Below are 53281 nucleotides of genomic sequence, written 5' to 3'. Positions count from 1 at the left end.
AACATAGACAGCGTGATTCCATGATTATCACAAAACACTTGCATTTTTACATTCGACTGGCTCCATTGCATTGCGATACTCTTCTTCTCTGATATCGTAAACGAACGTATCGTGGAATTATTGGATGATTGCATATAGGGCATATTTAAACAATACAAACGTAAAGCCTTAGATTCACATGCCGAAGATGCTGTCTACCGGATACTTACCGTTATTGCGCCTTAGAATGGTCGGGAGTTGCTCCATTGGAAGCAGCGCCACCAGCCTTAAAACGACCTTATATTGATTGGGAAGATATATCAGGGTAACAATGTTCACACTATACAGATCTATCTAACGCAATCCATGTTCGTCCAAAATAGCGTCGGCTAATACCTGGGCCGGTATGTCTAAGCCGGCAAGGAGTGTATGCTTATCTGTGATGTAAAATTCGCCTTCGGCATTGCGCTGCATATGAAAACGGCGTTTCTGTCGTTCATTGTTCCGGGAGAAGTATACCTGAAATAGTTCTACTGCTTGTACATTCATGGTATTGAACTCAAACTCTATGGGCGTGCCGTCAATGTTAATCGTCTTACAAAAATTGTGTGGGTGCATACTATAACAAGGTAAGTTGATTAAAACAATTATGAACTATCTGCGGTCGGCGGATTCACTCTCCAGGCAATTAATATACGGTCAAGCATTCTAAATTTGATCCAATTGTGCACCATCGAAGGCGTTTGGCAAGTGGCCAGCTGAGTAAGACACGTCAAATTCCAGGCTATATCTCGTTTTGATTACCATAGTAAACACCGGACTTAACGCCCGACGCACATCGTTTACCCGGTGCAACAACATTAAAAAGGCGGTAGCACATACTGTATAAAGAATACTTTCATACTAGGGCTTTAGATCGTTAAAAACAGCTTTAATAACACAATGTAGGTTGTCAATTAGGCACAATAACTGGAACAGCTTCAAGACCATAACATTTATGGAAATGAATCGAAGTATTCTACAGCGGTAACAAGGAAATTATTGGGCTACACAATAAATTGCTAGACATCCGAAAGCACCGGACATATACTTTTCTTGCCGAAGGCGGCTTGTTTCAAATGACTTCAGTGTCATAAATAACTAACATCGTCAGCAATTACAGCTCATAGAACTCATAATTGCTTATGATCAATTCTCCTACTCGATCACCGCGCCACAACTTTGGCAAACCTTTCGAAACCACCGTCATATAACCAATAAAAATCACAACAAGGCATCTGGGGCCAATAAATGATGGGCGCCCAGAAGCCTTGGTGAATTTTAGATTAACGCGAAACCACTAATGGTTTGCTGATACTGTGTATGTAAACTATCAAACTATCTCGCATACTATTGCTGATATAACAGTACTTTACATCCTTTGGATCAACATAAAAGACGGTATCATGATCATTAAAGCCGGCACGTACTTTTATGGAGTCAGCTGAAGAACAATAGTTTCTAACCTGCGGCTTGATGAATTCTAATGTCTTAAAATAAGACGCTTTATAAACCTCTTTAAAAACTAGCCTGTCATCCAGATAAATAAAAGCGGTATCTCCTTTATTAGCCGCTAGACAGGCAAAGTTAATACTATGCTCACATCGCTTACAAGCAACCGTAGCTAGTAAAAAATAACAAATTGATAGAATTGATATCGCTTTCATTAGCTATTCTTTTGGATACAGTAAGTTACCTCTAGTAGAGTAAATATATGGCAAGGGCATGCCATTTTTCGCCTTCATGACGCCTATATGCTTAACTCTTTCAAAATTAATTTCCTGGTTTAAGTTACCATCTTTATAATTCTCAGCAAACATCATCAATTGTTTGTACGTCAAGCTCGCTGTATGTTGTTTGTCAATGTCAGCGACCTTCAAATATTGAAAGGTATGCATCAGGTTAAACCGGTTGTCCTTATCCATATCGTCCAATTCCTGGGCACGGGGATCGTACCACCTCCACCATTTATCCGCCTTGTGGTCTTCCGGGTGAATCCAACCCGCTGTATGCCCTGCTTCATGAGGGGCAGAATTTGGGTCCTCACCCGAAATAATATCGGCGATATTATCTCGGCTTAAGTATATCCTTAGCCCTCCCATGGGAGCCCGGCCTGTTGTATAATAACCATCCTTTTCTAGGACCTCGTTATCACTGTCTACTACCTCAAATATATGATCTCTATCTTTAATCTGATTTAAGGAAAAAACAGCCCGCAGGTTGACGGTGATCGAAGACGTAAATGTTGTCTTTGAGTTGGGAGAATATACCGTATTAGTGTATACCTTTACCATCTGTGCTTGTATCGCATTCATCAGGGCTGCTACTGAATATCCTTTATTTTTGCTCTTCGCATCATATACTACCCCGGTGAAAGAAATATTGAGCGTATAGTTCCCTGACGCATCCTGGCTCAAAGAAAGTAACCACTCTTTGCCGTTTGGATCTGACAGGGCCATCGGGTTGTTACCGACATAGTTATAAGGGTTCCACTCACTATATTTATCACTATAAGGATCTATGGCATGCCAGTTTCCAATCTGTGAGTCATACATTCTGGCACCATAGTCATACCAGTCAAGTCCACTGCCATCTCTAAATTCCTTCCGCTGCATTTCTTTGCCGTTAAAACCATACCTGTTTTCCTGTTTTAGCAAGGCTTTTGAACTAATACCTGCCATCGTTAAACCGAATGGATAATAATGTGTTTCTTCCAGCAGTGGTCCACTTTTATGTTCTACGACCAGGTTATCGAAGTAAACATCCATGGGGCTTTCATTGCTTAAGTAGATATACAGGTATCCATTTTTTTTCATCTTAGTGATGGCCTCATCTGTAACAAATAACGTTCCCAGAGCATCTGCAGTAGTCACCTGTTTGACGACACTGTTACTACTAATATAATTAAACTGTTCGTCAAAAAGTACATAATTGAGATATGCCTTCGGTTTATCAGTAATATTCTGGTTATCTCTGGTTTTAAGCGGGTTAATTACACTAGACAAAAATGTTCCGGAAAAAATAGCCGCATTCTGTGCCCCGACAGTAGTTTTACCATCTATACTTGGATTATTGTTAATAGTCCCACCAAATGCGGATAAAATTTGTGTCAGCAGATCCGTTTGATTGGAGCTATTATTCTGCCCAGTTGATTTGAAAAAATATTTAACTGCAGCAGTAATTGTGTCGCCAGCCATCACCTTTAATACCAGAGAGGGGCCTATCCCTTTCAATTGTCCTGGGGTACCGTTAACAACGGCCACCGAGTCGTTAGGCGATGTAGTATTGTCAGTGGGGTACCCCGCAATAGAGGAGCGTGCTTTACTGGTGGTCGTAATATTACTAAACAGTTGCAATTCTTTAGCCCTATAAGCAGCCTCCATGGTAGCTGCATACTTCGCTGTATCTGTTTCTTCGGTCAACACCGCCCTCACATTACCCAGATGATCTGTCAGGAAATAGTCATACAAAAATGCATAGTATGGCTGGCCGCTACTCTGATTTATTTTTTTTGTAAACCGGATCCTTCCTTCTTCGTGATTGATTAGCTGTAGAGAATCATTTTCGTAAATGGCGCCTCCGATATAGTGGGTCGTTATTGTTCTTGTAGCGCCTCCGGTATTATCTGTTACTACTTTGCCTAATTTGGCACCTTCAGCGTCATAAATAAATCGGATAGTGCCTTTGTTTGTTACAGTAATTAACTCCGGAAGATTCAGATAATTGTAGGTGATGCTACTTATCGCCTTATTAGCGTCGGTCAACATGTTACCATTACCATCGTAGGTATAGTCCTGGCTCGTATTATTGACGATCTCCTTAAAGTCTCCAAGTTTGCTCTGTTGGTCATTTTTCAAATCTGTAACGTAAGATAGTCGGTTGCCTTGATTAAGATAGCCGTATTGCAGACTATCTACTTTCGCTTTTACCGGCCCTTTTAGGCCGCTTTGGTCCATTCTGATCAGCCCACCATTGGCGTCATATTGAATATTATTGACGGTATAGTCCACCCGGTCATTTGTCCAGGCAGTCGTTCCACTGTTTTGCTGGTTAAAGGCAGCCAGTGTCATTCGCCCGCCCTTATCGTATAATAGCCCATAAGCACGCGCAATTCCATCTCCCCCACTTTTCCATTTAATGCCTGCAATATTGCCAGTAATCTGGCTGGAATCAAAGCCATAATCATAGCTAATTTCCTGCCCAAACCAATTAGAGGTACTTCCTGCCGTGGTGACAAATGGCTTGTTGATGCTTTTAAGCCAACCGCGGATATTCTGCTCATACACCAGCTCTTCTAAAGGAGTACTACCTACAAATCCTATTTTTTTACTTTTCAGCGCTCCCGTCTCATCATAGGTGCAACTGTCAAGCAATCTCTCCGATCTGGGATCATCATTGAGGCGCTTACGCTTGGAAAGCATTCGTCCGGCAGCATCGTACCTGTACATGCTAAGCGTTTTTACGTCAGGACTTAGCGTGCTGCGTGGATTTTTATTGTGCAGGTAAGTACTCAGTACTTTTCCACTGAAATCATAAAGTTGCGTGACAATATCTTCACCGCCGGCTATGTTATCGCTCCTGGTCTGAATCGTACGGCCCCGGGCATCGTAATATATGGTAGCAGATAACCATTGACTAGTGCCTAAAACGAGCACTTTTTTGCCAGTAAGCAATCCTTTAGTCATACTACTTTGTACAATAGGTATCGCGTCAGGATTTCCACCCGCTTGCGGTTTTGTCGCATACGTTCCATCATAGGCTTTGGCACCAGAGAATGAATAATTGTCGTAATAGTTTAAACAAATTTCCTGGTATCCAGTAATCGCAGGTACCGGGTTAATGGTATCCGGCAGTCCGTTCAAGGCAGATTGTAGTTGCGCCCGTGTTAAGCTTGATGGGTATAGCGCCATGCGGATCGGACGATCGAGATCGTCGTAGAAGGTAACGAACCATTCTTTTGTCGTCTTCGCACGCTGCGCGGAGTCCTGCATATAGACGACGCGATCCCTTAAGTCATATACCAGTTGTATTGGTCCTGCGCCGGGCACTTTTTTGGATATCTGCCTGTCACGGCTGTCATATTGGTATTGGTAACAGAGTTCATAAGCTATCGTTGTGCTTAAGGTCCACCCTCCTATTACCTGCTCCACCGCCTTCGGCGGCATTAAAAAACACAAATTATTCTGATTATCGTAGACATAATAAGTACAAAGCCACCCCACATGACCGCTACCGGGAACGGCAGCCATTTGGACCTTTTTTAGGATAAGACGTCCCTCTTTATCTTTATAATCCACCGTCTGCGCGCCTGCTTCATCTTTGGCTACACTCTTGTACAATGTACCTGCAGCATAAAAACCAGGTGAAACGGGTAGTCCTGCAGCCGTTGGCAAATTCCAGGTCCTCACCGAGTCTGCTGTCTTGTTGACTTGGTACTGTAATTCAATCGGCTTGTTGCCGCCTCCTTTTGCCCAGCTGTTTCCGGGACCAAACTGCTTCAAGACCCGTTCCAAGGGGGATGCCTCAAAAATCTTTTCCCCGTAGTATACTGCCTCTCCTGGGTATTGGGCTTGCATAAATGTCTTTTGCTCAGCGAATGGATTGGTCTTTAGCATCCCATTGCTGACAAAAGAAGTGTAGGACAGATAGGTGACCTGCTCTCGTCCTAACGGATCATATATGCTAGGGGTAACAGCGTCTTTTCCCATTGGGCTGACACCTTTAGCAACGACCTGTAAGGGTCGTCCAAGCCCGTCCAAGTATTGCGTTGTCATCCTCACCTCTCGACTCGTTAAACTCGTGTCGATCACTTCTTCCGGTGATGTGATTTTCTTCAGGGGAACAAACGATCTGACGTAATTTACGGGCAAAGTAACACTGTAAGCAGGTGGAACAGGATTAATATTGCCAGCTGGCACCGTGATAGGTGCCACTACACTGGTCGGCTTCACCTGTGCATACACGGTGCCAGGCAGCAGCGGCAAAACCGCTAAAAGCCTCAATAGATATCTTGATATGAAGTGATTCATCACTAAAGATTTCATAAAATTCTAATTAGGTAACTCAGTTACAGGATACAATAAAAATGATTGTTGCATTCAGCACCCGGACTGCACTTGCCCCTACTCTATAATAGCCATCTGCTGCAGGTGAAGTCAGCGCCGCATTAGTATACACAATTGTCCCCACATCAAATGCGGCTGCGTTGTAATACAAGGTACGTGTGGCTATCGACCCACATGCAATTCCTTGTGAGGGACCAAACCCCGCTGATTTTGATTGAACCACTGGATTACAATTATAAATTGTACCGATCACACCGTTTGTCAACCGGAAATACTGATTGTTGTAAACATAATATCCGTCCGGCAGCCCGGTATCGAGTATACCTTGTGGCGCCTTGGTTAACGTCCCGGCGTATGCGATATTATTTCCAAACCCATAGGCCGTATCCACACCGTTCCAGGTGCATAAGCTGTCCCCACCGAGCAGGCGTGGATAGTATCTGAACACTTTAGGGTCCACATTACCACAGTAATTATAATACTTGGTTGTTCCCTTTTTAATATATTCAAAAATATATGGTCCGGTGGTTCCATTCAGCCTTGCCCGAGCGGTATAAAATCCATCCCGGGCAAAGGCAGAAAATTCCGGGGTTGCAAATAACTTTTTCTCTTGAACATTCGTATTGGCCTGGCGGTATACCGTTTCGATCCGGCATAACGCCTCGTTGCACACATCGGTCTTGTTCACGCCATAACAAAGTTCATTAACAGTGTACCTATTGATCGGGCAATCTTCCGGCTGTCCGGAATAGCTATAGCAAACACGCCTCAGGATATTATGCTCATGATCTTCAACGATGCTAAGCCTACCCAGTGCATCATATTTATAGTAAGTAGTCAATCCTTTTGCATCCGTCTCGCTGGTCAACCCATTTGACCCATCGTAGGTATAGGTCGTAATCTGTGCGGCGCTCAATCTACTGTCTGTCCTTAACACGGCTAGTCTGCCAAGCAAGGCAAAGTCCTCAATGAATGCACGCGCAATACTATCCACCTTAACCCTGCCTCCCATAACAGCTTCCACCGTAGCATAATCCGCGTTTACAATTTTCGCAACTGGAAATGATCTTGCATAACTCCATAGGTAACATGTTTTTACTCCTCCCTGCAAAGTGGCGGTCTGAGGATTACCTACACTATCATATTTAGTAAAATTCGCCCTGGTTTCTACGACTTCATTACTGAACTGCGTTCTCATGTTTTTAGGAAGGATCAATGCAGTGTCGGCCGATAATGCCTTTGCATATTCGGTAATTACCTTACTTACCTTGGCTCCGTCAACGATCTTTTCCTTTTCTACCAGCTGATTAACCATTGACCGGTTCACCATTCGCTGATAAGGTTCGGCTACTCCCTGGTCGGCCATTTCCTGCGGGTACCTACTTTGATTTACAATACTTCTGCCATCACTGGTAATCGTGCTATCCTTTAAAATTTTTCTATATATTGGATGATAAGCGAGATAAATAGTATTGACAACTGAATCACTGCCCTCATAATTTACCTCCTGCAGTCTTTTTAGATAGGGGAAATAAGTATAAATAAGTCTGGCAATTACCCGATAAGATGCAATATCTGCCTTGTTGAGATTATTAGGCGTTTGAGCAAGTACCCTAATATTGTCGTTCAATCTGGCGGGATCGTCATTATACTGATACAGGCGTTTTTTCTTTAAAACCTTTCCTGCATCGAAATATTCTTCTGATAAAGGTTGCCCCCTTTCGAGATCCATACTGGAACCTTCATCTTCTTTAAAGAATTCTTTAAGATCCGTATTATCACATATATAATTTACCGGAGCAATGTCACTGTATCCGTTATCATAATTTTTATATTTATAAACGGTAAAGCTGTTGTCGGCATTCACCTCTGTCACTTCTGAATAGGTTACGTGATTGCCTCTGGTAGCGCTCATGGGATAAATGGGATTACTACTCCACTGCCAATAGTCGAAGGTGCCGTTATAGCTGCTGGTTTGTCCTTCTTTTCTTAACGGCGGTGTTATAGTTCCGTTGTAAGCTTCATAATATACGGGCTGATAAGCCCGTACGCCACTAGAGGTATCGCCACCCGCTTTATAGTTTTTTATATAATAGTAGCGCTTTTCAGAGGCCTTCTCATTTGGCGCTGTATAACTGCTGACCCGTTTTATTCTCACACCTCCGGTTATCTTGTTTTTAACGGTCTGATTTTTCACCACTGTGAATGGCCAGGTGGAAACGTAAGACCCATACCAATTAGGTTCCCAGATAAATTCTGTGTAACCGCCTGTGGGGTATTGAATCGTCTGTAACAACTCAGCCTGCACGTAGTTACTATCTGGTTCCTTCGATGCGAAAAAGGCATTCTGGTCTAGTGCAATATAATCACTTGGGTTAGAAGAAAGAATATGGGGGTTTCTTCCATTGTAAAAACCGTAATGATCGGTTTTGTAAGACAGATAAGTTGGAAGCACTGTTGTATTGTAGGTCAATACATAGTCGTAACTGCTAAGTGAAGCATGGCCTCCCTTAATAGTGACGCCTGATAACTTCAAGCGCCTGGTGTTGAACGCATCATTGAAATAGCGGAAATTGATCACTTTCGTCAAGCGGTTGGTTTTGTCATTAACAACAATACTATCCATTCTGTGGGGATACATCCGTTCAGTGTTAGCTTTAGCGACATCCTCATACCAGTCAAAGATATTTTCATTAATGCCATTGACATCACGCAGCAGAGGGTCGGTGGGAAATCTTAATTGAACAGAATCGATCGACTTATAAAAGTCTAACACTTCCCTGGGCGTGGTGATTTTGCTCAAGACGCAAGTGTTGATCAGCACGCTTTTTTCTCCTTTGGCAATGGGGATACCAGCGGCTTCCGATATAGGAGACTGCCCTTGCTTTTGCCACGTATAATGACCAACATCGCAATATCCTGTTTTTGTAACCGTAATTCCGCGCTGATACTCCAGATCGATCCTATATCCAAACGGCGACTGAATGGAAGTCAGATACCACGTGATCGGTGCTATATAACTTCCCGGATCCTGAAAAAAAGCGCCATCGATCGTCCCTCCCACTCCTGTGGCGGGGCGACTAAACTCAATAGATTGATCGGTGCCGCCAAAAACATACTTAACACCATTGCCATCTGTTAGGGTAAGTTTATAGATCACCCGCTTTTTAGTCAATGTGTCTTTGTAGTTAACAATGTGCTGCGGACGAGACTCTTGTACCAAAGTGGGCATTTTAAATTTCTTGTTATTAACTACTTCTACATCAACCTGGTAGTATGCGTCTTGTGCAGTTTTTACTTTCATTTTACCGGAAAAGTCCATATAGAATTTGCCAGTGACACCATTGATGTTAAAATAAAATTCATCGGGATTAGCCACATCATCGACAATGACGTAACCGTCTTTGAGGTAGCGGCGCATTGCCGAATCAGAGCTCCATGTTGCCTTTGAAGTTGGATTGAAAAGTGCAGGTTGTGGGTAGCTGGCAATGGGATAAGTTTCAAAGTCCGTCATCCCTCTTATTACCCTGGTAATGGAACCACCGGCCTTCAAGGCCCAGCCGAGGCCAACTTCTCCAGGTGGAATATCCGGTTTAATCTCGCTGGCATGATAGCTCAAGCCTAAAGGAATGCTGATGTCTTTATAACTGACCTGATAGAGTGGGATATCAATTAATGGGATGCCCGTATAATTGCTTACGGGTATCTGACCGTATATACCCAGGCTCGACGCAGAAGGGGACGCAGGCACTAAATCCTTACTCGTACCATTGTTCAATGCCGGGCTAAAGTTTACGCTTTGCGCAATAATCGCATTGGACAAACAAATGGACAACAAAACCAATAGCGTAAAATGGCGGACAAGGGGGCGTTTTTTTGTTTTCATACGTACAGGAAAATAAGTTTAATGATATACTGTGATTAACAATGATTAACGATATAGGCAACATTGAGAAAGGATAAGACCAGCGTTATATTTCATCCGAAAAAGGCGGCAACCATGTTCAAGGAACAGGGCTTACGCTCAAGCATACATCTTATTCGACAATATAATGCTGAGTTGGTTCTATCTTAACTCATAACATAAAATCACATACTCACGATTGGGGACAAGCAACACAATAAGTTTTGATAAAAAGAAATCAACAGAAGCTAACACTACAACAAGACTACGGTATCGAGGCGGCTAGGTCGGGCCATTCCATCTTTCTGCTATCAATCTGATTTTGTTTAATTACGCCAAACCAATCAGTCATAAAAATCAATCGCAACGATATTTTAATTAAAGACATAGCCCAATCTCAGCTTAATCGGACTGGTTACAGGCATGTTTTTCTTTGCCAGAAAATCATACAACAACACAATGTTGCCTTTCATCTTCTCAGTGACTTTATACTTCTTACTGATACCCAGCAATGCACTCCCTTGCCAGCCATTCCAGTTCTTTAACTGGTCGAATTGAGTGATGGTTGATACATAATTTTGTTCAAAGCCACCATTGACAAAAATAGTACCCTTGACTTTCCAGTCTGCAAATGATCGTAGTCCGAGTCCCTGGTGGCTGATAGCAATATGATCCCAACCGCTTCCCAGCCCTAATTTATAAGAAGCCCCGATACCTACGGATCCATTCTTATGAAACATATAACCGATTTGGCCGGCAATATCGGAGGTGGTAGGAAAATAACGGCTGGACTTTTGGAATTGTATATTGCCCCCAAACTCCAATCGCTGTAAAAAGCTTTTGGTCTTCATTGGATTGGGGTTGAACTCCGGCATTTCCGCTGCACTGCCCAACTCTGGAAACCTATTCTTGAGTTCATTTAACTGCGAACGAGCCTGATCCATTTGCTGACTTACTGCCTGGCGTGCACCGGGATCACTTCCAATCCTTTGTTGTATTATCTGCTCCACCTGCTGGCGGGTCTGAAGTCCCTCCACGCTTTGAGCTACAGTACCCACAGCACTGCTTCCCAGATTGAACAGAGCAGCTAGTGGTGAATGTTTACGGATGAAGTCATTGTACGCTGGTATTTTCTGCAACAGCTCCATTGCTTTGGCCTCCGCCTTCTTTTTATCCTTCAAAAGGCTTTTGTACTCATTGATCTGCTGACTATAGTAATAAGCTTCCTTATTAATTTTTTGGATATCTTTTGCAAAGCCGGTGTAAGGTGCTAGCTGTTGTTTCAATTGCTCTTTATGTTGTTGTATATACGCCTTAATCTGGTCGGCCTGGGCTAACTTACCTTGAAGTGAAGCAACGTTGGCAGTAACATCAGTCAGTTTTGTATTAGATGCCACAAGTAGCTCATTTTGTCCCTTTAAAAAATGAAGCGAGTGGTCTAGGGTGTCCAGATAGCTGTCACCCGCATGCCACTTAACCACTGGCTTACTTTTAAGTCCCTTCTGCAGGCGGCTTAAACTATCTATGGACTTGGAAAAAAGATTATCGGCAGCAGTGGAGTCAACCTTCCATAAACGATCCTTCATTTTACGCTCTTGTTTAATCAATCGACGCAACGTCTTGCCAGTACGTTTATTTACCTGGCGCTGCATACGAGTAGATTTTTGGTTTACTACAGATAAGTACCTGGAAAGCAACGCAGGCACTTTTTTAAAACTGCTATCCCGGGCTAACATCTCGGTATCAATTCCATAAGTCATAACGGGGCTAAGCAGATGTATCATAAGAAAACTTATAATCATCCAACTATTCATATGTATAAAGGCTTATTTCAAAACTGTGAATATTGAGTATGCTCGGACAAACGAGGACACATTTAACGGACAAAGGGCAACATCAATTTCTTTCTGTAACTAAAGTTTATCAAATCAATCGACAAAACATATAGCACATTAGTGGTATTTCGCCACAAACTATTTATTACAAACAACAATACAAAGAAAACAGATTACGACGCAGCCTATCTACGTAATACTATATGTGCGATAAAGGGAAGAGTATCCAAATAGCAGTTATCGGTAACAACACGCACAGCATTGCAGTTTATAAGTCATACTTTGCCACTAGCTCTTGTAAGCGAATCAGTCATTGCTACATTGACCTAGCCAGGTTCTAATGCCAGTGGAAAAATTCCCTGCTGGTAGTATCTCCCATTTTAGTTGCCAGGTGACATTAGCTTTGTATCAATTTACCTTATGGTAGGTATAATGACAAAAAAAACAAACCTACATGCAGACCAAAATCTTTGAACAACAGATACAGATATGCTATCATCATCTGGCCCAAAAGGGATACGTGGACAGGGAGGGGTGCACTTCCCTACAGGAGCTGCACAGTGGCCTTTGGGCTGAAATACACCGCATTGCCGCGTCTCCACGATTTGATCAAAATAATGTCCCGATCAAAGATCAATGGAACATTGTGTCCGTTACTACCAAGTATGGCCAAGCAGGTACGCAGCTCGTCTTCGAATTTGTATTTGAACTACACTATTATCATCATACCCTCCAATTAATATCAGTGGGCATATTGCTTAATGGCAGGCGGCCATATTATGTGTCAGTCGCCAAAGCAGGTAGTCTTCCCAACGCAGCCCATTTACTTGCAACCTGCCCGTTTTTTACTATTGAGACTTCAAGGTCCTTGCCCGATCGCAGATGGCGCGCATAGGAAATAAACGCATCTACCATATTTGAGATGACTGATAAACACCAACAAGTAAATGGTCAAATTTCCCTGTCATGGCAAGATTAGCGCATGAAATAAACCGTTGGTTAACAATGATGGAAAACAAAGGCTATTTCCATTTATTTAATCAAGAGCAAGCAACACAGATCAAGGATGGTTTTCGCCAGGCAATCGAAACTGTTGAAACAGATAGACCGTTGCCAATTGAAAACACTCAGGAATATGGACTCGGATTTGAGATACACGGTAGGATCGGTCCCATGAAATGGACCGCAGAAATGCGGCTCAACATAGATGCTGGCCGTAAGATTTCACTTGAATCCAGTACACTTGTTGTTAAAAACAATGAAACAAGCGTAGATTTGTGTATTACCAGTAAAAAATCCTTGCTTGACCTGGAAACATTCCTCGTACTTGGGCGTTGTCTGCCCGACAAAATGGACATTCATGTTGTAAAGCAGACACGCTTATTTGGCCCAGATAGAAAGAAAGGTCGAGGACCAAGTATGAATTAACTTATACCGTTCAAAAAGACTTATTATGGTGTTACTGGAAAATGAAATTACAAGGTGGATAGAAATACTCGGCCAAAAAGGGTATTTCGCCTACCTGGACAAGCAACAATACTATGCGGTTATTGACCGTTTTTTAGAATCCATTCGCCATGCAATTTTAGATAAACCACAAGCTACTGCCGATGCCGTGCATCACAACATTGCTTTTAAGACGGAAGGACGATCTCAAGCTGTCAATTTCAAAACTGATGTAACACTGGCTATAGATCACAACTTCCAGATAACATTGGTAAATAGCGATCTATTTGTCAAAAACAAAGAAACGGGGATCACATTTAATCTGAACAGCACCAAGTCATTGCTCGACCTTACCAGTATTGTTACAATAGGAAAGATACTTCCGATAAGTAAAGAACCGATTGAAGCTTTACGGACCAGGCGCAAACAGGGCCCCAGACAAAAAAGGGGTAAATCTCCTGGTATCGGTTAATAAGCTTTCACTGGTTTGTTTTTTGATAGTCTTTCGGGGGGCTGAGCCGGTAAGGAATAAGGATTTCCACCCGGGTGCCTGAAGAGCGGCCCTCTTCTGCCCTGTCAGTAATGCTCAATACGGCCTTTTGACCAGACTGCCGTGATAAAATCTGCAAGCGCTCTACGGTGATAGCTGTAGCGAAGGAGGATTTATCTCCATGCTTACGAATACTGGCAGCATTAATTCCTTTACCATTATCTTCTATGATACAGTGGAGCAATTTCGCTCGTTTACTGACACTGATCTTTAGATATCCTGCCGCAGATAGACTTGAAAAGCCATGAAGCACCGCGTTTTCAACAAATGGTTGTAGCAACATAGGCGGAATATATACATCCATTTCTTCCAAAACAGGGTCTAGCTCCATTTGATACGAAAATGAATCTTCAGAACGCATCACTTGTAAGAAAAGGTACTCTTCTAATGCTGCAATTTCACTATCCAGACTTACAAAGGGACACCGGGCATTTTTTAGTGATAGTTGCAGCAGTTTGGAAAAGCGCCCTAGATATGCTGCCGCCTTCTGCGTCTGCTGGTTATGGATAAAGCCCTGCAATACTGCCAGCGCATTATAAATAAAATGAGGTTCCATCTGGGTACGTAGTAATTGCTGACGCAGCGCATGCTCCTTCAGTTCCGTTTTCAGGCGCCTGCGCCTGTACCACATGATGCTGATTACTGTTAGTAGTGTAAAAGTTACAACGAGGCTTGCAAGAATCGTTCGCTGCTGCTCAGCGATTTGTTGGTTGGCCTCATTAAGCTCGGCCAGCGTCAATATTTTATCATCTTTAGCCTTTACCTGGTATTCTGTTTGAATTTCCTGGGCCGTTTGAGCGATGGACGAATCCATCAGCACTTGTTTGGCAGCCAGCGCCGAGTCAAATGCGCGGTATGCTTCCCGGTAATTGCCTAACTTTTCCTGGATCTGCCCCTTCATTTTCCAAACATTGGTAACACTTTCCCACTTCCGCTGCTCGTGGGCTATTTTGATTGCACTGTCAGCATAAGCCAAAGCAGTCTGGTAGTGTTGAAGCTTGTCGTTAATGGAAGCCATGGTACTATATAAGATCGCCTGCGGGCCATCATATCTGGTAATATTGACAAACCCACTGGTTAATTTTACCAGGGCCCCTTTGTAATCTTTTTTCTTTAACAATACATCCCCCATATTCCAGTCTAATACACCCCTATAGTAAGGTTGCGAAAAGCTTACCGTATCCTTTAGTGCCAGCTCATAAAACATCGCAGCTGAATCAAATTGTTCTATCCGGGTATAAAAAGCCAAATAGGCCGAAGTAAAGGCAGCCGAATATGCTTGTGAATAATAGCGAGGCATTCGGCTGACTAGCAGCCCTTCTTCCAAATACTTACGTGAGGCCGAATGATCCCAAAGTCTCATATAGATGTGTATCATTGAATAGCAAATCTTTGGAATTTGAGACGAATCTACCTTTTTGGCGAGATAATTCGCATCCTCCAGGTATCGTAGCGCCGACTGCAAGGAATCTCTTTCCATCAACCATTCCCCGTACTGTGACTGTGCGTCCAAGGATAGTTTTCCGGTTGTATCATATTGTTTGGCATACCGGATATGTTCCAAAATGACTAGCCGCGCGCTGTCTGATTTTTTTTGTGTCTGTAACACATCAGCTTTCCTGGCTAGCCATACTGCATGTAGGACCACATTATCCAGTTTACCAATGACCGGCTGGAGGCTGTCTATTAATAGTGCTGCGTGTTGGTCCTCCCGCTTATAAAGTAGGGTTTTAACCTGTTCCAATTTGGCAGCCACAAGGCTATCCATAAGCGGCTTTTTAGCGGTAACGTTGGGCATATTACGTCTACAGCCCCCCATAATTATGAGGGCAAGGGGTAAAACGAGCAAGAATTTCATACATCGGGCATTAATGGGTATTGCGAATAAAGGCGATTACAGCCTCCCTCCTTCGTGTTGCAACGGGCACCTGATGACGTCCTTTCAGAATAAGGTATCCGTTCGAATGAAAATGTTCAATGAATTTGATATTGACCATATAGGATTGATGCGTCCTTACAAATATATCAGCAGACAATGCCTCTTCATAGACCTTTATATTTTTTGAAGACACGATCTTTTGTCCGTCCTGTAAATAAAAGTGGGTGTACACACCACTTGCCTCCAGATAGCAGATATCTGTAACCTGCAGCACATGTAGTTGCTGAGAAGTACGAACGATCAAGCGTCCCACTTGTTCAGGATGTGCATACTGCGTCAGTGCAACGTCCAATTGTTGAGCGCCTGGAGCGTATAGATCGGCATACCGATGTACGGCTTGGTGCAATTCGCCTGGGTCCAGTGGTTTGAGCAAATAGTCAAATGCGCCATACTTGATTGCCCGAATAGCATGTTCCTGATAAGCGGTCAGAAAAATCACTTTGAATTTCGGCGGCCAGAAATGTTGAAGAATGTCAAATCCTGTCCCATCGGGCAGCTGAATATCGAGCAGTAGCAAATCCGGGGTCTGTTCTTCGATCAACGCAATGGCTTCGCCGGCAGTGCCAGCACTTCCTAACACGGAAACACCTGGGTTAGTACTAATTAAATACGCTGTGTTTTTTCTGATGATGGGCTGATCCTCCACTATTACGACGGTAAGCGCAGGGGTTAGCATTACTTGTAAGCGTTAAGTCCAATACTAATTTATTAAATATTCGACAAAATCGACTACCCATTTATGTAAGCTTTTTGTTCATTTTTCGTTCATTTTGGATTTATTGAACAAAATGTACATGCCTCACTGAATGGTTAGCTGCATAATGGCTTCCACTATACCAATAAAAAGCTGGCATTCTGCCGGCTTCATTTATAACGAAGGCTGTCGTTAACATCATCCCCCGTTCTGAAAGAATAGATCCACCGCTAGTTTAAAACGGCCATTCTTTTGCTTGTCACTGCCACAGTATAGCAGCAGGCAATGTCTGGATAAAAATGCGCGATCACTTTCAAAAAGCAGTTCACTAAATTGGGTGCTGCTTTTTTGCAGCTTCGCATCGGCTGAGCGAATGCGGCGACTGATATCTTCAGCAAGTTCCAGCCAGAATGGTCCTGGAAATAAAGTAGTATCTGCTCCCTGCCCTTTCAATTGCTCTTTTTCTTTTTTTATTTTTTCTACCACTTCGAGTGCAAACGGAATAAACGCCGCTGTATCGTCTGGAAACAGGTCAAACAGCAGCTTTGCTTTCTGAATGTAGGTCATTCCCATTAATCCTTTCATAATACCCTTTTATTATTCATTTTATGAAAATTGATATCAGACAGCAGCACTTGAGTATCGTTAGCAGCTACATCCGCAGGCTGGGACAGCCAATACTTTTTGAGTTGATATAAACTAATATGACGCCAGTTGCGCCACTGTCCGAAAGTATCCTTGATCTTTTCACGCCAGGTTTCAGCTTGCGAGCGTTCACCGGGCAAGCTGGAATTGGTCTTATTTTGCATTGATTGCAGGAGCAACCAATAAAACAGATATCCTTCGTAATTACGCGTGTATTCTTCGATGAGTAGACACATCTCTAATGTTGGCTGTTTTGTCCGAAGAAAGGGCAGCCCTTTAAGGTCCTGGATCAACTCACGCCGATAGCCTTCTATAATGATGCTCCCCAAATCTACGCCCTTGTGAGTGTGTCCCGGGCAGGCTAGTCGTGCCAAAGTAAGTAAATGATCAAAAAAATCGTGTTTCATGTTGACTGAGTTAAGCTTTCAGGAAGACAAAAAACTGGGGTTAGCTATCCCCGGTTCTTTTTTTGGCGCCCACTTTCGGGCCGGTATTTTACCAGTCGCGCCTTGCCATATCCCATTTTGAGCAATCGCCTTGCCGCTTCTTTAAAATCCCCTTGGCACTCTAAAATGGCAAATACAGCACTGGGTGTATAAGGCTGTTCTGCTTCAAAGAGTGTGCTTGTTGAAAAAACTTTGAATCGTCTTAACCGGTAATGATAATTACTTGAGCTAATACTTTGCGTATCACCGGGACGCTTCAAAAAAGTGCGTTCACTATCCTCCCCGGCTATTATCCAGCCATGCGCCATTAATAAGGAAATGACGTCTCCCCGGTCGTCATAGTCGGTTAGTGGATCGTCGCTGCTTTTGGGGCGATGACCAGACAGCCGGGGTGCTATTTCTTTTTCAGGTACCTGATCGAAGCTGCGGCCGAAATTTAACAGCGCATCGCGCTCATCTGGACTAATCAATGGTATAGTATCCAACGACTGCTGCAAAAAGAAATAGCCGGCGGTCGGCGGCGCGATCACGTAACCTTTATTGCCCCTTGTCTCCACCAGTACTTTTACCAGTTGGTCCGGGTTTAGCAGCTGTTCTGCCACATTGGTGGGTCGGCTAGCGAGTTTACGGTTATTTCCAACCTCCCGACAACGGTAGTAAATATGGTGTCCCTGGCTACGGGTTAATGATGCCAGGAGTTTAGCTGCGAGCGCTGGAGAATACTGCTCAATTCTGTCCCATAACCGGCTAAATAACCGGCCATCAAGGTCATTTTTATCATCGATGTCGATCACTTCCAGACCACCACTAACCATGCCGCAAACCAGCGCAATCCCTGCCACCGCCTGCAGGGAAAACATCCTATCAAGCTCCCCGGTACTGGCTATCCTTTGCTGATACGGGGCCCATTTCACGCAAGGTTGTTTATTCTTGTCTACCGGAATGGTTGAAAATCCCAATCCTGCATAATGGTGGGCTGCTGCTAGAATGTCATCCTGCACTTGCATTGTTTACGTTTTTTTTTGATTAATCATCGGTGGCGAATTACTTTTGACGTTCCATTTTCTTTACGGATGGTATCAGCTGCGGGCCGGACAGTTTTTCGACTACGCTTTTTTTGCTGTAAGGCCGGCAGTAACGGAAGTATTTGCCCCTGTTTGGTTTGCAGGTTTGTAAGCACACCGCCAATCGCCTTTAACATTCCTTTGTTCAGTAATGATGCAGGAATTACAAGGCAGGCATCCAGCTTTTGATCAACGGCTGAATTTTGCTGCTGCGTCAAACGAGACATGATCAGTTGATCGTTTTCAAACAAAGCCACTGATTTAACGAAGGCCGGTAGTCCTGTGGCTTCCACTTTAACGGGGTTAAACAGATCCTTGTGAACATGGCCCATAATATTAAAAGCAATTTGCAAAGATTCATATGGCTCTCTGAGCACCTGGGTAGCAGGATTTGGATCGTTTGCCAAAGCCTGCTTCACACTACACCATTCAATTTCCAACGCATATACCTTAACATCACTGGTCATAGTAACTGATATTTAGAATCTAAAAACAGCTGGTAGCATTACTGTTTGTGAGCCACATTACGCAGCCATACGGTCTCGTTTACAACTGACGGACGTTTCACTGTCTTTTGAAGTTGCTCAAGACTCGCCACAAGGATGTTGTTACCAAAACGGGCACAATCTATCAATGCATTTTCTGTGTATACATCGAACAGATCTGTGCCCAAATTTGGATGGGGAAGTATCACATACAACCCTGGTGGCACCTGCAGGGAATTACCTGCTGGTTGCATCTTTTTTTCCAACAAATAGTGGGCGTCGCCAGCGGTCCGAATACCGGCGAAGGTGATCTGCAGTGGCAGTTTAAATTTTCGGGCGGTGTTATAGTCAAAGTAACGATCATTAAAGTGCTGTAAGCGTAAAAAGGCCTGCCGGAATGAGTTATAAGCCTGGAAGATGATAAACCGGTGATGATATTGATTAGTCGGGTTTATCCCTTCCATGTAGAGTACATATATCTCTTGCTTTTCCATGCTATCCGTTACTACTGCATTCCGTTTTGTCCTGTAATTTCCGGCAGGCTTTGGCCTTGTTACCGTCCTGCTTTTTTACCATACTTGGACTTGGCTTCCTGCACTGTTCTTACCCGGGTTCTGCTAGCGGAGGCTGATGCCTGCGTACTATTTTTTTTTTCGTTAGTAGCATTCCCCGTACGTTGCTGGCTTTCTTCCTGTTTAGCATGCTCTTTACCGGATGGTTTAGAAAAATCCACCGAAGTAGTCTGTTTGAACTGATGTTTTTTCTCCAGTACTTCTTGTGTGCGAAATTGGTCATGGGTCAGAAAGTTCCCGTCCATATCCCGGATACCAAAACCGCGACGGGACGGATTGGCTGTCATGCGTATTACCTCGTGCTCTTTGTTATTGACAGGGGTAAGCAATAGTTCTGTCCCCTGTTCCATGGCCTTGCAGGCTTCCCGTTTTTGCTGCGGGCCATCCAGGCCAACAAAAGCATATTCGTCGAACTTTGCATATAGTTTGAAGCCATAATTGTCATGGTAGGTATTGACAACGTGGTTACCATTTTCCGTTTTCTTGGAAAAGTCGATTTGTTGCCACTGTCCATAGCGCTGGCTGTTTTCATCGAAATAGTATTTGTAGACAGCGCGGGGAACTTCGGTATCGATGAGCAGGTTAGCCGCTTCGGTGACCGTAATTCTGTCGTAGTGGGGGAAAAATTGCGTAACACCGGTTGTTTCTCCTTCTTTGTACAAGGTTGCTTTCGTGCCGTTGTAGTACAGTTTACCATCGTCGCTCACACTAAAATCCAGTTCACCGGCCAGCTTATGCTGCTTGCCACGGTCTTCGATCAATTCCTCGCCAGGTAACTTGAAACGCTTTTCTCCTGCAGCCAGGTGACGGTCAATATCGGCATCAAATCGGTTTCCCCAACCGGCATCTGCAATCTGTTCTTTGACCTTGTCAACTCGTTCGATTTTCTGTTCCATTTTGTTTTGTTTTTATGTTGATGAATAGTTAGTGGCGAACGGATTTGCCTTTGTTTGTCGCGGGTATATTTTTCATACGCCTGGGTTGTTGTTTGCGGATAGTGGATGCATAGTTATTGTTGTTTTTAACGGTAGGGTGAGCTTGACCAAGCACGCTTTTAAGTTCCGGTTGCCGGGTACCAACACGCCGGCCATAGGTGGGTTCCCCGCTTTCGGACAGCAGACCGCCGTTTATCGATCTGACGGGCGCCAAGTGTTGCACTGGGCGTGATAGCTCAGTAAGCATTCTACTTCCCATACGAGCCGCGCTTTTTAGAAGGCCCCAACCCAGTTTTAGGGTTGCAAAGGCGAGGTTAGCAGACAACACCACGGTGTTACGACCGAACCTGGCAAAGCCATTGGGATAACGCTGCCGGATCATGGCCCGCTTTTGGGCCTGTAGCACTCGCAGTTCAGCTTTTTCTGCAAAATTGTTATCCTTGTTTTTGTATTGGTCGATGATCTGCTGAAAGATCTGCTCTTTGGCCTTTATATAGCTGGGATCTGTCAACATCTCCTTTCCATAGCGATTGGTAAATCGCTGTTCAATGCTGTCCCATATTGCAACGGTTTTAGCGACCTGGTTTCGGGTCAGGTCATCTGTGATTTTTGCCATAACAATTGATTTAATAATGATCATTGATACTATCGGCGACGAACGCTTACAGCGTTGAGAACTGCTGATGGTAGTGTACGACTGCGTAACAAGTGCTTCCCTTTCAGTCGCAGCTCCAGATGTCGGTCTCCCCCATGCTCAAAGGCGCTGATGGCAAGGACTTTACCATCTGCTATGGTAAATTGGGTAAAGGCCAGCACGATAGTCGCATTGGTGTTAGCAGGTATGATCTGCCCATGTATGTTGCTTTGTCTGAGGATCTGTTTTTCTACCTCCATTTGCGAGGTACGCTTACTTTTACGCCGGTCTCGTACAAGTGCCTGATTAAAATGTAAGGGATAAGGAATCTGTGAATGGTTGTGCAACTGTAGTTGGATAAAAAGGACTCCTTCACACAGATAGCTTCCCCCGTATACCAAATGAACGTCTCCTATCTTTTTCGAACGAGGTGCCTTCATGAAGCTTTGCGTGTGCGTGAGTTGCTGACAAAGTTCCCCAATGGCAGTTTCCGTCAGTGGTCCACTCGAAAATTGCAGTGGCGCCTGCAGTATCTGGGCCTCAGGCGCCGAAAAATCAAAGGTGGCGCCGGTGGCAGCTGAGTGGTAATGCACTTCAAAAGGGAACACCCTACCATCAACGGTAAACACATGTAAACTGGTTGTAGGCATCGTATCACTTGCTGCTTTTATTTTTAGGATATTCTCCACTCCGGCAACACTTTTTGCCAGCAGTGTGCTTTTGCCACGATCTACGGCAGAAATGGGCGCCGGAAAAATCAGCACAGTCGTGTTGTTGGTAGACACCTCCAGTTTATAGGTGGGCATGGAAGCCGGCGTTGGTTGACCGATGACCATAGCCGTATTTAGGATGATCAGGATCAGTGTCAGGCAATACCTATAGTGGGCTGTGATTAGATACATATTATCAGTTTTTAAAGTGAATGAAGGGGATCGGCTAGTTGCCATCATTTGCTGACCAGCAGTACCGGGTGATCTGCTTTGACGGTGACTTTGATCAACCGGATTTTTTTGCTCAACAGGCTCTTTGCTGTCTCTATACCGGCAGATGCTGCCTGGGCGCCCAGCGATGGATCAAGGCTACCCATGGCAAGCGCCTGCATGGCCTGCTGAGAACCTTCTTTTGCCGCATCGCGGTTTACGCTTCCGGGTATACGTATTCCCGGAAGGCCATCACTGTCATATACCTGCAGCGAGACAGGAAAGATCGAATTACCGTAGCGTATGGAAGGGATAGCTATCTGCAACCTATCGGACTGGAGCTGGCAGTGCCCGTATACAAATGATCCCGCGGGTATTAATACGCCCTGTACATAAGCATTTTGCTCGAGCCGCATTTTAACAGTAGCACCGCTTACCAGGGTTTGGCTCTCATGGACAACTGCGCTGACGGCATTGTTGTTCACAATGCTCACAGGTGCAGCAAGTTCAAAAAAGCCTTCCTGTTCGCTAGCCAAGCGCACCGTCCGAGTAGTCATTGTTTTTTCGCTTTCAAATACCTCCGCGATAGGTTGCCCGTGAGCCGTGGTGGTGACAGCAAAAGCAGCGGCCTGGTTTTCAAGGGACGCCTGCTTTAACTTCTCCTGTAGTCTTTCCGGATGCTGGATATCAATAATTTTTTCCAGCATTCCTTCCAGTTGGACAAGTTCCGGGTCACCGGAAGACACGTCCTTTTCCTTTGGCGTGGTAGCTGAAAATGCGGGGGGATCCGGAGTGTCCGTTGTAGGCAGGTAGACAGCAGGAGCTGATGGCATACTGGTATCCCCATGCTGGACCAGTTGTTCCAGTAACTGCAGCCGTTGTTGGATCTTTGCCTCGCTGTTTTGCGACATGCCGGCTCCGGGAGTAGAGAATATAGTTGGCGCAGCGCCAGGCGAAGCCGGCGACTGGGAATATGGCGCCACTACGGGACTATCTTTCCAGGCATAGGTGTCTGCATCGCTAGCCTCGCGCAGTAGCTGCGAGTCTTTTTCGGCCTGCCTGTATAGGGAAAGCTTATCCATAAAGCCTTCTTCACCCAGTTGGGCGCCGGGAACAGATGCATTCAGCCCGGTAACCGTTTCGATTCTTTCAGATTTCTTTCCCCCTCCCAGCCCATAAAAAAACAGGCAGGCTAAGGGGATGACAAAAATGGGTACCATCAAAAAAAACTTCCTTTTTCTTTCTGCTACTTGGTTCATACGCCACTGTTAGTTTATTAGTGATGAAATTGGCGAAGCAGGCTTTCCGCCTGCCAGACACTGTCCATAAAATGCGGCCGGGCATCGAAGAAACTATCCAGCCGCACGGAATCCCGGCTTTTTCTGACGCTATCGATATAGGCATGAAAGCGTTTGAATACGATGATGTCGTTGTGCCTACCAGACTTGTTATCTGCCCTCGGACGTTTGGGCACAGGCATAACCGGCGCCAGGGTTTGTTTGTCGATGGTGCGCCTGTTATCGCTATCCCCATTAATGGTATCCACGAGCAGATAGGTGCTGGCACCACCAAAGACCAGCAATATCAGGTAGAGAAAGTGCGCCTGTTGGCATGGGCCCCACTTGCGTGTACGACGGGTCATCCATGTGGCCCAGCGTCGCTGCATACCAATGACTGCTTTCGCGATCCATGTAGTGATCGTTTCACTTGTCCGTGTCAGGGATCTACCTCGTTTTCTCATAACCTATTTTTTGATGACACTGATATCCCTGTTTTCAATGGTCAGCCACCGCTGGATCAAAAAGCCATGGGTATTGTTATCGGAACGGTCCACGTCGCGCAAGTAACCTTCTGTGACCAGGCTGCGGGTTACCACCGCGCTTGTGCGGATGATGCGCAAGGTGCCGTAAAATCTAAAATGGTACGGATACTGGTTCAGGTCCAGGTGCACAGAATCACAGTTCAGCTCCTGGCTAACATTGGCACTGATAATGGAGGTGTAATAGTTTTTTTCTTTTAAGTCATCATAGGCGTCTTTGGCGCTTTGATCGGCCAGGTACAGCGCCTTTTTCATGCGCCCTTCAATGACATTTTCGTCTGGCGACAGTTCGAAAAATAGCTGATGAAACAGCCGTACGTGGCCCCTTGCTTCTACCGGCACATTATCTTTTCTATTGCTGGCAAAGGCCTCTACCGCCCTTTCGCCAGCGATGAGGTAAATTCGCTGTTGCGCTTTTTCTACCTTTTCCAGACAACTGTAAATCGTATATCCGCAAAGGCAGGTGTAGGAAACCAGCAGTACGGCATTGAATAAACGGGTGTATCTAAAAGCGGTATCGATGTTTTTCAATTGCTGCATCATCACGTTCACGTTTTCAAGTTTCACAAATGCGCTTGGACCCTTTAGGTGTTGGGCTTATCGTTTAATTTGCTGGCAAAGTAGCCGGAGTTAGTGCCATGACTGGCCATTCCCTGGCTCATGCGGCCATTCATGTCTCCCAACGCGTCGGCAGCCATGCCACCTACGCTGCTTGCGACGCCATAAGCCCCCACGACGCCACCAGAAGCCATCATCATACCCATGGAAGAGCCGCCTGAAGCCATGCTGGTAATTTTGGCGGTCAGTGCGCTACCGCCGCCGCTGTTAACGACCATATTGCTGAGATTTGGAATGGTAGTGTAAGAGATAATACCAATGATCATAAACAGCAAATAGCCTACGTCAGAACTGGTAAAAAAGGTATCTCCATATTGATTGAGTTGGGCAATATCGAGCTGTAACATCCCTTCCTGGATCTTGCCCAGTAAAGCACCCAGGATGTTGGCGATAGGTAGCCAAAGGTAAAAATTGGCATACCGGGCCAGGTATACGGTGAGCGTATGGGTAAAGCCGTCAAAGCAGGCAAGTCCGAATACAAACGGCCCCAGTAAAGCAAGCACCAACAGGTTGAACGTTCTGACAGTATTGATACAAAGGGCCGCTGCTTCGTACAGTAACTGCAGTACAAAGGAAATAAACTCTTTAAAGCCACTTTTAAAGTTATAGTAGGCCTTACTCATGGCAAACTCGATATCGTTACCAATGCTGCCCAGTAAACCTTCATCGCCTACCTCATCGTCGTGTGTATATAACATCCAAAGGTCCCGATCGCCGGCTCCATCGTTGACGCCGTACATCCTGTATGAATCTGTTTTTTGTAGTTCCTGTTCCCTTTTGGCAAGCAGTTGTTCCACGCTGGCATTGGCCTTTAGTCGAAGCGCTTCCGTACCCACAACGGTGGGCTTTAAAATGGCATTACAAAGGGCAATAATTTGGGGGAAGATCAATATGCAAAATCCCAAACAAAATGGTCTGAATAAAGGGAAGAAGTCTACAGGCTCCGCGTTGGCAATATGTTTCCACACCCGGTATCCAATGTAAAAGGTAGCTGCAAATCCTGCCAGTGCCCTTCCTACACCGATCAAATCGCCACACATCGGCAGCATCTCATTATAGAGTTTATCCAACACACCGTGCAGGCCATGCACCTGGTCGACGATCCCCTGCGCCCAGCATAGCTCAGGGACAAACAATATCCATACAATTATCCTACACCACTTTTCCATTTTCTCAACTATTTAGAACGATATTTAAATCACTTGTCTATTCCATGCAGCTGACGCAGGGTTGATAGCTCCGTTTTTTCTTTTAAGCCCGCGATGGCTACCTGCTTTTGTTGCTGGTTAAAACTTCTCAAAAACAGCAGCTTTTGCTCCATATTGGTATAGATCCGGTCAATGGTTGCCAGGCGTTCATCATCACTCATGCGTAATTTGTTGGCAGTAAGTACCAGCGTCAACTGGTCGAGTTGTTCGGCCGTATCATCCAGCAGGCGTTTATACACTTTGGACAGGTAGTCCAGGTAATCGGTTTCGAAGACGCCGCTGCCGGAAAATACACGTAAAGCCGCTTTGTATTCTTTGACGATAGCCACCTGGTAGCCGATGATATCTGCCACCCGGGTATATTTGCGAATGGAGGGGTTGACCAGGTAGAGCCCATCCAGGAACAATTGGTGCAATTGGTAATTACCGCTTGTGATGTCTTTAACCTTGTTATATCCCTGACTGATCAGGTTGTAACCGTCATACATGGTTTGCAGGATTTTTTTTAGCTCCGCAAGCTTTTCTATATTGAGTGCCAGTTGTGCCAGTTCTTCTGCTTGCGCAGCGCTGCGTGCAGGCAATAGCGCAGCCATCAGTAGCAGCCAGCTAGCAAAAACTATCTTTTTCATATATCCGATTGAGTTATTGAATGCCGTAGCGGGATTTGATGACCTGGGCTGATACAGCTTCCCGCGTTTTCTGTTGTACAGCCATTGAAGCCTCCGACTGATAGCCCTGAAAAAAGGCCCATTGTTTACGACTACGTGCACGCAACGTTTCCAGAATAGATAGGCGGTGATCGTCTGTCATAGAAAGGGTGCCGGAAGCAAAAGCCACTTCCAATTGGTTAATGACGTCAAGGGCGTCATGGGCGATCCGCCCGCAAGTAGTAGTGATGGTAGCTTTTTCTGAGGCACTAAGCATCGGATTTGCACTCGCTTTTTTTCTGAGTGCTGTTGCTTTGGCTACCAGCAATAACTGAGAGGCCGCAACGGTGCCCACGTCGGCATGCCGGCGCAGCGCGGGATTAACAGCTGACAGGGATTTGTAGAACAGATCATGCAGACCAAATTCTCCATTTTTAATGCTATGGACAAGATGAAGACCGTCACCGGCTATGCGATAGCCCTTTTCCAATAATCCCAGGTAGACTTTGAGCTCAGCGATCTGGGTAATCAGATATTTTTTTTGCGTCTTTTTCTGTTTGAACCATTCGTCCCAACTGGGAGATGGAATCTGTGCGACTGCGCCCAAAACCAACAGCAGGCAGGAAATCATACAACAACACCGTTTCATACACACTTATTTTTTTACATTTTTTATTTGACACCCAGGATTATAAGCTCCTGTATCCTTTCATCGACTTGGAAAGGCGATAGCTATTTTTTTTCTTCGGCACAGGTGCTTTCAGAAAAAGCAGATGCGGCAAAAATTGATCATCACCAATGTGATATTCGGCTGTCCCTCCATTTGCAGAATATAAGCACAGATGGCGCAGCCTAAATCCGGCCGAAGGATGATAAGCTAGATTAAATTCAACCCTGTATTGCTCGCCCTTTTTCCCTAATACAGCGTCAAAAGCCAATCGAAAATCCGATGCAGCCGAGTGCGTACTTTGGTATCGTTGCGTGCAGGCCTGCAAACACGCCTTCAGCGTACCAGCGCCCAACACGCTCAACCCAGGCAATGAAAGCACACGGAAAAACGGCGCACTATAGCCTTTAAGGATCAACTGCGATTCCAATTGGGAAATATGTCCGATTGATGGTAATTCGATCATGGTGATGCTTGTTTTAGTTAATACCATTCATCTATAGTCCACGTCGCCTACGCGGTGGCGGAGGCAACACCCGCTGCTTGTGGCTGTTGCCATGGGGCGGAAGCAGCTGGTGTACGCTAGGCAGGTTGTAGGTACCGTTCACCGGTTGTTTTTTTGAAATTCCATGCATCGAGTGTAGGGTAAGATGGTTGATGCGAAACCCTTCCTCTACACGGTGCGACAACTGCATTTCAAGACGGTAAAGCTGTTGTGGTTTGCCCAGGCGCACATCAGATAACAAACGAAAATCATCCATAGCGCGTTTACGTCGCTCACACATCGATATATATTCGTGCAGGCATTTTTCCAATGGTCCACTCGACAGCACCTGATGACTACTCAGCGGCATCAGTTGAAAAGGAGGTTGATAACCTTTCATCCGAAAGATGCCCGCCAATACACCCGCTTGCTGTTCAATATTCAACATCGACATAAGATCTGTTTTTCATTCTCTAAAATCCTGACGCTACCTCACTGGCTGATGACCTTGTCAAAGATGTTTTCCCTTTTTTGGTGGCGACACGATCCGCTTTCGCCTATCCAGTGCTGACAATAACTCGTTGATATGTGGCAGATCCCGCGTGTCACGGAGCTGCTGTTCGTGGAGTCTATCGGCCTTCGAGTACACATTGAGCGTGTGTAAATGGAAACCTTTTTCGTGATTATAGTTTATATCAAACTCCAGCCGGTAGATCGCAGGGGGTGACCCGCCAAGGCCACGGCTAATGAGCCGAAAATCAGCAATATTGTCACCATGCATCCGGCAAATCCATTGATAGTCCTGCAAGCAGTCATCTGCACTACCACAACAGAACAACGGCTTACCTATGGCGGCCTGCAGTTCGAAATGTGACCGGTATCCCTTTTCCCAAAGTGTGAGCGCAAGCAGCGCTGTTTGTTGACTGATCATTAATTCTGACATACCCTAAACTTGATGGTTGCATGTATAGTTTTAACACAAAAACATTACTGCTGTTCCAATGGTCCACTCGACAGCACCTGATGACTACTCAGCGATATCAGTGGAAAAGGAGGCTGATAGCCTGTCATCCGAAAAATACCCACCAGTACATCCGCTTGTTGTTGAATATTCAACATTGACATAAGATTTGTTTTTCTTTCCATGCAAAGAGACGCCATCCGGACATTTAAAATGCGACTTGATTTGTTCAGAAATGATTTCATAGTCAAAGACCTCTTCTTCGTCTACACACCAGGGGTACTTTTAGCTTACTTCGATTCACGGCCAATATCAACTGGTCCATGGAGGGCAGGTCTTGATTTCTGTCCAGCTGTTTCTCGTAAAACTTTCCTTCAGTTGAATAGGCGGAGACCTGGTATAATCGAAATCCTCTGTCACGATAGTAAATGATATTAAACTCTAGCCGATATCCGCGCGACGGTGACCCACGATTTTCCATCATACGAAGTGAAAAATCAGGGATAAAATTCCAACGTTCTACACATCGCCGTTGATACTGTTGAAGGCATTCATCTACGTTTCCACTAAAGCACATGTCTTCACCCCGATGGGAGTGCAAATCGAACTCGGAACGAAAGCCCCTGAACCACAATACCAGTGCCAGTAACCTTGCCTGCTGACTTGCTGATAATTCAGACATGACGAAGTATTTAGATGAGTAGCCTATATCTTGCGGTGAAGATATTACTGTAGACCATAAAAAGCCTTTACACTATTGAGTTCCAATTGGTCTTTGGTACGCTGCAGGCTAAGTACCATATTTTGATTGGAAAAACCACGCATATCGGCCAGGTTCTTATCAATGCGGGAGGCTGCCTTATCAATAATCTCCAGCCGGGCAGCATCAGACATTTGGGTGGCAAATGAATTGATGACCAGCAGTATTTCATCAAGGTTTTTGATGCTTTGTTCCATCATGCCGCTATATACGCGGTTCATGTGGGCTATTTCGGCGGCCGAGAAGTGACTGTCCCCCTGAAAGAGATGAAAGTATTTTTTATATTCGGCTACCATGCTGGATTGCTGAGCAATAATCGATTTGACCCGTTTATAGTAGCCGATGGATGCTTTCACTTTTTGTAGTTCAGTGTAGTAGGTATTAAAGATAGAACGCTGTTTTTCTCCCCAGTCGCCAATTTCCTGCAGTTTGAGTTTAGACATAGCATTTTCTAGCGCACGTTGCGCCGCCTGCAGACGGATGGTCTCATTCTGTACCCGCTGTACCGCCAGGTCCATCGCCTTGATCACTTTTTTCAATGCTGCTTTGACCACCACCCACACAACAGCATGACTTTGTTGGGTAGGGCAAATGGCGAACACAGCTACCCAGACCATAAAGATCCATACACACTTTTTCATCTTCACACTTTTGGGTCTATTTACCAATGGAGATCCACCTGCCTTCCCTATCTTATTCAAAACGTCTTTACTAGCGTTTGATGAAGACATTACTACCCGATCGCAGCGTATCACCGTTGGCATTAAAATAATATTTCAGTCCGTCACTACCCAGGTCAAGCATGTGCTGAGCGGGATCATATTGACCATGGTAACGTTTCTCAGTAGGTCGCTTGCGCATACCCGGTTTTGCGGCGGTATCCAGGTGTTGGGAAAGTTCCCTTACCTCAAATTGTAATACACCTGAGCTGCTGGGCGTAATGATCACCGTCTCACGCAAGGTGCCAAACTGGTGGACAAATTCCCGGGCGTAGGTACCGGAGACGGCTTTTGCCGACCTGGCGGCATCTTGCGAACAAGCTGCCACTGCCGCTATGGCTGGGATCAAAAAGAGCTTTTTCATATACAGGTATTTTAGGTACTAAAACAGAGTAAAATTTCAATACAAAACACTTCGCAAAGCAACTTTTTTTTCCCGAACATAAGTCGTTGATTTATTACGCCCTATACTGTCCGGTCTCCTGCAAATGATTGATCAGCGCCCTTATACCCTTTTTTATATCGCCGCCACACGCCGCGGTAAATTGTTTGACCAGCACTTTCTCTTTTTCTTCTGTTGTATAAGCGTAGTACTCCTGTGGAGAGGGCTCATATCCGTATACCTTCATACTGACACCACCGTGATCAATATAGACTTCCCTGTATTTGCGCTTTGGGTCATTGGCCTTATTCAATGATAACACCATTGGTTTGCCCTTGTCAGGCATACCCATCACTGCCTGTAATTGGTCGAATTTATTCTGGAACTTGCGCATGTCCAGCAATATTTTGGTGTCTGCATTGTTAAGGATGGCCTCTTTAACAATTGGGCTGCTGATCACATCGTCCACTTCCTGGCTAACGGTAATGGCTTCGCCAAAGAATTTGCGGACGGTTTTATACAAGTAACGCATGAACTCTGCCATCCCCGTCTTGGCAATTGCTTTCCAGGCCTCTTCAATAACGATAACTTTGCGGATGCCTTTGAGTTTTCGCATCTTGCTGATGAACAGCTGCATGATGATGATGGTCACGATACTGAACAGGACCGGGGAGTCCTTGATCGAATCCAGTTCAAAGACCAGGAACCGCTTGTGAAACAAGTCCAGCCGGTTGCGGGCATTGAGTAAAAAGCCATATTCACCGTTTTTATAAAAGGGTCGAAGCACGTAGAGAAAATTGTCGATATCGAATTCCTTTTCCCTTACCCCATCCTGGGCCAGCATCCCTACGTACTGTTCCCGTAAAAAATCATAAAAGCTGTCAAAACAAGGGAAAACAGCCGGGCTTTTTTCCAGGTACTCGAAGTACTGATGTAAGGCATTGGAAAGGGCAACGTATTCTGAACGTTTAAAGCTTTCATCATCTTTTTTCCAGAGCGCCACCAGCAGGCTCTTGATACTTTCTTTCTTTTCGGTATCGAGGCTGTCACCCTCTTCGATATAAAAAGGATTGAAGCAAAGCGGATTATTTTGATCGTAGGTAAAATAGTACCCACCAACTAATTGGCATAGCCCTTCATAACTGTGGCCGACATCGACGATTACTGCATGTGCCCCCTGCTCATAATAGCTGCGCATCATATGGCACATGAACATGCTCTTTCCCGAGCCTGATGCGCCAAATACTACCTTGTTCCGATTGGTGGTCCATCCTCTCTGTATGGGTTCATCGGTAATATCTACAAAAATAGGTTTACCCATCTGCCGGTCTACCAACCGTATGCCGAATGAACTGAGCGAATCTTTATAGGTCGTTTCCTGCGTAAAAAAGCAGCTGGCCTGTTCAGCAAAGGTGTCAAAGGTCTCGTTGTCCGGTAGTGCGCCGGCGTTACCGGGTAGTCCCGCCCAATAGGCCTGGGCCGCACCTTTTAACGTCTGGCGGGGAACGACATCCATTTGGGCGAGTGCTGCGCTGGCCATATTTCGCAAATCCTTTTCCCTGGCCCGCTCGCTACTCCATACCATGAGGTTAAAGTGCGCTTTTACCGGTAACCTCCCATGGCTGACGGCCTCGTTGAGAAAACTATTGGTAGCATCCCTGGAAATGGTGTTTTCCCGGGAGTAGGCACTGAGCGACTGCAGGCGCCGACGTTTTGCTTCCAGTTTCTTCAGCGTCTTCTGCGTATCTTCCACCACCACAAACTGGTTATAGATGTGGTTGCAATTTAACAGTTGACCAACAGGGGCCGCGAAGCAGACCGAAAACTTGGCCTTGTCGCTGGAGTACTTGTCATAGGTGATCCTACTGCCGCACAGACCAGGTAGATCATCCGGTGTAGAGAGCGTGTATACCTGGCAATGATTTTCCCCTATACGAAACTCCGGTTTAAAACAAATGTCCCGCAGCATGGGCGGCTGACCGGCGCCCAGCAGGAAACAATACCGTTCAATGAGTCCGGGTGTTTGCGGGGTACCTGCCAGTTGGTCACCACCCAGGCGGGTTACCTTGATAAATCCGCCCTCGGATAGCAGCCGCGCAAACTGGGAGACTTTATCGCCAAATTCCTGAAAGGCCTGCTCACTAAGTAGTGAGGGAGCTACCAAAGTTGGGCGCAATAGGTTCGAAAAGGCAGCATTACTCAAGGGGCGTGTGTTATTACGCCGTGTGATCATCAGGTAACACTGGTGATCCAGGATGGGCCGCTCATTGAAAAAACGGTCACTACTACTATTAAAGAAACTGTCTGCCGACTTAACGAAATCCGGCCTGAAACTATCTTCTGTAAACCAGTCCTGCTTATGCAGGATCACACCTGGTGGAAGCAGCTTAATGGCCTTTACCCATATTTGGTGCAGCGTCTCATATTCATCTCCACTTAAACTAAAGACTTCCGGGAGCTCTACCTGCAGCACAAATGTCAGATCCCCATTTTTGGAAAGGATACAATCCCGTTCCACTTTATATACTGGCAACAAGGCATCCAGTGCCTTACCTTCCCTGCTGCTTTCTTTGAGCAGTAATAGCACGCCTGCTATCACCATCATCATTATTATCAACATCACAATCATCTTGCTCACGCTTAAGTAATTCAACAAATAGACGGCGATTGTTACAGATAATAGCAGGGGGCACCTGCCGAAAAGCAGTAGCCACCATCAGGCCATGCTCTCCATACTTGTGACTCAGTCGATATACCCATGAAAAAAGCACAAAGCCACTCACACCTACTACTGCCACACACAAGTAGACAGACACCCCCGCTATATACCCTACCGCGAACAACACCAGCAATCCCATACACACTGCGGCCAGATAAGTGATATACTGCCCTTTGAACCCTCTGAATTCAATGGGCTTATTAATGCCTTTATTGATCTCATAAATACTGCTCATCGCCCTTGTTATCTGGTGTTGGACCGAATTGTCACACGATTAAACCTACATCGATACATGATCGTTATACGCCGAAAAATCCCTTCAGGACGGTGGCCACCACTACCAGGAAAATACAACTGCCAAACCAGCTGGCGGCAACTTTGGAGGTGTCCTGCTCTCCGCTGTTCCATTTATTGTAGACCTTTACGGCGCCTACAAGTCCGACAACAGCTCCAATGGCGTACATTAAAGTGGTGCCTACGCTAAAATATCCTTTGACTTCAGTAGTGGCTGCGCTGATACCACCGCTACCGCTACCTGTTTGTGCGATCACTGCATGGCCTGCGAGGACCATCGTAATCAGCATGGTCGTCATCTTCGGAGATGCACTCAGTGTTACTGCTCCCCATTTTCTTACTCCACATTTCATACACAACTTGAGTTTTATATTTAAAAGAACTATCTCTCATACCTTGATTTTTGGACATACGATCCCTCTGCTGCTGGCAGCGCCGGTTGCAAGCAGAATAGCTGTTCTATAAATTGATGATGATGTAGTGTTTGACTGAAGTGGGCTATTGCCAGAGGGCTTCGGCTTCCGCGATAGTGAAAGTGATATTACAATCCACAGCCGCTGCCTTAACGATCAGATTGGAGATGGCCCCTTTGAAAGCAATCGTATTGAGAGTAGGATAAGCGGCGATCTGCTGACGCATTTGATCGGAGAGCACTTCCTTGGTGGTAGTGGGACCGGCGTCTGCACAAATTTCCTGCAGCTCTACGGCTAGGGACTCAAGGGCTGCGAAGTCCTTATCGATGTTACTTGTACTACGCTCACTATCCAGTTCATGGATATCCATTCCCTGCAGGGCTGGCAGCTGGCCAGTAACTACTGCTGGTTGCTCTTCTACTTTCCAGAATTTTTTGACAGGCACCGCGGTACCGTCGCCCTTTTCGACTTTATATCTAAACTTAAGCTGCCCGGTAACGATCAAAACAATAAAATATAAGACGAGGGCCGCTACCATAAAAACTGCAAAATTTCCCCAGGTAATTCCTTCTAACATACATTTTCATTTTTTGAGTTGAACAATTGTAGCTTGTATAATTAACTCTCGGGAACAAATAACAGATTCGCAACTACACGCTTTTACAAGCTCCTCGGAGTTGGGAAAAATATTTTTTAGCGGCTATTTTCATCATCCGTTTCAAGCCTGCGGATATAGCTATTACCAAGAGCATCCAAAAATGGTTTACGACCTTTTTTACGCAGGCGGTTGTCTTCATATATTTTAAAGATGTTGCCCAGCTTGACATTAAATACTTTGGAAAAATAATCGGAGAGTTTTTTCAAGGGCACACGCGAGTTATTGAAGACACCATGCTCTTGCAGGGCAACAAGTAGTTCCACCAGCGCGGCTTTAGAGCCTGTCCAGGTTATCAGTGGCACTTCTGCGTTCGTACCGGCGCCTAGTTGTTGTTGCTGCGATAATAACCACAGCCGGTGATTGATAAAGCTGGCCATCATTTCATGGAAGCGGATAGTGGCCAGCTCTACGCTCATGGGTGCATTAAAATGCTGGTCGTGTAACCAGTAGTAGTTTTGCGTATGTAGGACATTTGGTGCAGGCTGGCGAAGAAAGTAATATTTATCCAAATAGGTGTTACCCATGCGGTGATACAGATATAGTTCACTATGGGCTTCAAAATACCGGTCGATCTTTATACTTTCGTGCCCATAGTATGCACGGATGGCTTCCACGCCACTGGCAGGCTCGCGTACAAGCAGGTGCGATAGCCGCATGTAATGCATGATCCTTGCGTCAAATTCAGGCTTGATTTTTTTGAAAAATAAAATCTCGTCGTCGTCGGTTGAAAAGGGCGTTTCCAGCACGTATTGTTTGACTTCTTCCAAAGTGGAAGCCGTCAGATCAGTCGCTTTTTGTAATTGGCCGGTAGTGAGTTCTTCTTCAGATAGCAGCGCGTCCAGTTTGGCAAGTAGCTGCTCCAGGTGTTGAGCGGGTGCAACTTTCATAATAATAAGGTTGTTTAGGTTATTGATTATGTTTAGTAAGGCAAATCACCGACTTAAAAAAATACCAGAACAGCCCCCGGCACCCTTTCAGGAACCCCCAAAATCATTATTTATCAATTAGTTACAATATGTTAAAAGCACAAAAAAAGTCGCTCATAACATAGGTTACAGATTATAGTTATACTGATCACACGCCACCTTTTAAAAGTGGTATGGAGCACACTACACCTATTCAAGTGGGTGGTAAAAAAAGAGAAAGAGATCAAACTCAATTGCAGCTATTCATGCTTTAAGAGTTCCAGTAGTTTATGGAGCAGTTCGCGGGTGACGCGGATAGCATGGAGGGAAGTATCCTTATACTTTGCTTTGACGCTTTGTGGTGATAGGTCAGCAGATTTAGGGGTAGCAAATACCTGGCTGATAATCCGGAAGACTTCCGCTTTGGATTGATTGGTGATAATACCGGCATTCAGGCATAATTTTATAAAAAGTGTAAGAACGGGTACCGATACTGATAGGTGGATTCTGCGCTGATAGGCCGGAGGCCCCTGCGACAATGCAGCCAGGCTGGCACTTTTATCGATCAGCAGTTTATAAGCGTGTCGTAAGGAGGCTGTAATTTGCTCGGTGACGGAGGGCAGTGTAGGAATGTAGCAGAAATTAGGTAGTGGGCCAAGTTGCTCCATCGTCCGGAAATACCATTGAAGGGTGGCCAGCATTTCTTCGTCAGTTTTGCCTTGCATCTTTTCATCCAGGCGACTGGTACAAAGCAGTACATACCGCGGCAAATTATAGTTTAGTTGAAGCAGGACTGTATGGATTTCCCAGTTGATATCTTTGACGGCTTCCGGGTTAGAATTATCATATAAGAAAGATAGCTCCCGCGCCATCGCCTGGAGGTAATGCAATTGCCGATACGTAATGGATGCAACCTGCGCGCTCACAAAGTCACGAATTGGCTGTAAAGCCACTCTTAACAAGGGCTGCTCGATACCCGGGTGCTGGTAGGCTGTTTCCAGCTTTGCAAGCTGTGTCGATAACTGCCCGTGACATTTCAGCCAGGTGCTATAAGGTACCTGGAAGTTATGCTGGAAGTGCTGCGGAAAATAACGCCGGATATATTCCAATACGCTTTCCAGGCTACTGGCTACAGCCAGGTAGAATGCGGGCAGATCAAAAGCCACCGGTGCCGCATTCTCATGGATATAGATCCCCAATCTTTCCAGCATACGCAGCACACCAAGTTGGATAGAATAGATATATTGCTGACTGTCAGCAGTGTGCCCCGCTTCACTAATCGCGTGACAGAGTTGATTAACCTGGTGGTCGACAAGCAAAAGCCAATCCAGGCGCTGGCGGGCGTCAATGGAGTTTTGCAACGCAAACGGATGGATGGATTTATTCACCCATTCTTCAATCGTATGTAGCAGTTCATGTTCCATTAAATGACCTGGTGTTGCTTAAAAATGTCTCCATCAGGATATTGAAAGGATGTGAACTAATTATAAATTACGATACTTGGGCCATACCGCCAACAGCCAACCAATAACCGCTGGAAAACTTTTAATATTCGCTGGCAAAAATTTAATATCCACGATCTTGGTTAGCCGAAGTGTACCGGTTTACTTGCCTATTTTTTCCATTAATTTTACCCGACGGTTCTATCCTTATCCATTTACCCCTGACTTATGACATAATGTTTAATATCGCCTAACAGCGATAATTGTCGAGTAAAAAATGGACCCATTCTATTTACATCCGTTCATATTTACAAAACACTGCACTTAAATTCTTTGCATGAATTAACTAACATGTTTAAGACGATCGACACAAATCCGATGTTGCATATACCATTAAATTACAACTACGATCAAAACAGGTCTAATGACGTGTGTCCGTTATAGATATACAGAATGATATCATAAGAATATCCATTTTTACAAACTTATGCGAACGATAATAATATTGAATTTATCGTGCCAGTTATTCAGTTGATAGTCGTTGCCTAATGAACCCCGCAGGCCAATAACCCATTAACTAATTGATTAATAAGTACTAATAACATCAACATGTTATTTCCTATTAAACTCAGAATGTTACTTTTGCGGCCATTAAAAAGATTGTCATCTCAATAAATTCGCAAGCAACAATATCCGCTTTGAGAAAGTAATGTGAACAATTTCGCACCTAGAATTCAATAGACCTATATGTCATTATGTCGAGGAGTCGTATCTATGATACTATGCCAGATCATGCTTTGTTTTAATACCTCTGGTCAGGTAAAAAATCATATTGATAGTACATTGAACCAAATACCTATGCACAAATATTTGCAAGAGGTATATCACAAATCTGAAGCGCTCCAGCAAAAGCTTGAGAAGCGAAGCATTAGTTTGCTAGACCGGTTTTCCAGGCAGCAGCAGCAATTAAACCAAAAATTTTCCAAACTTCAAAAGGGTGAGAATGGTTTAAACTTTGACGCTTTAGGTGACACCATTGCCAAATTGAGGGCTGGCTTTGCCACTAAACAACAACAGCAACTGACTACCTTACAACAGAAGATTTACCTGCCTGAACTTGACACCATGCAGACTACTCTTCGATTCCTATCTGCGTCCGGCAAATTAACCAACCAATATGACGCAGAACTTAAACAGGCACTAAAGAGTGTAAACGAACTTCATAACCGGCTCAATCAAACAGAGACTTTACACAGGTTCCTAGAAGACCACAAACGTCTGTTAAAAAGTAGGCTCTCCAGTTACAACCTCTTCAAAAAGGACGTGGAGAAGATAAATAAAGAAAGCTACTATTACAATCAGCAGATTAAAAACTATACCGCTATGCTAAAAGACCGTCGCAAAGCGGAGGCAAAAGCGCTCAAGCTACTTAAGGAAAGTGTACAATACAAAGATTTTGTTTCTAAAAATTCCTGGCTGGCAGGCCTCTTTCCCGTCCCCCCCACGGGTACCAGTCCTTCCGCTGCCCTGCAGGAATTACAAACACAGGCTCAAGTCGAACAACAGATACAACAACGCCTCGGCGCAGATCTAGGTGCGCGGCAACTCGTCAGCGAACGAATGAATGCAGCACAGTCCCGTTTCAACGAGTTAAAATCAAAATATCAACATGTAGACAACACCGCGGATATGCCCGGGTTCAAGCCCAATGAAATGAAGTCAAAGTCTTTTTTTCAAAGGCTGGAATTTGGCATCAACCTCCAAATGCAGCGCCGGGCCAACTGGTACCCAACGGCTACAGATCTTGCCGGACAGCTATCCTATCAATTTGCCAAGAACGGACACGCAGGTTTCGGCGTTGCTTACCAGTTGTCATGGATGTCTTCAACGGAGCATTTCTCTCTTAGGACCGGAGGATATGGTATACGATCTTTTGTGGATTGGAAACTGAAGCGGTCATTTTACTTAAATGCAGGATTTGAGCATAACTATAACATCGTGAGTGTAAACACCATAAATGCACAGCAGTGGAAAGGATGGCGCTCCAGCGCACTGTTAGGAATAAGTAAGCAATATAATGTTAGCAATAAAGTGAAAGGCAATGTGATATTACTCTATGATTTTCTCAGTAGTTATTACATGCCAAGAACAAGGCCGCTGAAGCTACGGATCGGATACAATTTCCGGTAACCCGCAAATAGTGTCATCATATGTGTTAGCAAATTTTGTATTCATTAGGTACAATTACAATAGTAAAATCTTCAAAAATGTTTAGATGGTCAGCAATAAGCCTGACGTTGTTTTTAATAACAACGTACAGCTCTCTATATGCCCAAGAACTTCCAATTACACCTACTTCACCAGGCGCAGCTGGCGTATCACAACCTGCGAACATGTCAGTAAACCTCTATACTGGTGCAGGCGAGGTGTCTATCCCCTTGTATCTGGCCCAGCAACGAAAGTTGACGCTGCCAATAAGTCTAATATATGGAGGAAAAGCTTTTAAAGTGCAAGATGTAGCTGGTCCATTAGGACTAGGATGGAACTTACAAATCGGCGGCTGTATCACCAGAGTAATGCGTGGCAAACCTGATGAACAGGACAATGGCTTCGCGGCGGAAAATATTTCAACCGCCACTGCTGCCAAAATTGCCAACGACTATACATCGACTGGCTTTGGAGATTTAATAAAAAAAATCGCTACCAACGAAGTGGATGGTGAGCCAGACATTTTCACCTCTTCCGTAGGAGGCAAATTCGTCATGAATCGCCAGAATGACGCCATATTTGTTGCCAATAATGGTTTTAAAGTGCTAAAAAATGCATTATATGCAACCGGTGGCAACGACAGTACCTGGATCATCGTAGATCCCCAAGGAAATCAGTATTATTTTGGAGGCGCCTCGGCTACAGAGAGAGTGAGGTATATCGGGCGCACATTTAAAAGCCAAACATACATCAGCAACTGGTACCTTAGAAAGATCGTTTCACAAGACACAAAAGACTCAATTGTTTTCACCTACATATCCGGCGACGAAGTTAATTATTCCTACTACAAAAGGACGCACGTTGTAAGAGACTACCCATGCTTTATTAGTGACTCGTATGACAAAGATGAAAGCATAACAATACAAACGACCAAACCGAGATATCTATCTCTTGTTACTGGCAATAGTTTCTATGTACAATTGACGTATGCAAACAGAAAGGATATTACGGGCGGTCAATGTATTAAACAGGTAAGCATTACTCAAAAAGACGGCATCCGATTAAAAGAGATTGAACGTTTTATATTCAAGTACAGCTATTTTAAAGACGCAGATGGAAACTCCAATGCAAGACTCAAACTAAGCACAGTGTATAATATGGATACAGCGGGACTTAGAAAGCCGATGGCCAGTTTTGTATATAATGAAGCTGTCAACCTACCTCCAAGAAGCTCGGTCGAATTTGATCATTGGGGCTTTTACAACACCAATCCGACAGGAACAAGCATTCCCCCGCTCGCCAATAAAGAGCCTGACAGTATTAGAACACAGGCTAATTTACTCATCAGAACAAATTGGCTGGCTGGTGGATATACTACTTATCGATATGAACAACATCGCTGCCTTGTAGATAATCAACTGAAAATAGCTGGCGGTGTAAGGATCGCCTCGACCACGGTAAATGACCCCGTCACTGGCAGTAAAATGACTACATCCTACAGATATATTTTAGATGATAATACCACAAGCGGCTTATTATACAATCCACGGCCGCAAAACTATTATTCTTACAAGGTCTATGCTGCCCCGCAGTGGATATCGCCTGGCCCAGGCAATGGTTCGAACCCTCAGTGTGCAGGCTATACCGAAATCACGCAGGATCAAAGTTTTGCAGACCTATTTGACATATATGGCGTCACAATCGGCTATTCCAGAGTTGAGGTTAACAATGCGGACGGCAGCAGGGACGTTAATTATTATAGTGATATAAAGGACTGGAGCCAGGATGACATTGACTTCTATAGAGCAACTGATGCAGGCGCGGTCAGTGCACCAGGTGGGAACTATCGATTTGGTCCCCCGTACTCGAATCAAACATCTTATGGATTCATGAGGGGGCTACTGAAGCAAAAACGGATTTATTCAGCAGAAGGTAAATTACAAAGTGTATGTAACTACCTGTTTGACAGTTACATAAACACCGCTAATCGTATCTATGGGATGCGCGCGATGCAGTTAAATTCTCAGTATGGTAACTTGTGGTATGCCGCAAAATATGAAGAACTGATTGCAACTCCGCAAATGAAGTACATGCAGGAAACAGTATATCCGGCAACTAACGCGGTAGACTCAATTATTTCGTGGAAAAGCATTGAGTATGTTAACCAATTTCCTTTCCTTGTTCGAAAAATCACGTCCAATGGTACAAACGGAGATACGCTTATTAACCAATTCGCTTATCCATCAGACTTTGGAGCCAACGGTACGACAGCCTATAGAAACTTGATCATTGCCAATATTTGGGGATTACCGCTGGAAGATGTACGGCTGCTTAAAAGGAACGGGCAAAGTAAAGTAATCGCAGGTGCTATCAGTAAATACAGAATGGATACTTTAGGATTTGCAATCATTCCTGTATTCGACAGCAAACTGGTGCTGAACTTGGAAAAGCCGATGACCAATTACAGTTGGCTAACCAATCAGGGACAATTCGACAAAAATTATGAAGCTGATATCGTTGTAAACCGATACAACGCTTCAGGCGCCATTGCCGATTATACAACAAGGGGAAACATATCACATTCCTGTTTATGGGACTCTTATAATCCAGGTTATAAGATAGCTGAAGTAACAAATGCTACCTCTGCCGAATTTTACTACGAAGGATTTGAGTCTTATAACTATCCAGGTATTAATGGTAAAGGTGGCCACACCGGCAGAAACTATAGCCGGGATGATCAAACGCTTACATTCAACCCTCCTAGTGCCAAACACTACAATGTCAGCTACTGGTATAAAGCCGATGGCAAATGGACCTACTCCGGCAAAATCCCCTACACCAAGAACATGGTGATTGCGGCACGCGAGGGACTGGACGACATTCGTATCCTGCCTGATAATGCACGCATGGGAACCTACACTTATGACCCACTCATCGGCTTGACCAGCGAAACCGACGACAATGGTAATACTAAATACTACGAGTATGATGAAAATGAACATCTAAAATTAAGTAGGGACAAGGACCAGCATATTACTGCAGCATTCGACTATCAGCCCTATAGTCAATCGGTCAGCGGAGATCGTGGATGCCCTGTTTTTAATGGCAACATCACCATTAATAGAACAGCAGCATTTACATGGAATGTGTCGTGGGACGCGGTACCGGCAAGCTCGCGATACAGGGTTGAATATCGGAAAGAAGATGAAGATAACTGGTCATCGGTTTTGACAACAGCTACCAATGTCAACATCAGCAACCTGGAACTGCTCACCGAATATGAGATAAGAATAACGCCAGAATGCACACTCAGTAGCAGAGCCCAGCCATCAGGCATTAAAACTTTCAAAAGTAGTCAGCAATTGCTAAAGCTCAGTTTTGCATTAACCAACTATTCGGGAGGAAACAATCGGATTATTCTTACTGCCAACTATGAGGGGCCACTTGCAACCGTAAAAAGTTTTAATTGGGGATATTGTGTGGTCAACTATACCATTGATCCCAACTTCCAATACTGCTATGGCTTTCCCGGAGCTTCAAATGGTGCCGGCAACTATACCTCTACCACCATTGGCTTCGAAACCACGACGCTAACGGCACAATCCAATAACGCCACACCGGGTAGCACATATGGTGCAATTAAAAAGATTGTCCTCACTGCAGTGCAAGGTATTAGCCCATGGGATATCCAAAAGGATGACAATGCTCCATATGAATTCATTATTCAATAAATTTTCTTAGATCTCATATAAAATCATGTTAATGCACCTATATAGCTGGTTTCTAAGAAACCGCACCGCATTGTTGGCTACACTTCTACTCATATTGAAATGCTTTGACACCCAGGCACAAAATGTTCCTAATGGGGCAACGGCACCTGTGGTGAACAATCCCGTTGTACCATCATCCTACAATGCTGCAGCAAATTTTCCATTTATCAGACAATGGACACCTTCGATTCCGGTAACTGATCTTGCAAGTGTTGTCTCCTCGGCCAGAACAAATACAGAAGTACAACAAACGACAACCTATTTCGATGGTTTAGGTAGGAAGATCCAAACCGTGCTCAAAGGCGCAACTCCTGGCGGACGAGATATGGTCTCTCTCTCCTATTATGACGATGCCGGGCGCCAAACACGTCAATACTTAAGTTATGCGACCTTGCCTAATCAGCCAAAGGATGGCTTAATCAAGCTTAATCCTTTTGCGGACCAGGTGAGTTTCTACAATGGTTTGCCAGGGCAGGAACAACAGAAATATCTGTATTCGTCCAGCCAAGTCGAAAATTCCAGCTTTTCCCGTCCCTTGCAAACCTTTCGTCCGGGAAACGCACTGTTGGGAAACAACGTAGGCCAACGCTATCAGTATGGGGTAAATAACATCTCCGAACAAATAAGGATCATCGGTTTAGCAGATGGCCCAGATCTGGTTCCGCAGAATCTCGGTGTCTTTGCCACAGGTGAATTGTACAAAACAGCGGTGACTGATGAGGATAACAAAATAACGATCGAATACAAGACAAGAGATGGCCGCAGTGTTCTTAAAAAACATCAAGTTGCCGATAACCCCGGCAGTGGCGCACAAGGATGGCTTTGTACCTATTATGTGTATGATGACCTGGGCGGACTGCGTCTAATCGTTACACCTAAGGCTGTCAAGGCTTATGAGGCCAATGGATGGAATTTCCAAGATGCACAAGTACTAGAAAATCTTTGCTTTCAGGTCAAATATGATGCAAAAGGCCGAGAAGTAGAAAAAAAAGCAGGGGGCGCTGAGCCTGAATATCTGGTTTACGACTTACGTGAACGGCTCACATTTATACAGGATGGTAACCAAAGAAAAGATGGTAAATGGATCGTCATGTTCTATGATGACTTTGATCGTTTGGTGATGACCGCCGAATATAAAAGTGGTGCAACGCGTGCACAGCTACAGCAGCGAATGGATACCATTCGTAGCACTGCAGAAATTCCGTTAAGTATACTGAATCTACAGCCGGCCGATCTTACATTACAATCCGGTGAGGTTTCTGCCGCCGAATACACTGCATCTAATAGTATCACTGTTCCTGATGGGTTTAGCCTTAAACCTGGTGACGATCTGACATTAACATTGGATACGGCTAAAAACCTGACCAACAGCCTTCCCTCCTATCTGAACCCGGTTCCAGAACTTGAAAGTTTTACACCGATCACCATTTATCATTACGATGACTACACATGGGCAGGCGCCAAACCGTTCAGAAATGAAATGGTGGCAAAGCTGGATGCTAGCGGGGCCAGTTATGTAGAAGCTGCATTGCCGGATTATAATCTAACCGGTGTAATGACCGGTAAACAAACCAGGGTAATCAATGCGGCAACAGAACAATGGCTCACGACTACGGCGTACTATGATAGCAAAGGCAGAAGGATTCAATTATCCGAAGATAACATCAATGGAGGCACAGATGTCACCACCTCCCAATATCAATTCAGCGGCCAATTGCTCTCACAGCACTTACTGCACAATAATCCATTAAGTAAAACGACGCCTTCTCTTTCAGTATTAACTAAATATCTCTACGATAATAACGGACGGCTCATAAAGACTACACAAACCTTAAACAACGACCATGTTGAACGGTTAGTTAGCCAATTGGCGTACGACACGCTGGGAAGATTGCGTAGTAAGAAGCTTGGAAACCTTGACGAGCTGGTATATGACTATGATCTCAACAGTAAAATCATAGCTGTCAACAGAGATTATGTCAGAAACGGTGGGAATGGCTATTTCGGATATGAAATGTTTTATGAACATGGATTTTCCAATAGTTGGAAAAATGGTAGTCTATCCGGTATTACCTGGAGAAGAAAAGGTGATAACGGGTACCGTTCTTTTGGATACAATTATGATCCGGCAGGACGGCTATCGCAAGCTGATTTCGCATTAAATAAGGATGGCACCTGGTCAAGCAGCAACGAAAACTATGGAGTTAGCAATTTAACCTATGATTTAAACGGAAACATTCAGACCATGGATGTCTCTGCGACCCTACTAGGGGCGACAAAGCCGGTAGATAAGCTGCGATACACCTACGAGTCAGTCGGTGACAAACTACTTAAAGTCATAGACGATGCAGGGTTTCAACAGCAGGGCGACTTCAAAGATGGCCTAAATGGGGAAAATAATGACTATACCTACGATAGCGACGGCAACCTGATCAGTGACGAAAATAAAGGAACGCACTATACCTGGAATAGCACGATTGGAAAACTGGTCAAAATCGCACTTCAGAATTCACAAAAAAGCATTGAATACACATATGATGCTTCCGGCTTCAGATGGAAAAAGGATATCATCGATGGCAACAGTCGCACCAGTTATTCGTATCTGAACGGGTTTGTATATAAAAATGATACGCTTTTATTCTTTAGTCACCCGGAGGGTAGGATACGGAGAACAGCTAAAGGACAACTTGTATATGACTATTTCGAGACGGATAATCTTGGAAATGTAAGAACTGTCCTTACCGAAGAAAAAGACACCTCTTTCTACGCAGCGACTTTTGAACAAAATCGTAGTGAAATTGAGGTGGCCACGTATCGGAATTTGGACCTAGTAAAAGAAGCCATTTCAACTCAGTTGCCATGGTATAATGAGCAAACCAATAAATATTGGAGCAGGCTGAATGGAAGCGTACCGGACAAAAAAATCGGCGCTGCAATTGTGCTCAAAGTGATGGCTGGAGATGTAGTGGATATACAAACTAAGGCCTATTACAAAACGACGGGAACAACTAATACTGCAACCCCTGATGATATCGTCAACAATCTGATCACTGCGTTTCTTGGAGCAGGTTCCGAAATTGTCGATAACGGTAAAGGAAATATACGCCAAAATGGGGGCAGCTATCTAAATACAGGTGACCTATATGCGTTTGTAAATGACAATCAGCAAAATAATCAGACTAATCAAACTCCCAAGGCTTATCTGAATTATTTACTGTTTGACGAAAATTTCAATTTAGTCACTGGGTATGTAAAACGAATAAACGGCGGCCCGGACGCCCTTACTAGTTATAATGGACATATTGATGTGCCTAAAAATGGCTTTGTATACGTGTATACCAGCAATGAGGGCAGCGAAGACGTATGGTTCGATGACTTACAGGTAAGCCATCAATCTGGCCCCTTGCTACAGGAAAGCACTGTATATCCCTATGGCCTGGAGATCACTACTCAAAGTAGTCGTAGGTTGAACAAAACAGGCAATCAGTTCCTATTCCAAAGTAAGGAGTTGGATCAGGAGTTGGATGTCGCTTTATATTATTTTAATGCCCGATATTATGATCCCCAGCTTGGCAGATTCATTAGTTTAGATCCGGCGCGCCAGCTTGCCGGAGGCTACAATGGAATGGGTAATAATCCTGCCATGTTTGTAGATCCGGATGGCCGGTTCCTGCCCCTGGTTGCCGTAATCGCCGGAGCTGTTATTGGCGGAGTTACCAATGTTATCTCTAACTGGTCTGAGATTAGCTCAGCTCCTACGTTAGGACAGGCAATTTTAAGAGGAGCTTCATACACCCTAGTTGGAGCGGTAAGCGGGGGACTTTATGCTACCGGAAACGTAACAGCCGCGGCCACCATTTCTGCTATTGGAAATGGGGTGGCTGACGTACTCAGCGGACATTCCATTAACGATGCTGCCGGACGAGCGCTTATGGGAACGATAATGGCACCCATAGGTGGGGCAGTTACAAGAGGAGCATCAACTGTTATAGGTCCTCTGGTAAGTCGTATTCCAGGCGACGCCATCCGCACAGCTATTGACATAGGTGTTTCTCAGGCAATCGGAGCAGAAGTGATGGGTACAGCTTCAGGCATGTGGTTTGGGAATCAGTCTTTAGGAGAGGCGATGAAAAATGCCCTGCCAAGCGCTTTAGTCGCCGGAGCCAGCGGATCCATAAGTGGATATATCAATGGATACATTCGATCAAGGACCACCAATCGTGACCCAGTAAACGAAACAACTGTCGGCAACATCGAAAAAGTGGAAACCGTACAGGCAACCTCTGAGGTGAGTACTGACCTGGAAGGACCGGCGTCAAAAGGCACGTGGAACTTCAGAAGTGAGTTGGAGGACAATGCAGCAAAGCTTAATATTAAGACAAGTGCAAAAGGGGACGAACCATCTAAAGTTTATACCATTTATGATAAAGATGGACAAATTATTAAGTTTGGCGTAACGGATGCGGAGTTGAAAAGACTTAACGATGTACTGAGATATGAGGTAGAAGCAGGCGCAACACCAAGAGTAACTGATAAAGTATTTCCGAAATTCGAAGCCCATATTATTGAAAAATATTTAAGAAGTTTGTATTATAACTCAGGCAACACAGCGCCACTTCCGGGTATGAAGGTTCCTTATCCGAGGGATTTTAATACTGGAAAAATGATCAATCCAAAAAACTAACTATAAATATATTTGCGAGATATGGCAAACAAAATTGGACGAACCCTCTGTTGGTTAAAAGATGAGAATGGAAATGTAGGAGATTTTGTCAACCGATTTTTTGGGACAAGTACATTATTGAATCAGCTGCTCAATGAAAGCTATGATGGTATTGCTATAAAATTTATCAACATTGAATTTGGAAATCAAGCCAGATTTGATAAATATCCGATAACACCACCAGACAGTGTGCACTACGTCAAACGAGCAGGGGCCAACCTGTTCTATTATAATCTGATTGACTTCGACGTATTCAACAACCTGAACTTTGAAGCAAAAAAGCGTTTTGTATGGAATGTAGCCACCAACAGTCTGATTAAAGCCGGTGATCAGACTAACAATGCTGAACTGAAGATGGCTGCGACGTATGCACTTCAAAAAGGTTTGGAATTGGAGCTGCGGGCAGACATTAAATCCCTTGAAACCAAAGTCGATATAGGGGGTACGCCATTCGTTGCAAGTATCTGGATCTTAATCGGTGAACATGAAATGTCGGCCAGGCTACGGCTGCAAAAAGGTCAAGAAACCGTTTTTGAAAACGAAATTGATACATCCGGTACAGGCGCTGAATTTTTCCTTGACATGTTTAAGTCTATCACCGTGGTTAAAGATCAACTGGTGATCAAAGCCATGAAAGATGCACCTGGAGATTATCCCTTACGAATAGATATTCCGGCAGCGCTCCTATCGTAATCTTTTAATGCAACAATTTACCAGGAAATTCCTGGGCCGATCCTCGGGGTTACTACCCGGGTCGGCCGGGTAGGGAAAACTATGCCCGGTCTTTAAAAAACAGCAATCAAACATTTGGGACAATACGGCTTTGTTATGAACAAGGCATTTAACACATCAATCACATGAGATCATTTTATTTTCTTTTATGCTTTCTCGTTTCCTCCTTGTTGAGCTGGGGGCAAACAACGTTGAAAGTAACAAATGATACCGTCCGTGTAATAAAGGCAGAGCTTAAACTACAGAACTCCACCAGCGATAGCACAGGCTTTCTGTTCAATACGGGCAAGGGAAGTACGCAGTTCAAAAGAATCAAACTGATTAACCTTGGCGACACGGCCATTGCCATTCCTGGGCAGGACACACTATCTGTAAGGTTCTCAGGAGGTTACAGTCTAAATTCACCTGATGTATCACTAGGAGTAAGAGCACTGGAGGGCAGTAACGTAAAGTTAAAATGGTGGCAGTCGGACAATGAATTGTATCAGAGCGCAAGGATTGGCGTAATAGGTGATAGTCAGGGCGCTGGTAGCTATGCCAGCACTTTCTCCAATTCAATCGTAGGTTTGCTGCAATCCTATATCTACTCAGTATCTCCCAATGCTGCGGTCACCAATTATTGCAAGGACGGTTATAATTCGAGAAACCTGGCCCCTGACGGTAGCAATAGTTATGTAGATACGCAACGCAATATCACAAAGGCCATTGCAGATGGCAATACCATCATTATCCTGATCAATACCAGCAACGACTATGCTTCTAATAGTTCAGGCGGCGAAATGACAAATGAAGAAGCACTATCTAACACCTTACTTATTGAAGATCTGTGCAAACGAAATGGTGTGCAATTGATTGTGATGAGTAATTTTCCCCGTCAACAATTGGGCACTACGCAACGACTGAAACTACTGACGGCAGCCGATAATCTCAGAAAAACGTTTGGTAACAGATGTGCCTATGTGTATCATTTACTGGAAGATCCCAGTAATCCCAATCAACTAAATAGCTCCTTACAGGTAGGGGATAATATTCACCTCAATGATGCAGGTTGTGCGATCGTTTTTAAAGCACTCAGAAATACACTATCCGCTTATTTCACATCAAATACCGATGTCATCAAATATGTAGTTCAACGCACCATCGGGTTATCAACCCCTTTCTCAGACTACCAGACTATTACATCCCCATCCCAAAACACGCTAGACGTTGCCGAAGATGGTCAATTATACCGCGTACGCTTATATTTCCGTGACGGCTATTTTTCTCAGTGGAGTAATGTCGCACAGGCGACCAAGAGCAACAACGTACCGGTAAAACCATTGCCTGTCATCAGTATCAGTGGGCCTTCTGCCATTACACTGCCAACAAACTCCATTACTTTAACAGCCACTGCAACCGCCCCTGCCGGGTCAACTATTGCGAGCTACCAATGGTCTAAAATTTCCGGAGGCAATGCCGTCATTGCAAGCCCTACCAATTCAGAAACCAATATTAATAGTCTTGTTCAGGGTACTTATGTGTTCCGCTGTGTGGTAACAGATAGTGATGGCGGCACAAATAGCCGGGATATCACCGTAACAGTAAGCCCAACCTCCGACCCCAATGGTGCTGTTAAATTCAATTTCAATCTCACAGCTCAGAATGTACCGGGTTGGATCGATGTTAGTGACGGTCCTTTAGCTTCTGCAAATACCGGAAAAACCTGGATTCATACTGCGTCCGGCATTGGCCTGCTTTCCATTGGGAATAATAGCACGTATTGGGGCAGTGTATATTACGGAGTAAACGCGGGCAACGACAATGGCGAGCAAACCAGTGATGCCGGCGGTTTTGCTACTGACCAGCCGGTAATTTCATCGGCTTGGTATTCCAAAGACATTACTTATTCTGGCACCTCGTCAAGTCAATTTAAATTAATTGGTCTCAATCCGGCTAAAAAGTATTTGATCCGTATTTATAGTTCCCTGGACAATAGTTTTGGACTTGATGCAAATCCTACCTTGTTAATTGTAAACGATAATACATTAAATAAGCGCCTGATCGACGCCAGTGGAAATACCTCAGATGTAGCAATCTTCAATGGTGTTCAGCCTAACGCAAGTGGGGAAATACCAGTGTTTGTAGGAGTGCCAGCAGGAGAAGCATCTTTCGGAATGATCAATGGATTAACTATTACGGAAGAAACTACCACAACCAACATTGCGCCAGTGGTTGATGCAGGCAATGCACAAACAGTTATTCTTCCGTTAAGTAGCGCCAATTTAAGAGCTACTATTACTGGCGGTAATGCAGAACCGGTAACGGTGCTCTGGACAAAAGTGTCTGGACCTAGTGCAACCATTACAACCGCAAACAGTCTTACGACAGCTGTGACAGGTCTGACAACTGGGACTTACATCTTCCGTTGTACCGTCACGGATCGCAACAATCTGACAGGATTCAGTAATGTGACCATTACGGTAAGTGCCAGCAGCAATTTCCCAACATTAAAAGTAGCTTTTTCCAAAAATGCTTTCACATCTTCAGGTTGGGAAATAGTTTCAGGCGAACCTCATAATGGAACGCTAAGCAAAACGGTGTCTTACGCTGGGAATGCGGTAACGGTCGCTACAGGGACCTGGACACCATTTGTCGGGCAGTACAGTGCAGATGCAACAGGTGAAACTGTTAACGACGGTGGAGGTTTTGCTGCACCGACAAGGGTGGTTCAGGGTAACTTCTTTAATATTAGCAGCTACGCTATAGCATCACCACAGGTAACAGTATCAAATCTTGCGGCGGGCAAATACAGGGTAACCTTCTTTGGGTCGCTTAATACGGCTACCGCTCAGAGTTTGTCGGCAAACTGTAATACTGTCTACAGGGTAAATTCATCCGATCCTGTTACAGTCAATAACCAGGGTAATACTTCGAAAACAGCTGTATTTGATAATATCGAGGTGCTTGCGAATGGAACATTAAATTTGTTTGCGACTCCGATACAAGGTGGCGTTAACCAATATATTGCTACGCTTTGCTACTTCACACTTGAAAAAACCGAGTAACAACAACTTTCCTAAATAAAAAAAGAGGTTGTATCAAAAATAAACGAAGGCCTTGAGAATCACTTAAACGACTACCTGACTCCATCAGGTACCCGAATAAAAAGAGGCTGCATCAACTTTTGATACAGCCTCTTTTTTATTGCCGACCCGGCCAGTTTTCTATCGCCCACCTTTCGCACCCCATCATTATAGTATTCAAGTGACTGCCCAAAACTCTTACTCTTTTACCTCAGTATCTGCACCAGCCATCGGCAGCTACCGAAAAGGTTCCTTTTATGAAACGCCTCCCTCCTCTTCAGGCTTAATAAAAAGCAAGTGGGCGAGCGTCGGATCTTTACGGATACGGTCAATCTCATTTTCAATCATGTAAGCGATATCGTTTTTTATCTGCGCATAATTTTGCTGTACCTCCAAAAAAGACACCTCTCTCACTTTAGGCAGGGGCTCATAGGCCGCTTCCTGGGCTTTTATGGTGTCAGGATCATTAATGATCTGACAATGGAAGGTTTTGAGTTTTACCGGGGTAGCCGGATTATCGGCCACCATACCGACAAATTCCCCGGAACTAAGCGCTGAGATACGGGATGGCGGTACCGCGTAGTCGAGCTGCGTATTGTGACTAACACTGGTATCCTGCCGGTTAATGGAAACGCTATCCCTGAGTTGCACAATTTTACCGAAACGCTCACTGAGCACTTTGGCAGTATCACCAAATGTTTGTCCACAAATGACATTACCGGGTAAATTGATGATCACGTCTGCCTGCTCACGACCATAATCTTTGCGTAATTGTTCGGTTGACTGAACTGCAAGCAGGGTACTTACTAAATTCGATCTGGCAGTTGCCAGGCAGGTATCAAGTGGTGCGTAGATCGTAGGATATTCATCGAAAACGAGGGAACACTTATGCTGGTTTTTCCGGTTCACCAGTTTGAGCATCCGCGATATATACAGGGATAGTACGGCGCCATAGATTTGGATTTTTAATGGATCATTACCCATGCAGACAATCTTGGGGGCTTCAGGATTATTGACATCGAGGGTAAATTCACTGCCGCTCATGACGTAATACAGCTGCGGAGAGCTGAGGCGGGCCATACCTATTTTCGCGCTGGCGATCTGTCCTTCCAGTTGCTCCATGGCGCGGGACAGGTAGGCAGAAATAAATGGATTTAGAAACACGTCACATTGGGGATCGGTACCAAGGACCGGGAATAAGTCATCATAGTGAACGGACATCATTTCAATCACATGCGGCAATGTACAAAACTTGCCGCCTTGATAGCCACGTAAAAACCATATGACAGCAGTTACGAAGTTGATACTACTCTCGATAAAAAATTCACCTTGGCGTCGGACCCAGTCGCGGTTCAGACCCAAAAGTATCGTCCGCGCCGCTTCCGCCGCATCCGTAATATCAGTCATCATGTCCGGGTCCAGGGGATTGCAGCGATGGCTGCGGCTCAGATCATTAAAATTGATGACATAGAACTTAGGCTGCACTTTGTAAACACCCTGGTATTGTAGCAGGGCGTTGTAAGCGATCTTAGAAAGGTCATCGAACTTAAAATCATACACGAACATCGTGTATCCCTTACTGATGTGCTGTTCAATCCAACTTCGGACAACAAAAAATGTTTTACCGGCTCCCGCGGATCCGCAGAGTAGAGTGCCCCTAAATGGATTTTGGATATTGATCCACATCTGGCGCTGGGCGCTTTTGAACCGGTACCGTCCTCTCAGGTTGACTGAATATTCATTTTCGATCAGTTCTTCTTGTTGGGGGAAGGTTTCATTTAGTTCATTGAAGATGTCTTTACCCAATTGCAGTTTAATGAGACGGGAAAGTCGAGCGCCTCCGGATAGCAGCAGCAGGTAGCCCGAACTGGTAACCAGCATATATCCAATCGCGAGTTGAGTGACTGGTACTGGAAAATACAGGAGCCAGGCCGCGCC

43 protein-coding genes (1 of these 43 cut by a window edge) are annotated in these 53281 nt (G+C 44.7%); 8 read left to right on the top strand and 35 right to left on the bottom strand.

Annotation, left to right across the window (positions count from 1 at the left end; genetic code table 11):
* Positions 1 to 174 precede the first annotated feature (174 nt).
* The 6 genes from C7475_RS33070 to C7475_RS27740 all read right to left on the bottom strand — a co-directional run bounded on the left by C7475_RS33070 (position 175) and on the right by C7475_RS27740 (position 11771).
* Positions 175 to 318 (bottom strand): hypothetical protein, encoded by a 144-nt coding sequence (locus tag C7475_RS33070; RefSeq protein ID WP_158286637.1) that lies wholly within the window; start codon positions 316 to 318, stop codon positions 175 to 177.
* A 15-nt stretch (positions 319 to 333) separates the two neighbouring features.
* Entirely contained in the window at positions 334 to 597 is a 264-nt protein-coding gene (locus C7475_RS27760) for a hypothetical protein (RefSeq protein ID WP_110056686.1), read from the bottom strand.
* A 707-nt stretch (positions 598 to 1304) separates the two neighbouring features.
* Positions 1305 to 1685, bottom strand: coding sequence for a hypothetical protein (locus C7475_RS27755; protein WP_110056685.1), 381 nt, complete (start codon positions 1683 to 1685; stop codon positions 1305 to 1307).
* 3 nt (positions 1686 to 1688) lie between these two features.
* Positions 1689 to 6062: a DUF6443 domain-containing protein gene (locus C7475_RS27750; RefSeq protein ID WP_110056684.1), complete on the bottom strand. Its 4374-nt coding sequence runs from the start codon at positions 6060 to 6062 to the stop codon at positions 1689 to 1691.
* Between the two features lie 19 nt (positions 6063 to 6081).
* On the bottom strand, positions 6082 to 9969 hold the full coding sequence (locus tag C7475_RS27745) for an RHS repeat protein (RefSeq protein ID WP_110056683.1): 3888 nt from the start codon (positions 9967 to 9969) through the stop codon (positions 6082 to 6084).
* Positions 9970 to 10361: 392 nt separating this feature from the next.
* Positions 10362 to 11771 carry a hypothetical protein gene (locus C7475_RS27740; RefSeq protein WP_233259983.1) on the bottom strand — a complete coding sequence of 470 codons (1410 nt, stop codon included), beginning with the start codon at positions 11769 to 11771 and terminating at the stop codon, positions 10362 to 10364.
* A gap of 505 nt (positions 11772 to 12276) precedes the next feature.
* Here C7475_RS27740 and C7475_RS27735 point away from each other — a divergent pair.
* From C7475_RS27735 to C7475_RS27725, 3 genes are all read left to right on the top strand, one after another.
* Positions 12277 to 12717, top strand: a complete 441-nt coding sequence (locus C7475_RS27735) for a hypothetical protein (protein WP_110056682.1) — start codon at positions 12277 to 12279, stop codon at positions 12715 to 12717.
* Between the two features lie 71 nt (positions 12718 to 12788).
* Complete coding sequence (locus C7475_RS27730; protein WP_110056681.1) at positions 12789 to 13250, top strand: hypothetical protein; 462 nt, start codon at positions 12789 to 12791, stop codon at positions 13248 to 13250.
* A 25-nt stretch (positions 13251 to 13275) separates the two neighbouring features.
* Positions 13276 to 13740 (top strand): hypothetical protein, encoded by a 465-nt coding sequence (locus tag C7475_RS27725; protein WP_110056680.1) that lies wholly within the window; start codon positions 13276 to 13278, stop codon positions 13738 to 13740.
* A 7-nt stretch (positions 13741 to 13747) separates the two neighbouring features.
* On the opposite strand, the gene C7475_RS27720 is transcribed toward C7475_RS27725, so the two are convergent.
* From C7475_RS27720 to C7475_RS27590, 28 genes are all read right to left on the bottom strand, one after another.
* Positions 13748 to 15676, bottom strand: a complete 1929-nt coding sequence (locus tag C7475_RS27720; protein WP_110056679.1) for a histidine kinase — start codon at positions 15674 to 15676, stop codon at positions 13748 to 13750.
* A 10-nt stretch (positions 15677 to 15686) separates the two neighbouring features.
* The gene (locus C7475_RS27715; RefSeq protein ID WP_110056678.1) at positions 15687 to 16433 is read right to left on the bottom strand and encodes a LytTR family DNA-binding domain-containing protein; all 747 of its coding nucleotides are present in this window, start codon (positions 16431 to 16433) and stop codon (positions 15687 to 15689) included.
* A 216-nt stretch (positions 16434 to 16649) separates the two neighbouring features.
* Positions 16650 to 17036 (bottom strand): hypothetical protein, encoded by a 387-nt coding sequence (locus C7475_RS27710; protein WP_110056677.1) that lies wholly within the window; start codon positions 17034 to 17036, stop codon positions 16650 to 16652.
* A complete protein-coding gene (locus C7475_RS27705; RefSeq protein WP_110056676.1) occupies positions 17033 to 17503 on the bottom strand; it encodes a hypothetical protein in 471 nt (156 codons plus the stop codon). Before C7475_RS27705 ends, C7475_RS27710 begins: the two co-directional genes overlap by 4 nt.
* Positions 17504 to 17547: 44 nt before the next feature.
* Complete coding sequence (locus C7475_RS27700) at positions 17548 to 18549, bottom strand: bifunctional DNA primase/polymerase (protein WP_110056675.1); 1002 nt, start codon at positions 18547 to 18549, stop codon at positions 17548 to 17550.
* 23 nt (positions 18550 to 18572) lie between these two features.
* Complete coding sequence (locus tag C7475_RS27695) at positions 18573 to 19073, bottom strand: hypothetical protein (RefSeq protein WP_110056674.1); 501 nt, start codon at positions 19071 to 19073, stop codon at positions 18573 to 18575.
* A gap of 38 nt (positions 19074 to 19111) precedes the next feature.
* Positions 19112 to 19585: a hypothetical protein gene (locus C7475_RS27690; protein ID WP_110056673.1), complete on the bottom strand. Its 474-nt coding sequence runs from the start codon at positions 19583 to 19585 to the stop codon at positions 19112 to 19114.
* 59 nt (positions 19586 to 19644) lie between these two features.
* Positions 19645 to 20559 (bottom strand): hypothetical protein, encoded by a 915-nt coding sequence (locus C7475_RS27685; protein ID WP_110056672.1) that lies wholly within the window; start codon positions 20557 to 20559, stop codon positions 19645 to 19647.
* Between the two features lie 28 nt (positions 20560 to 20587).
* Positions 20588 to 21214 (bottom strand): hypothetical protein, encoded by a 627-nt coding sequence (locus tag C7475_RS27680; RefSeq protein WP_146217678.1) that lies wholly within the window; start codon positions 21212 to 21214, stop codon positions 20588 to 20590.
* A 29-nt stretch (positions 21215 to 21243) separates the two neighbouring features.
* Entirely contained in the window at positions 21244 to 22134 is an 891-nt protein-coding gene (locus C7475_RS27675; RefSeq protein WP_158286636.1) for a DUF4138 domain-containing protein, read from the bottom strand.
* A 44-nt stretch (positions 22135 to 22178) separates the two neighbouring features.
* A complete protein-coding gene (traM, locus tag C7475_RS27670; protein ID WP_110056669.1) occupies positions 22179 to 23411 on the bottom strand; it encodes a conjugative transposon protein TraM in 1233 nt (410 codons plus the stop codon).
* Between the two features lie 17 nt (positions 23412 to 23428).
* Positions 23429 to 23893 carry a hypothetical protein gene (locus C7475_RS27665; RefSeq protein WP_146217677.1) on the bottom strand — a complete coding sequence of 155 codons (465 nt, stop codon included), beginning with the start codon at positions 23891 to 23893 and terminating at the stop codon, positions 23429 to 23431.
* 3 nt (positions 23894 to 23896) lie between these two features.
* Positions 23897 to 24538 (bottom strand): conjugative transposon protein TraK, encoded by a 642-nt coding sequence (traK, locus tag C7475_RS27660; protein WP_233259982.1) that lies wholly within the window; start codon positions 24536 to 24538, stop codon positions 23897 to 23899.
* Positions 24539 to 24555: 17 nt separating this feature from the next.
* A complete protein-coding gene (gene traJ, locus C7475_RS27655; RefSeq protein WP_110056666.1) occupies positions 24556 to 25758 on the bottom strand; it encodes a conjugative transposon protein TraJ in 1203 nt (400 codons plus the stop codon).
* Positions 25759 to 25787: 29 nt separating this feature from the next.
* A complete protein-coding gene (locus C7475_RS27650) occupies positions 25788 to 26426 on the bottom strand; it encodes a hypothetical protein (protein WP_110056665.1) in 639 nt (212 codons plus the stop codon).
* Between the two features lie 13 nt (positions 26427 to 26439).
* Complete coding sequence (locus C7475_RS27645) at positions 26440 to 27075, bottom strand: hypothetical protein (RefSeq protein ID WP_110056664.1); 636 nt, start codon at positions 27073 to 27075, stop codon at positions 26440 to 26442.
* 58 nt (positions 27076 to 27133) lie between these two features.
* Positions 27134 to 27577, bottom strand: coding sequence for a hypothetical protein (locus C7475_RS27640; protein ID WP_110056663.1), 444 nt, complete (start codon positions 27575 to 27577; stop codon positions 27134 to 27136).
* A 31-nt stretch (positions 27578 to 27608) separates the two neighbouring features.
* Complete coding sequence (locus C7475_RS27635; protein ID WP_146217676.1) at positions 27609 to 28049, bottom strand: hypothetical protein; 441 nt, start codon at positions 28047 to 28049, stop codon at positions 27609 to 27611.
* Between the two features lie 57 nt (positions 28050 to 28106).
* Positions 28107 to 28538: a hypothetical protein gene (locus tag C7475_RS27630; RefSeq protein ID WP_110056661.1), complete on the bottom strand. Its 432-nt coding sequence runs from the start codon at positions 28536 to 28538 to the stop codon at positions 28107 to 28109.
* A gap of 44 nt (positions 28539 to 28582) precedes the next feature.
* Positions 28583 to 28720, bottom strand: a complete 138-nt coding sequence (locus C7475_RS33065) for a hypothetical protein (protein WP_158286635.1) — start codon at positions 28718 to 28720, stop codon at positions 28583 to 28585.
* Positions 28721 to 29282: 562 nt separating this feature from the next.
* Positions 29283 to 29957: a conjugal transfer protein TraI gene (locus tag C7475_RS27625; RefSeq protein WP_233259981.1), complete on the bottom strand. Its 675-nt coding sequence runs from the start codon at positions 29955 to 29957 to the stop codon at positions 29283 to 29285.
* Positions 29958 to 30027: 70 nt separating this feature from the next.
* Entirely contained in the window at positions 30028 to 30399 is a 372-nt protein-coding gene (locus C7475_RS27620) for a hypothetical protein (RefSeq protein WP_110056660.1), read from the bottom strand.
* Positions 30400 to 30493: 94 nt separating this feature from the next.
* The gene (locus C7475_RS27615) at positions 30494 to 33046 is read right to left on the bottom strand and encodes a TraG family conjugative transposon ATPase (protein WP_233259984.1); all 2553 of its coding nucleotides are present in this window, start codon (positions 33044 to 33046) and stop codon (positions 30494 to 30496) included.
* Positions 32967 to 33371: a DUF4133 domain-containing protein gene (locus C7475_RS27610; RefSeq protein WP_110056659.1), complete on the bottom strand. Its 405-nt coding sequence runs from the start codon at positions 33369 to 33371 to the stop codon at positions 32967 to 32969. The genes C7475_RS27615 and C7475_RS27610 overlap by 80 nt, the downstream gene beginning before the upstream one ends.
* A 64-nt stretch (positions 33372 to 33435) precedes the next feature.
* Positions 33436 to 33720, bottom strand: coding sequence for a DUF4134 domain-containing protein (locus C7475_RS27605; RefSeq protein ID WP_370445445.1), 285 nt, complete (start codon positions 33718 to 33720; stop codon positions 33436 to 33438).
* A gap of 208 nt (positions 33721 to 33928) precedes the next feature.
* A complete protein-coding gene (locus C7475_RS27600; RefSeq protein WP_110056658.1) occupies positions 33929 to 34420 on the bottom strand; it encodes a hypothetical protein in 492 nt (163 codons plus the stop codon).
* Between the two features lie 116 nt (positions 34421 to 34536).
* On the bottom strand, positions 34537 to 35388 hold the full coding sequence (locus C7475_RS27595; protein ID WP_110056657.1) for an RteC domain-containing protein: 852 nt from the start codon (positions 35386 to 35388) through the stop codon (positions 34537 to 34539).
* Between the two features lie 278 nt (positions 35389 to 35666).
* Positions 35667 to 36830 (bottom strand): hypothetical protein, encoded by a 1164-nt coding sequence (locus C7475_RS27590; RefSeq protein ID WP_110056656.1) that lies wholly within the window; start codon positions 36828 to 36830, stop codon positions 35667 to 35669.
* Positions 36831 to 37706: 876 nt separating this feature from the next.
* Between C7475_RS27590 and C7475_RS27585 the strand changes: the two genes are divergently transcribed.
* From C7475_RS27585 to C7475_RS27560, 5 genes are all read left to right on the top strand, one after another.
* Positions 37707 to 39038 (top strand): hypothetical protein, encoded by a 1332-nt coding sequence (locus C7475_RS27585; RefSeq protein WP_146217675.1) that lies wholly within the window; start codon positions 37707 to 37709, stop codon positions 39036 to 39038.
* 77 nt (positions 39039 to 39115) lie between these two features.
* Positions 39116 to 42787 carry a fibronectin type III domain-containing protein gene (locus C7475_RS27575; protein WP_146217674.1) on the top strand — a complete coding sequence of 1224 codons (3672 nt, stop codon included), beginning with the start codon at positions 39116 to 39118 and terminating at the stop codon, positions 42785 to 42787.
* Between the two features lie 25 nt (positions 42788 to 42812).
* Positions 42813 to 47510 (top strand): DUF6443 domain-containing protein, encoded by a 4698-nt coding sequence (locus tag C7475_RS27570; protein WP_110056652.1) that lies wholly within the window; start codon positions 42813 to 42815, stop codon positions 47508 to 47510.
* A 21-nt stretch (positions 47511 to 47531) separates the two neighbouring features.
* Complete coding sequence (locus C7475_RS27565; RefSeq protein WP_110056651.1) at positions 47532 to 48242, top strand: hypothetical protein; 711 nt, start codon at positions 47532 to 47534, stop codon at positions 48240 to 48242.
* A 164-nt stretch (positions 48243 to 48406) separates the two neighbouring features.
* Entirely contained in the window at positions 48407 to 51325 is a 2919-nt protein-coding gene (locus C7475_RS27560; protein WP_146217673.1) for an SGNH/GDSL hydrolase family protein, read from the top strand.
* 273 nt (positions 51326 to 51598) lie between these two features.
* Here C7475_RS27560 and mobC read toward each other — a convergent pair whose 3' ends face one another.
* On the bottom strand, positions 51599 to 53281 hold the 3' portion of the coding sequence (gene mobC / locus C7475_RS27555) for a conjugal transfer protein MobC (RefSeq protein WP_110056649.1). It continues 318 nt past the right edge of the window; the window shows 1683 of its 2001 coding nt (coding positions 319-2001); its start codon lies beyond the right edge, outside the window — the gene reads right to left on this strand; the stop codon is at positions 51599 to 51601.

Source organism: Chitinophaga sp. S165, assembly GCF_003182155.1.
Lineage (GTDB): Bacteria > Bacteroidota > Bacteroidia > Chitinophagales > Chitinophagaceae > Chitinophaga.
This window is presented reverse-complemented; position numbering and strand designations above follow the sequence as displayed.

Excerpts from the sequence above, each read along its gene's own strand:
- C7475_RS27735 (WP_110056682.1), top strand. The coding sequence starts at position 12,277 with ATGCAGACCAAAATCTTTGAACAACAGATACAGATATGCTATCATCAT.
- C7475_RS27710 (WP_110056677.1), bottom strand. The coding sequence starts at position 17,036 with ATGAAAGGATTAATGGGAATGACCTACATTCAGAAAGCAAAGCTGCTG.
- C7475_RS27570 (WP_110056652.1), top strand. The coding sequence starts at position 42,813 with ATGTTAATGCACCTATATAGCTGGTTTCTAAGAAACCGCACCGCATTG.
- C7475_RS27690 (WP_110056673.1), bottom strand. The coding sequence starts at position 19,585 with ATGGAAAAGCAAGAGATATATGTACTCTACATGGAAGGGATAAACCCG.
- C7475_RS27585 (WP_146217675.1), top strand. The coding sequence starts at position 37,707 with ATGCACAAATATTTGCAAGAGGTATATCACAAATCTGAAGCGCTCCAG.
- C7475_RS27730 (WP_110056681.1), top strand. The coding sequence starts at position 12,789 with ATGGCAAGATTAGCGCATGAAATAAACCGTTGGTTAACAATGATGGAA.
- C7475_RS27700 (WP_110056675.1), bottom strand. The coding sequence starts at position 18,549 with ATGCAAGTGCAGGATGACATTCTAGCAGCAGCCCACCATTATGCAGGA.
- C7475_RS27560 (WP_146217673.1), top strand. The coding sequence starts at position 48,407 with ATGAGATCATTTTATTTTCTTTTATGCTTTCTCGTTTCCTCCTTGTTG.
- C7475_RS27590 (WP_110056656.1), bottom strand. The coding sequence starts at position 36,830 with ATGGAACATGAACTGCTACATACGATTGAAGAATGGGTGAATAAATCC.
- C7475_RS27635 (WP_146217676.1), bottom strand. The coding sequence starts at position 28,049 with ATGTCGATGTTGAATATTGAACAGCAAGCGGGTGTATTGGCGGGCATC.
- C7475_RS27725 (WP_110056680.1), top strand. The coding sequence starts at position 13,276 with ATGGTGTTACTGGAAAATGAAATTACAAGGTGGATAGAAATACTCGGC.
- C7475_RS27760 (WP_110056686.1), bottom strand. The coding sequence starts at position 597 with ATGCACCCACACAATTTTTGTAAGACGATTAACATTGACGGCACGCCC.
- C7475_RS27605 (WP_370445445.1), bottom strand. The coding sequence starts at position 33,720 with ATGCTGATTACGATGGTCCTCGCAGGCCATGCAGTGATCGCACAAACA.
- C7475_RS27630 (WP_110056661.1), bottom strand. The coding sequence starts at position 28,538 with ATGTCAGAATTAATGATCAGTCAACAAACAGCGCTGCTTGCGCTCACA.
- C7475_RS27600 (WP_110056658.1), bottom strand. The coding sequence starts at position 34,420 with ATGTTAGAAGGAATTACCTGGGGAAATTTTGCAGTTTTTATGGTAGCG.
- C7475_RS27650 (WP_110056665.1), bottom strand. The coding sequence starts at position 26,426 with ATGAAAAAGATAGTTTTTGCTAGCTGGCTGCTACTGATGGCTGCGCTA.
- C7475_RS27610 (WP_110056659.1), bottom strand. The coding sequence starts at position 33,371 with ATGAGCAGTATTTATGAGATCAATAAAGGCATTAATAAGCCCATTGAA.
- C7475_RS27575 (WP_146217674.1), top strand. The coding sequence starts at position 39,116 with ATGTTTAGATGGTCAGCAATAAGCCTGACGTTGTTTTTAATAACAACG.
- C7475_RS27640 (WP_110056663.1), bottom strand. The coding sequence starts at position 27,577 with ATGATCGAATTACCATCAATCGGACATATTTCCCAATTGGAATCGCAG.
- C7475_RS27665 (WP_146217677.1), bottom strand. The coding sequence starts at position 23,893 with ATGAGAAAACGAGGTAGATCCCTGACACGGACAAGTGAAACGATCACT.
- C7475_RS33065 (WP_158286635.1), bottom strand. The coding sequence starts at position 28,720 with ATGTCAATGTTGAATATTCAACAACAAGCGGATGTACTGGTGGGTATT.
- C7475_RS27745 (WP_110056683.1), bottom strand. The coding sequence starts at position 9,969 with ATGAAAACAAAAAAACGCCCCCTTGTCCGCCATTTTACGCTATTGGTT.
- C7475_RS27750 (WP_110056684.1), bottom strand. The coding sequence starts at position 6,062 with ATGAAATCTTTAGTGATGAATCACTTCATATCAAGATATCTATTGAGG.
- C7475_RS27705 (WP_110056676.1), bottom strand. The coding sequence starts at position 17,503 with ATGAAACACGATTTTTTTGATCATTTACTTACTTTGGCACGACTAGCC.
- C7475_RS27685 (WP_110056672.1), bottom strand. The coding sequence starts at position 20,559 with ATGGAACAGAAAATCGAACGAGTTGACAAGGTCAAAGAACAGATTGCA.
- traJ (WP_110056666.1), bottom strand. The coding sequence starts at position 25,758 with ATGGAAAAGTGGTGTAGGATAATTGTATGGATATTGTTTGTCCCTGAG.
- C7475_RS27755 (WP_110056685.1), bottom strand. The coding sequence starts at position 1,685 with ATGAAAGCGATATCAATTCTATCAATTTGTTATTTTTTACTAGCTACG.
- C7475_RS27595 (WP_110056657.1), bottom strand. The coding sequence starts at position 35,388 with ATGAAAGTTGCACCCGCTCAACACCTGGAGCAGCTACTTGCCAAACTG.
- C7475_RS27720 (WP_110056679.1), bottom strand. The coding sequence starts at position 15,676 with ATGAAATTCTTGCTCGTTTTACCCCTTGCCCTCATAATTATGGGGGGC.
- C7475_RS27625 (WP_233259981.1), bottom strand. The coding sequence starts at position 29,957 with ATGAAAAAGTGTGTATGGATCTTTATGGTCTGGGTAGCTGTGTTCGCC.
- C7475_RS27620 (WP_110056660.1), bottom strand. The coding sequence starts at position 30,399 with ATGAAAAAGCTCTTTTTGATCCCAGCCATAGCGGCAGTGGCAGCTTGT.
- C7475_RS27615 (WP_233259984.1), bottom strand. The coding sequence starts at position 33,046 with ATGATTGTGATGTTGATAATAATGATGATGGTGATAGCAGGCGTGCTA.
- traM (WP_110056669.1), bottom strand. The coding sequence starts at position 23,411 with ATGAACCAAGTAGCAGAAAGAAAAAGGAAGTTTTTTTTGATGGTACCC.
- C7475_RS27695 (WP_110056674.1), bottom strand. The coding sequence starts at position 19,073 with ATGACCAGTGATGTTAAGGTATATGCGTTGGAAATTGAATGGTGTAGT.
- C7475_RS27740 (WP_233259983.1), bottom strand. The coding sequence starts at position 11,771 with ATGATACATCTGCTTAGCCCCGTTATGACTTATGGAATTGATACCGAG.
- C7475_RS27565 (WP_110056651.1), top strand. The coding sequence starts at position 47,532 with ATGGCAAACAAAATTGGACGAACCCTCTGTTGGTTAAAAGATGAGAAT.
- C7475_RS27715 (WP_110056678.1), bottom strand. The coding sequence starts at position 16,433 with ATGCTAACCCCTGCGCTTACCGTCGTAATAGTGGAGGATCAGCCCATC.
- C7475_RS27675 (WP_158286636.1), bottom strand. The coding sequence starts at position 22,134 with ATGTATCTAATCACAGCCCACTATAGGTATTGCCTGACACTGATCCTG.
- C7475_RS27680 (WP_146217678.1), bottom strand. The coding sequence starts at position 21,214 with ATGGCAAAAATCACAGATGACCTGACCCGAAACCAGGTCGCTAAAACC.
- C7475_RS27645 (WP_110056664.1), bottom strand. The coding sequence starts at position 27,075 with ATGATTTCCTGCCTGCTGTTGGTTTTGGGCGCAGTCGCACAGATTCCA.